The sequence below is a fragment of the Flavobacterium nitrogenifigens genome, from assembly GCF_003254565.1.
GTDB classification, from domain to species: domain Bacteria; phylum Bacteroidota; class Bacteroidia; order Flavobacteriales; family Flavobacteriaceae; genus Flavobacterium; species Flavobacterium nitrogenifigens.
The window spans coordinates 1-57,671 of sequence record NZ_QJRI01000180.1; the positions used below are offsets into that span (position 1 = coordinate 1).

At 34.1% G+C, this 57,671-nt stretch carries 37 protein-coding genes, 1 other RNA gene and 1 riboswitch (1 of these 39 running past the window's edge); of the genes, 25 read left to right on the forward strand and 13 right to left on the reverse strand.

The window, feature by feature from the left end:
• Positions 1-172: 172 nt before the first annotated feature.
• The 7 genes from DM397_RS18645 to DM397_RS18675 all read right to left on the reverse strand — a co-directional run bounded on the left by DM397_RS18645 (position 173) and on the right by DM397_RS18675 (position 14,093).
• Entirely contained in the window at positions 173-1,444 is a 1,272-nt protein-coding gene (locus DM397_RS18645; protein WP_111378974.1) for an acyltransferase family protein, read from the reverse strand.
• An 83-nt stretch (positions 1,445-1,527) separates the two neighbouring features.
• Complete coding sequence (locus DM397_RS18650; RefSeq protein WP_111378975.1) at positions 1,528-4,524, reverse strand: glycoside hydrolase family 3 N-terminal domain-containing protein; 2,997 nt, start codon at positions 4,522-4,524, stop codon at positions 1,528-1,530.
• 74 nt (positions 4,525-4,598) lie between these two features.
• The gene (locus DM397_RS18655; protein WP_111378976.1) at positions 4,599-6,107 is read right to left on the reverse strand and encodes a sodium:solute symporter; all 1,509 of its coding nucleotides are present in this window, start codon (positions 6,105-6,107) and stop codon (positions 4,599-4,601) included.
• A gap of 352 nt (positions 6,108-6,459) precedes the next feature.
• On the reverse strand, positions 6,460-7,287 hold the full coding sequence (gene murQ / locus DM397_RS18660) for an N-acetylmuramic acid 6-phosphate etherase (RefSeq protein WP_111378977.1): 828 nt from the start codon (positions 7,285-7,287) through the stop codon (positions 6,460-6,462).
• Between the two features lie 296 nt (positions 7,288-7,583).
• Entirely contained in the window at positions 7,584-8,786 is a 1,203-nt protein-coding gene (locus DM397_RS18665) for an exo-beta-N-acetylmuramidase NamZ family protein (RefSeq protein ID WP_111378978.1), read from the reverse strand.
• Between the two features lie 255 nt (positions 8,787-9,041).
• Positions 9,042-10,775 (reverse strand): RagB/SusD family nutrient uptake outer membrane protein, encoded by a 1,734-nt coding sequence (locus tag DM397_RS18670; RefSeq protein WP_111378979.1) that lies wholly within the window; start codon positions 10,773-10,775, stop codon positions 9,042-9,044.
• 33 nt (positions 10,776-10,808) lie between these two features.
• The gene (locus tag DM397_RS18675) at positions 10,809-14,093 is read right to left on the reverse strand and encodes a SusC/RagA family TonB-linked outer membrane protein (protein ID WP_111378980.1); all 3,285 of its coding nucleotides are present in this window, start codon (positions 14,091-14,093) and stop codon (positions 10,809-10,811) included.
• 251 nt (positions 14,094-14,344) lie between these two features.
• Here DM397_RS18675 and DM397_RS18680 point away from each other — a divergent pair, with 251 nt between their 5' ends.
• The 21 genes from DM397_RS18680 to DM397_RS18780 all read left to right on the forward strand — a co-directional run bounded on the left by DM397_RS18680 (position 14,345) and on the right by DM397_RS18780 (position 46,565).
• Positions 14,345-15,094: a DeoR/GlpR family DNA-binding transcription regulator gene (locus DM397_RS18680; protein ID WP_111378981.1), complete on the forward strand. Its 750-nt coding sequence runs from the start codon at positions 14,345-14,347 to the stop codon at positions 15,092-15,094.
• 330 nt (positions 15,095-15,424) lie between these two features.
• A complete protein-coding gene (locus DM397_RS18685; RefSeq protein WP_111378982.1) occupies positions 15,425-18,340 on the forward strand; it encodes an FAD-binding and (Fe-S)-binding domain-containing protein in 2,916 nt (971 codons plus the stop codon).
• Between the two features lie 37 nt (positions 18,341-18,377).
• The gene (locus DM397_RS18690) at positions 18,378-19,205 is read left to right on the forward strand and encodes an alpha/beta hydrolase (RefSeq protein ID WP_111378983.1); all 828 of its coding nucleotides are present in this window, start codon (positions 18,378-18,380) and stop codon (positions 19,203-19,205) included.
• Positions 19,206-19,634: 429 nt separating this feature from the next.
• Complete coding sequence (locus DM397_RS18695) at positions 19,635-21,470, forward strand: outer membrane protein assembly factor BamB family protein (protein ID WP_111378984.1); 1,836 nt, start codon at positions 19,635-19,637, stop codon at positions 21,468-21,470.
• Between the two features lie 248 nt (positions 21,471-21,718).
• On the forward strand, positions 21,719-23,200 hold the full coding sequence (locus tag DM397_RS18700) for a glycoside hydrolase family 10 protein (RefSeq protein ID WP_111378985.1): 1,482 nt from the start codon (positions 21,719-21,721) through the stop codon (positions 23,198-23,200).
• Between the two features lie 13 nt (positions 23,201-23,213).
• Positions 23,214-25,715 carry a beta-N-acetylhexosaminidase gene (locus tag DM397_RS18705; RefSeq protein WP_111378986.1) on the forward strand — a complete coding sequence of 834 codons (2,502 nt, stop codon included), beginning with the start codon at positions 23,214-23,216 and terminating at the stop codon, positions 25,713-25,715.
• A gap of 4 nt (positions 25,716-25,719) precedes the next feature.
• The gene (locus tag DM397_RS18710; protein WP_111378987.1) at positions 25,720-27,024 is read left to right on the forward strand and encodes a serine hydrolase domain-containing protein; all 1,305 of its coding nucleotides are present in this window, start codon (positions 25,720-25,722) and stop codon (positions 27,022-27,024) included.
• A gap of 468 nt (positions 27,025-27,492) precedes the next feature.
• Positions 27,493-29,355 carry a TonB-dependent receptor plug domain-containing protein gene (locus DM397_RS18715; protein ID WP_111378988.1) on the forward strand — a complete coding sequence of 621 codons (1,863 nt, stop codon included), beginning with the start codon at positions 27,493-27,495 and terminating at the stop codon, positions 29,353-29,355.
• A 252-nt stretch (positions 29,356-29,607) separates the two neighbouring features.
• Entirely contained in the window at positions 29,608-29,874 is a 267-nt protein-coding gene (locus DM397_RS18720; RefSeq protein ID WP_111378989.1) for a hypothetical protein, read from the forward strand.
• A gap of 271 nt (positions 29,875-30,145) precedes the next feature.
• Entirely contained in the window at positions 30,146-32,821 is a 2,676-nt protein-coding gene (locus tag DM397_RS18725; protein ID WP_239457880.1) for a PAS domain-containing sensor histidine kinase, read from the forward strand.
• Between the two features lie 2 nt (positions 32,822-32,823).
• Entirely contained in the window at positions 32,824-33,273 is a 450-nt protein-coding gene (locus DM397_RS18730; RefSeq protein WP_111378991.1) for a response regulator, read from the forward strand.
• 221 nt (positions 33,274-33,494) lie between these two features.
• Positions 33,495-33,595: riboswitch (SAM riboswitch) on the forward strand.
• A gap of 241 nt (positions 33,596-33,836) precedes the next feature.
• Positions 33,837-34,826, forward strand: a complete 990-nt coding sequence (locus DM397_RS18735) for a TlpA disulfide reductase family protein (RefSeq protein WP_111378992.1) — start codon at positions 33,837-33,839, stop codon at positions 34,824-34,826.
• Positions 34,827-35,014: 188 nt separating this feature from the next.
• The gene (locus DM397_RS18740; RefSeq protein WP_111378993.1) at positions 35,015-36,487 is read left to right on the forward strand and encodes an aminotransferase class V-fold PLP-dependent enzyme; all 1,473 of its coding nucleotides are present in this window, start codon (positions 35,015-35,017) and stop codon (positions 36,485-36,487) included.
• Between the two features lie 483 nt (positions 36,488-36,970).
• Positions 36,971-37,447 (forward strand): cupin domain-containing protein, encoded by a 477-nt coding sequence (locus tag DM397_RS18745; protein ID WP_111378994.1) that lies wholly within the window; start codon positions 36,971-36,973, stop codon positions 37,445-37,447.
• A 364-nt stretch (positions 37,448-37,811) separates the two neighbouring features.
• Positions 37,812-39,116 (forward strand): TolC family protein, encoded by a 1,305-nt coding sequence (locus DM397_RS18750; protein ID WP_162615501.1) that lies wholly within the window; start codon positions 37,812-37,814, stop codon positions 39,114-39,116.
• An 11-nt stretch (positions 39,117-39,127) separates the two neighbouring features.
• Positions 39,128-40,192: an HlyD family secretion protein gene (locus tag DM397_RS18755; protein WP_111378996.1), complete on the forward strand. Its 1,065-nt coding sequence runs from the start codon at positions 39,128-39,130 to the stop codon at positions 40,190-40,192.
• 3 nt (positions 40,193-40,195) lie between these two features.
• Positions 40,196-41,764, forward strand: coding sequence for an efflux MFS transporter permease (locus DM397_RS18760; protein ID WP_111378997.1), 1,569 nt, complete (start codon positions 40,196-40,198; stop codon positions 41,762-41,764).
• Between the two features lie 201 nt (positions 41,765-41,965).
• The gene (locus DM397_RS18765) at positions 41,966-42,661 is read left to right on the forward strand and encodes an ion channel (protein ID WP_142479094.1); all 696 of its coding nucleotides are present in this window, start codon (positions 41,966-41,968) and stop codon (positions 42,659-42,661) included.
• 210 nt (positions 42,662-42,871) lie between these two features.
• Positions 42,872-43,963: an AI-2E family transporter gene (locus DM397_RS18770; protein WP_111378999.1), complete on the forward strand. Its 1,092-nt coding sequence runs from the start codon at positions 42,872-42,874 to the stop codon at positions 43,961-43,963.
• 156 nt (positions 43,964-44,119) lie between these two features.
• Entirely contained in the window at positions 44,120-45,340 is a 1,221-nt protein-coding gene (locus DM397_RS18775; RefSeq protein ID WP_111379000.1) for a DUF763 domain-containing protein, read from the forward strand.
• Between the two features lie 46 nt (positions 45,341-45,386).
• Positions 45,387-46,565, forward strand: a complete 1,179-nt coding sequence (locus tag DM397_RS18780; protein WP_111379001.1) for an MFS transporter — start codon at positions 45,387-45,389, stop codon at positions 46,563-46,565.
• Between the two features lie 12 nt (positions 46,566-46,577).
• Here the strand turns inward: DM397_RS18780 and DM397_RS18785 are convergent, their stop codons facing one another.
• Both DM397_RS18785 and DM397_RS18790 read right to left on the reverse strand, forming a co-directional pair.
• Positions 46,578-47,042 carry a hypothetical protein gene (locus DM397_RS18785; RefSeq protein WP_111379002.1) on the reverse strand — a complete coding sequence of 155 codons (465 nt, stop codon included), beginning with the start codon at positions 47,040-47,042 and terminating at the stop codon, positions 46,578-46,580.
• A gap of 11 nt (positions 47,043-47,053) precedes the next feature.
• Complete coding sequence (locus tag DM397_RS18790) at positions 47,054-47,341, reverse strand: hypothetical protein (RefSeq protein ID WP_142479095.1); 288 nt, start codon at positions 47,339-47,341, stop codon at positions 47,054-47,056.
• Positions 47,342-48,162: 821 nt separating this feature from the next.
• Here DM397_RS18790 and DM397_RS18795 point away from each other — a divergent pair.
• Genes DM397_RS18795 through DM397_RS23830 form a run of 3 tightly spaced genes read left to right on the forward strand, consistent with a single transcriptional unit; the run spans position 48,163 to position 50,435 of the window.
• On the forward strand, positions 48,163-49,734 hold the full coding sequence (locus DM397_RS18795; RefSeq protein ID WP_111379004.1) for an AAA family ATPase: 1,572 nt from the start codon (positions 48,163-48,165) through the stop codon (positions 49,732-49,734).
• Positions 49,735-49,738: 4 nt separating this feature from the next.
• Positions 49,739-50,248, forward strand: a complete 510-nt coding sequence (locus tag DM397_RS18800; protein ID WP_111379005.1) for a hypothetical protein — start codon at positions 49,739-49,741, stop codon at positions 50,246-50,248.
• A gap of 13 nt (positions 50,249-50,261) precedes the next feature.
• A complete protein-coding gene (locus DM397_RS23830; protein WP_162615502.1) occupies positions 50,262-50,435 on the forward strand; it encodes a hypothetical protein in 174 nt (57 codons plus the stop codon).
• A gap of 231 nt (positions 50,436-50,666) precedes the next feature.
• Here DM397_RS23830 and ssrA read toward each other — a convergent pair.
• Both ssrA and DM397_RS18810 read right to left on the reverse strand, forming a co-directional pair.
• Positions 50,667-51,064: a transfer-messenger RNA gene (gene ssrA, locus DM397_RS18805) on the reverse strand.
• A 278-nt stretch (positions 51,065-51,342) separates the two neighbouring features.
• The gene (locus DM397_RS18810; protein WP_111379006.1) at positions 51,343-52,545 is read right to left on the reverse strand and encodes a serine hydrolase domain-containing protein; all 1,203 of its coding nucleotides are present in this window, start codon (positions 52,543-52,545) and stop codon (positions 51,343-51,345) included.
• Positions 52,546-52,786: 241 nt separating this feature from the next.
• Between DM397_RS18810 and DM397_RS18815 the strand changes: the two genes are divergently transcribed.
• Entirely contained in the window at positions 52,787-53,995 is a 1,209-nt protein-coding gene (locus DM397_RS18815; protein ID WP_111379007.1) for an NAD(P)-dependent oxidoreductase, read from the forward strand.
• A gap of 183 nt (positions 53,996-54,178) precedes the next feature.
• On the opposite strand, the gene fumC is transcribed toward DM397_RS18815, so the two are convergent.
• Both fumC and DM397_RS18830 read right to left on the reverse strand, forming a co-directional pair.
• Entirely contained in the window at positions 54,179-55,564 is a 1,386-nt protein-coding gene (gene fumC, locus DM397_RS18820; RefSeq protein WP_111379008.1) for a class II fumarate hydratase, read from the reverse strand.
• A 732-nt stretch (positions 55,565-56,296) separates the two neighbouring features.
• Positions 56,297-57,671, reverse strand: partial view of an outer membrane beta-barrel family protein gene (locus tag DM397_RS18830; protein WP_111379009.1) — the 3' portion only. Its footprint extends 1,076 nt past the window's final position; only the last 1,375 of its 2,451 coding nucleotides appear in the window; the start codon falls outside the window, past its right edge; its stop codon occupies positions 56,297-56,299.

The window sequence follows — 57,671 nt, forward strand, 5'->3', positions numbered from 1 at the left end:
AATTGCGGTTATACGTTCCGTAGGAACGTTTGATTTATAAAAGAGAATCCTGTTTATAAAACCAGGTGTTCCTCTGGAACACAATGCAAAATGACATATTCTTTTTCTACCAACCAGATATTCCTACGGAATATTAAATTATAACTCGTTGCGGTAATTATTATAATCTTAATTACACTTTAAAAATCAGTTTCTTTTTGTAAAAAATCCATAAGATAAACGACCAGAAAACAGCATAAGATAAAGCATAAACGAGTGATGCATTTAATGGGTTTTCAAAACAAGGAACAATTCCATGATTATAAATATACGCTTGAAGGCCAATTTCTTCGCCAGCTTTTTCAGGATCGGCTACTTTTATACCGCTTAAAACCCTCGGAATTATTCCAGAAAAGAAAAACACAATCATTGGATTTACACCCCAGATCAGGAATAATTTAGTCCATTTTTTATGTCCTTTAATGTCAATTATATAATACAAAAGCGTTAAGCAAATTGTAGCAATTCCAGCTGTGTATAAAACATAAGAACTTGTCCAAAGTGATTTGTTAATAGGGAAGAAGATGTTCCAAAACAAACCTCCAATTACTAAAGCAGTTCCTGCAATGGCGGTCTTTTTTACGATTTCCATTTTATCAACAGATAAGTTTAACAGCTGACCAATGTACATTCCTAAAATTCCAGTTCCAATGGCCGGTAAAGTGCTCAAGATTCCTTCTGGATCCCAAGTTTTAGACGATGCCCATAAATGACCGTTTAAAAGTGTATCGTCTATCCAAGCGGCAAGATTGGTTCCTTTGTCAAAATTAGCAGGACCAAATCCAGGAACGGGAACAAAAGCCATTACAAGCCAATATCCAATTAAAAGTGTAGCTAAAACTAAAAGCTGTGTTTTCAAATTAGTTTTTAAATACAAAATAGAAGTAAAGAAATAGACAATCGCAATTCGCTGTAAAACGCCGGGGATTCTCGTGTCTTCAAAATGTTCAAGTCCGCTAAATGAGAGTGAAATCAAAATCAGAAATACTCCAACGGCAAGAATGGTTTTGACTTTCATTGAAAAGTTTCCTAAAAGGGCATAAGCAACCGCAAAGGCAATTACTAATCGCAATCCTAATAACGGGATTCCTTCTAAGCCAAATAAATGGATTCTGCTGAAAACGCTTAAAAATAATCCTAAACAGAATATTCTAAGCGAGCGAACTAAAATTTTATTGAAAACACTTCCGTCAAAATGTTTTACAGGCATTGCAAACGGAATTGCAGTTCCCATTATAAAAACAAAAAACGGGAAAACTAGATCAGTAGGCGTACAACCATGCCATTCGGCGTGTTCTAGGGGCGGATAAATAGATGACCAGCTTCCCGGATTATTGACAATCGTCATTAAGAGAATCGTAAATCCTCTAAAGACATCGAGTGAAGTTAAACGTTCTTTTGTCATTGGGTTTGATAGTTTATAGTTTATTGTTTATGGTTGATGGTTTGGAGTTTATAGTTTGGAATTTGGAATTTAAAATTTGGAATTTATCTTATAATTGCATCCTGAATAATTTGTTGAATTTCTTCTCTGATTTTTCCTTTGGCTAATTTGTTTTCGTCATTTACTACTTCTGGATACGTTCTATTGGATAGGAACACATACACAATTTCGGTTTCTGGATCTGTCCACGCCATGTTGCCTGTAAAACCTGTGTGTCCAAAACTTGCTTCAGAAACACAGTCGCAAGTTGGTCCGCCTTTGTGTACTCTTTTGTCAAATCCTAAACCTCTTAGAACACCTTGATTTTTGTAATAACACGTATTAAAAGCATCAAAAGTCTGTGGAGAAAAATATTGAATGCCGCCGTAATTTCCTTTTTGTAAAAACAACTGCATCATTTTGGCAACATCCATCGCATTAGAAAAAATTCCTGCGTGACCTGCAACTCCGCCTTCCATTGCGGCCGCCATGTCGTGTACATAACCTTGAATAACTTGATGTCTGAAATAGTTGTCAATTTCGGTTGGGGCAATATTGCTTTTGTCGAATTTATCTAAAGGATTGTAAAGCGTATTATTCATTCCTAATGAACTGAAGAAGTTTTCTTTACTTAGGTCTTCTAGTTTTTTATGTGTTTTTCTTTCTAAATATTCTTTTAAAATGATGAAAGTAAAATCACTGTATTTATATTCTTTTTTTAGAGCTACAGGACTTTCAGCAATGATTTTCATAATCGTGTCATGATAATCATTTCGAATATAAAGACTGTCGGCTACTTTTGTTGTAAAACCATTTTCGGCTATTTTTCGATAGTATTTTTGTGAAGGTTTATTATTACTGTCTAATGTTGCTTTGTAAAACGGAATCCATGCCTGAAGTCCTGCGTAATGATTTAATAGATCTTTGAAAGTGATGTTTTCTTTGTTTGTTTTGGCAAAAAAAGGCAACATATCTTTCAGTTTGGTATCTAGCTCTACTTTGTTTTTATCGTACAATTGCATCACATTTGGCAATGTCGAAATCATTTTTGAAATTGAAGCCACATCGTATAAATCGGTATCTGTGACTTTTTTTCCGTTATCGTAAGTTTGCGCTCCGTACGATTTTTGGAAAATAACGTTTCCTTTTCGAGCAACTAAAACCTGCATTCCTGGTGCCATTTTACCATCGATAGCTTTTTGTGCTACAACATCAATTTTGGATAGAATTGCCGGATTCATATTTACATTTTCTGGAGCTGTAAATGCCAGACGATTTAGTTTTTCGGTAGTTAAACCATCATTTACATGGAAAGCATCATTAATTGAAACAGGTAGTTTTCCTTTGGCTTCAATAGCACCAAAAAGCAATCCTGCCGAAACAACCTGACTGATATCTGAGTTCTGATAAGAAACTACCAATCCTTCAATATCATCAAAATTATTAATAGACAATAACGAATATGGTTTTGCAAAAATGTCTAGAATTACATTGTTGTGTTTTGCAATTTCTTTTAACCAAAGCATTTCTTGTAATGTAAATTCTTGTTTTTCCCAAGCCTTATTTACTTTATGATAGCTGATAATTACCTTGTCAAATTTTTTCAGTTCTTTGTTTAGACTGTCCAGATTGGTGTCTTTCACTTCGGTGATTTCAGTATATTTTTTTAATGTTGAAACAAAAGCGCTGTTGGTATCTTCGCCCAATTTTATGTAAGCAATTTTTTCGCTTAAATCTTTTATCGGAAGAATTTCTTTTTCATTTTTTAAAACCGTAATGGCATTTTCATACAGTTTATAATGTAAAGCATCATTTTGCGACGGATTCAAATCATTATACAAATTATTTAAATCAATCGGTTTGTATTTGTTCAGTCCTGCTTTGTATTTAAAATGAAGAATTTTTTTAACCGAATGTGCTAATCGTTCTTCGGTAATTACTTGCGTATTGTAAGCCTCTTCTAATTTCTGGAAAGCAACTGGTACATTTTCTGGACAAAGCAAAATATCGTTTCCGGCTAAAATAACAGCGATTTCTAAATCTCCAGGGCCTTTAAAATTGGCAGCACCTTTCATCGCCAGACCGTCTGTAAAAATTAAGCCATTAAAACCTAATTCTTTTTGAAGCAGATTGGTTACCACATTATAAGAAGCCGAAGATGGACAATTTGGTTGCGATTCTAAACTCGGAATATTAAGATGCGCGACCATCACAGAAGCTAAACCTTCATCGAATAACTTTTTGTACGGATATAGTTCGACTAATTCCATTCGTTCTTTAGAAAAATTAACGGTAGGCAAAGCATGATGTGAATCTGTTGAAGTATCGCCATGTCCAGGAAAGTGTTTTCCAGTACAGAAAACGCCATTTCCTTGTATTCCTTTCATTAAAGCAAGGGCTTTTTCGGTTACATTGACTTTATCTTCGCCAAAAGAACGGTTTCCAATAATTGGGTTTTTCGGATTGGTGTTAATATCTAAAACTGGTGCAAAATTGAAATGAACGCCTATTCGTTTGTTTTCGGCTGCCATATTTCTTCCCACATTTTCAATTAAACTTAAATCCTGAATTGCGCCCAAAGTCATATTCCAAGGATAGCGGTATGTAGAGTCCAATCGCATGGCTAATCCCCATTCGGCATCGATTCCGATCATCAAAGGAACTTTTGCTTTTGACTGATATAAGTTGGTTAATTTCGCCTGACGAACTGGTCCGCCTTGGAAGAAAATAACGTTTCCTATTTTATAATCTTCAATCAATTTACTAATCTGATTAACGTGTACAGAATCTTTGTTGGAATAGGCAGAAACCATAAACAATTGCCCGATTTTTTCCTGTACCGTCATTTTACTGTAAATGCTGTCAACCCAAGCCGTTTCTTTATCAGAATCTTTAAAGAAGGTTTTTTTCTCTGAAGTGTTTTTTTGTACGTAAACAACAGTATCTTTTAAAGGAATATCCTTTTTATCCTCTGTTGCTCCATTATTTTTTTTGGATGCGCAATTGGTAATTAAAAATATAAAAGCGGCGTATAAACTGATTTTTATAAATGGATTTTTCATATCATTTTTTTAAGAATCAGTTTGAGTTTAATGCATTTAAATTCAAATTGATTCATCAATAGTATTAAGCTGAATTAGAAACTTATTTCTTTCTCACTGCGTGAACTGGTTATAAATAATCCTAAATAAGTAATTAATCCGTTTAGTATAATTAACTCATTATCAAAAACATATCCTGCGAATAAAACTTTAGAATATTCATTGATGAAATAGGTAAATAATGGAGAAAGCAAACAGATAAAAGGAACTAATTTGTCGTTTACATGTCTCGATTTTTGGAATAAACCAAAAGCATATAATCCTAATAATGGACCGTAGGTATACGAAGCAACTTTAAAGATCATTCCTACGACTGAACTATCATTGATTGAGTTAAAAATCAGGATGATAAAAAAGATTAAAATAGAAAAACTGATATGTACTAAATGTCTAATTCTTACCGTGTTTTTCTTATGGCTGTTTTCTGCTTTGTCCATACCTAAAAAGTCAACACAAAAAGAAGTCGTTAAGGCTGTTAAGGCAGAATCGGTAGTTGCAAAAGTGGCAGCAATAATTCCCAGTAAAAATACAATTGCAGGAACAAGCGCTAAATGATTTAATGCAATTTCAGGGAAAAGCAAATCGGTTCTTGGTTTTCCGGTAACTAAATCGGTTGGAACAGCGATTCCGTTTTTGTTTGCATAGATATATAGCAACGCTCCAACGCTCAAAAAGAAAATATTAATGATAACAAATATTCCTGTAAAAGTGAACATGTTTTTCTGTGCTTCGCCAATGTTTTTACAGCTCAAGTTTTTTTGCATTAAATCTTGATCTAGACCAGTCATAGCAATGGTTACGAACATTCCGCCCAGAATTTGTTTTATGAAATGGAATTTACTTCCCATAAAATCATCAAAGAAAAAAATCTTAGAATAATTACTGTTTTTTACTTCTTCAAATGCGCTGATGGCACTTAAATCCATTCTATCACAAATGAAATAAATAGTAAGAAAAACAGAAGTAACCAAAAAGAATGTCTGTAACGTATCTGTAATAATAATCGTTTTTAATCCGCCTCTGTAAGTATAAGAGAAGATTAAAAGCAGCGAAATTAAAACGGTAAATGCAAAAGGAATATGATAAAAATCGAAGACAAAACGCTGTAAAACGATTACCACTAAATACAATCTAAAAGCAGAACTAATAGTTCGGCTGATTAAGAAAATTGAAGCCGCTGTTTTATAACTGAAAAAGCCCATTCTTTGCTCGATATATCCATAAATCGAAGTCAGATTCATTCGATAATATAAAGGCAGTAAAAGCTTTGTAATGACGATAAATCCAAGCGCATTTCCTAAAACAAACTGAAAATATTTAAATTGTTCACCACTTGGTGCGCCAACTTCTCCAGGAACAGAAATAAAGGTTACTCCAGAAAGAGCAGTTCCAATCATTCCGAAAGCCACTAAATACCATTTTGAATTTTTATTGGCAGTAAAAAAAGCTTCATTTCCGCTGTCTTTCTTGCTGACTCTGTGTGATATATAGAATAATGTTCCGAAATAAATGATAATAAGGAGAAGGATGGTACTTGGTGTCATTTTATAGTTTTGGTAATTTTTGGTTTTTATGAATTATTTAAAGCTATTGGCTGCAGTTATTTTAACACATAGGAACATAGTTTTTTTTCAAAATTTTAAAAAAGGCGTTTCACTAATTTAAATAAACATAGGCTATACTATGTGTGGAAACTAGTTTCTTTTATTTTCTTTTTTTGACGCAATCCTGAAGCCTCGGAACTATGTTTCTATGTGTTAAATATAAACTAGAAGCTGTTTTTTAATTGACCTGACGGATTTTAGTCTGTCAGGTCGGTGTTAAAAACTCCAAAAAATGATTTTATTCAGCTTTTGAATTTGTATAAATCTATAAAAAGATTTTGATAGTATGTTTTTAGTTTTCCTGGTTTTTGTTGTGAGCTAGAAGTACACCTCTTACGCTTTTATGTTTATGCAGCAATTCTTCGGCAACTTCATATTCAATGGCAAGTTCTTCCATAATCATCTTGATACCACGTTTAACCAATTTTTCGTTAGATAACTGCATATCAACCATTTTATTGCCTTTTACTTTTCCTAGTTTGATCATTACCGAAGTAGAAATCATATTCAGGGTTAATTTTTGAGCTGTTCCTGCTTTCATTCTCGTACTTCCTGTTAAGAACTCAGGACCTACGATCAATTCAATCGGGTAATCAGCTTCTTGAGCGATTAGTCCGTTACTGATGCACGAAATACTTCCTGTTTTAATATTGTGTTCTTTAGCTTTTTTAAGGGCTCCTAAAACGTATGGCGTATTGCCAGAAGCAGCGATTCCGATAATCATATCTAAGCTTGAAATTTCGAATTTTGCCAAATCTTTCCATGCTTGTTCTGTATCATCTTCTGCATTTTCTACTGCTTTTCTGATCGCAGTGTCTCCGCCGGCAATAATTCCGATAATCATATCATGCGAAACACCAAAAGTTGGGGGACATTCAGATGCATCTAAAATTCCGATTCTTCCAGAAGTTCCGGCTCCGATATAAAATAATCTTCCGCCCAGCTGCATTTTTTTGACAATGGCCTTAACCAATTTTTCTATTTTAGGAATCTGTTCTTCAATAATATGCGGAACCTTTTTGTCTTCTGTATTAATGTTTGTAAGAAGTTCTTTCACGCTCATTTGATCCAAGTCTTTGTACAAAGATTCTTGTTCAGTTTCAGGATTTTTATTTTTCATTTTTCTTTTTTTTGATTTTTGAAACTAAAATTTTTCAATTTCAGAATCTCATTTTACATTAATAGTTTGCTGTTTTTGTTTAGAATGGAATTTAATTTTAAAACATAGAAACACAGGTTTTGATTTTTGTTTAAAAAGGTAACCAATCTTTAAAAAAACAAACCAAAGAGAACTACATTTCTGCTAGCAATATATATGTGTGTGTTTATGCTAATGGAACGCTTTTTTGTAGGTCTATCAAAGTCTATGTTTCTAGTGTTTAAAAAATTAAGTCTAAGAGAACTGAATTAGAAATATTATTTATAAATCAGATATTTTGTTCGTATTTTTTTGAAAGCTTCTAGGTCTTTCTGCCAAGTTTTTCTTATTTGCGCTTCAGAAACGCCGCTTTCAATTTGCTGCTGTAATTTTTTTGTTCCAGCCAGTTTGGTAAAAAAGGCATTGAAGAATTTTGTTTTATCGCTCGTATTCTGATACGCTTTAATAAGCCATTTCAGCTCTAATTGTTTCAATTTTGGGTAAGCAGTCAAATCTTCACCAAAACATTCTTTTCCGTTGTATAAAGGATCTTTTGCACCAAAATTTGGTTTCGGAGTAAAACTGAAATTGGTTTTGGTTAAATATGGAGAACCGTAGATTTGAAATTGTTTTTCAGTTCCGCGTCCCATACTCACATTTGTTCCTTCAAAAAGACATAAACTTGCGTATAAATTTATAGACTGGTCATTTGGCAAATTTGGAGACGGTTTTACCAATAAACTGTATGGCATTGTTCTGCTGTAATCTACGCAAGGAATAACGGTTAGTTTACATTGAGCGCCATCTTTCAGCCATTTTTCTCCATTTACCATTTGAGCATATTCGCCTATTGTCATTCCGTGCAGGAGTGGAATAGGGTGCATACCAACAAAACTGGTAAATTCTTTTTCTAAAAGTGGGCCGTCAACAATAGAGCCGTTTGGGTTTGGACGATCAAAAACAATAAGCGGAACGTTATTTTCTGCACAAGCCTCCATTACATAATGTAAAGAAGAAATGTAGGTATAGAATCGTGCTCCTACATCTTGCAGGTCAAAAATCATGACATCAATTCCAGATAACTGCGCTGGTTTTGGCTTTTTGTTGTCGCCATAAAGCGAAATAATTGGCAAGCCTGTTTTCGGATCTTTTCCATCAACAACATGTTCGCCGGCGTCGGCTGTTCCTCTAAATCCATGTTCAGGAGCAAAAATTGTCTGAACAGCAATTTTTTTCTCCAATAGAAAATCAACCACATGGGTTTTGTTGGATAAAATTCCAGTCTGGTTGGTTACAATTCCGACTTTTTTATCTTTTAATAGCGGAAGATATTTTTCGTAATTGTCAGCTCCCGTTTTTATAACAGCGTTATTGATTTCTGCCGAAATAATGGTTTTATTTGGCTGAATGTTTGCCGAATATGACGTAGCATGAAACAGAAATGCTGTAACAAAAGCACTTTTTGCTATAAATTTTATCATTTTAAATACAGTTATTAGTTAAAGACGAATTGGACTAATAAAATTACTATTTTATCGGAGTATATGAATGTTTTTGGCAGATTTGGGGAATCTAAAAACTAACAAGATATAACCTGCATGAATCAGGATTAATTTTTCTATTTGGTCTTTTTATTGGTCACAATGCGTCTAAAAAGAGTATTTTAAAATACTGCCTCCGAAAAGTCTCACGTCGGAGGCAGTTGTATTAGATGTGGTATTTTAGTTTTTACTGAATTACCAGCCTGGATTTTGTTTTAATTCTACACCTTCGGCAGCGTATAAATTAATGTCATTTGTTGGAATTGCACTTAAATAATTTTTTGGCGATACAAATAATCTTGACACACCAGCTGCATAAGGAATTACATATCCTTGCGCATTTACTTTTGTTTTAGAGTTGGTTCCTATTAAAGAAATTATTCTAGCTCCTAAGACAATATCTGGATTAGAATTGGTATCCAAATAATCTCCTTTTTTCCAACGCATAAGATCTTCTTTTCTCATTGTAGTCCAAGCCATAAACTCGATTCTGCGCTCACGGCGAATCTCCCATAAAATTGGATTAACAATTCCTGAAATTTGTTCTAATGCAGTTGTTCTTTGCGGATCATCTATCTGTACGCCATTAGCAGATGCATTTGCTCCATCTGTAGTCAAAGTTGCAATTCCAGCACGTGTACGAACTTTGTTAAGTGATAAATTTAAATCAGCCGTAGTGATTGTACCTAATTCTGCACATGCTTCAGCATAGTTCAAATAAACTTCGCTTAGTGTGAAAACTGGAGCATCAATTTGATTTTGTCCAATTGTGGTAACCTCTGTGCCTGTTGTAGCAGGATTATTATACAATTGGAATACATAACCTGTTATAGATGTTAAACCATTATAAGGTTTATCGGAGTAAGCGTAATCTGCTGTGCTGAAAGCTTTGGCAAATCTTGGATCTCTGTTAGCAAAAGTATTCTCGATAGTGTTATCTCCCAAATATTCTGCATTACCAGTTTGTTTAATAGGCAATCCGTTAGTAGTTACATAGCTTTCTGCAGCAAATTTTGTTAATCCGTTTTGAACTGTAGATGTATTAGTGTAGGCTTGGATTCCATTTCCTAAAACACCTTTGATGTATCTTTTTGTTAAGATTACTTCAGAATTTCCTAATAATTCAACAGAGTTATAAAGTGATTTCCAATCTGTGTTTAATTTGTAAGAGCTGTTATTCATTACGGCTAAAGAGGCGTCTTTAGCTTTCTGAAGGTACGCATTTCCATTTTGAGCCAAATTGTATTTTCTGTAAGTACCTTCACCCAAACATACTCGGCTTAATAATGCATAAGCAGTATATTTATTTACAGTTACATTGTTATCATCAACATTTAGTAACAACGGAATTGCTTCTTCTAAGTCTTTAATTACATTGTCTATTACTTCTGCTCTAGATAAAGCAGGTTTGTAGACATTTGGATCGTTTTGAGCCAAATATTGGTCTGTATATGGCACATTTCCAAACTGTTGTGCCAAACGGAAATAAGTGTGAGCTCTAAAAAACTTAGCAACACCTATGTAGTGATTTTTCTTTGTCTGATCCATAGGAACATTTGGAACTCTTGCTAACATAAGATTGCAACGACGAATCAAAGTGTAATATTCATTCCAGTTTGAGTTAGTTGCATTTGGAGCTGTTGGGAAGTTTGTAAAAACGTTATTAGCTAGGTTGTCATCTATTAACCCAGTTCCTGCATGAAAGTAGAAGTCAGCTGTAGTACCTGCATTATTTCCATACCCGTTAAAGGTATTGTAGTTCAACCAAGAGAATGTTTTTACGTTATTTTCTGAAGTCCAAAAATTGTCATCTGTAAAAACATCTTCAGGTGGTGTGTCCAAAAAATCTGAACAGCTAACTGTAACACTTGCAATAGCAAACAAGGCAACTGTTAGTTTTATCCTAGAGTTTGTTATATATTTTCTCATTTTGATTAATTTTTTAAATTTTAAATATCTTTTTTAGAAAGCAAGCTGAATACCAAATGATATCGTTTTAGAATAAGGGAAAGTTCTTCCCCATGCCGCTTCAGTTTCATTAATCTCAGGATCTACTGGCAATTTACTGCTTTTCCAAGTTGCTAAGTTTAAGCCAGAAACGTACGGTCTAATTTTATCGATTCCGATTTTTTCGGTAATGCTTTTAGGAAAAGTATATCCAATCGTTACTGATTTTAAACGTAAATAAGACATATCTAATAAATAACGTGACTGTGCCACAAAGTTGTTAGATCCAGGAGCATAAGTTCCAAAAGCATTAGCAGAATGTCCAGGGTACGGATTAGGGAAATACGCATCTGTGTTTTCTGGTGTCCAGTAATCATTCTGGTTTACATACATCGCATCTGTTCTATTGTAGAATGGCAATACTAAATCAGAAGTTGCCCAGTATTCACGTTTACCAACTCCTTGAAAGAAGGCATCAATGTCAAATCCGTATAAAGCACTTCCTAAACGAATACCATATTGGTAACGAGGAGTTGTATTACCAATAACTTTTAAATCTCCCGGTTTAAGAGCTGTTCCATCTCCTCTTGAGATTACACCATCTCCATCTAAATCTTTATACATTACATCTCCAGCGCCAAATTTAAAAGCACCTGTTCTAATGTTTTTATAATCAACACCATTTACGATTAATCCAGTTGCATCAATTTGATCTGTAGTTTGAATCAAACGATCTGTTTCTAATCCCCAGATTTCACCCAATTTTTGACCTGCATAAAAAGATGAAGTAGAGATCAGTTTAGCAGAGTTGTTCCATTCTGTTACTTCAGTAGTATTGTCTGAAAGGGTAAGATCTGCATAAACGCTAATGTTTTGGTTTATTTGTTTGTTAAAGTTAAGAGCAAGCTCCCAACCTTTTGTTCTTAAATTTCCTGAGTTTGTATTGGCAGCAGCCTGACCAAATGAGCCTGGAAGTGTTTTACCTGGAGCCAACATTCCTTTGGTGTCTCTCTGATAATAGTCAAAAGTTAATCCAAGCATATTGAAGATACGAATATCGATACCAATATCCTGAGTAGTTACTTTTTCCCAAGTTAAATTTGGATCAACATTTGATGGCTGATTCACAGTAGGAGGAATGGTTGAACCACTTCCTATCCAATAAGGGTTAGGGTTAGTAGTAACATTAGTCATAACAGGTAAAAAGGCATTGTTCGCAATATTCTGATTTCCAATTGAACCAACAGATCCTCTAATTTTCAAATCATTTAACCAGCTTTTTGTACCTTCCATGAAAGCTTCTTCCGAAATTCTGTATCCAACAGAAGCAGAAGGGAAGAATCCCCATTGCTCATTTGTAGGGAATTTTGACGAACCGTCATAACGTCCGTTTACTTCCAAAAGATATTTTCCTTTGTAGTCATAATTCACACGTGCAAAGAATCCAGCAATAGCGTATCTTGATAAACCAGGATTTAAGATGTCATTAGCCACAAGAGGAGCAGTAAATTGATCACCAATAGCTAGATTAAACTCTGGTTTGGTTTTGTCTAAAAGTGTATTTCTACGAGCATAGGTTCTTTCTTGATCGTACCACTCAGTGTTTAAACCTCCTAATACTTTAAAGTTATGGTTTTCACCTAATGTTTTGGTATAATTTGCATAAATATTGGCTACATTTCTAGTGTAAGATGTTTTGGCTTGCGCAACAAAATCGTTTCCAGTTTCCATAGATGTCGGTTTGCCCGCAACTAAGTCTGCAGCACTTGTCCACCAGTCCCAAAGTGGCACTTGACCACCATTCATTTTAAGGCTTGAAAAATTTGAATTGATACTGTATTCTCCAATAAGATTAAAGTCTTTTGTAATTTGAGCAGTAAGTTTTCCGCTTATCCTCATATCATTTGACTTATTTTCATTTTGAGATGCGTTTGCCATATAACCTGGCGCATGTCTGAAATAGGTACCATTGTAAGTACCATAAGGGAAGTAAGAACCCCAACGCATGTAGTATCCAAAATATCCATTTCCAGCCGTATCAACACCATTGTTATAGTAGTTAAAAGGAGAATTATATTCTTGGAAAGTTCCCAATACTTTAAAATCTCCAGTAAGCCAATTTGTTAATTGAGTAGTCATACCCATATTAAGACTGAATCTTTGATTGGTTTCGGTATTAATTTTCATTACACCATCTTGATTAGCAAGACCTAACGAAACAATAAACGAACTTTTTTCTCCCAAAGAACCTTGAGCTGATAAATTATGAAGCGTTTGTATAGAATTCTTTTTTAGCATTTCATCATGCGGATTCCAGATTCTATAAAAATATTCTCTACCTCCAATCACGTCAAAATCCTCTCCTAAAATCATGTTTTTATTATTAGGATCTCTTGTTGCAGCATATTTTTCCTTCCAGTTAATAATACCTGGCAATAACGTTTTGTAGTTCATACCAAAAGACTCTGGATTGGCATTGCCCGCTCTAGCTTGTGCCTCGATCATTGCAGGAAGCTCTAGTGTAGGATCATTAAATTGAATCAAAGAAATTGGGTTGCTAATACCAGTATTTACGCTATAAGCAAATCGTACTTTGCCTTTTGCATTTTTACCGCTTTTAGTGGTAACTAATATAACTCCAAATGCTGCACGTGCACCATAAATAGAAGCAGAGGCTGCATCTTTAAGGACAGACATCGATTCTACATCTTCTGCATTTAATAAAGAAAGGTCACCTGGAACACCATCAACTAAAATAAGTGGCGATCCTGAAACTTCTCCGTTTACAATAGTTCCTGCTCCACGAATATTAATTTTTGATTGTTTACCGATACTACCAGAATTATAAGTAATATTAAGTCCTGGAGTAGTTCCCTGTAAACCTTTTGTAATATCTGTAACAGGAATGCTTCCTAAAGCTTTTTTAACATCAACTTTAGCAACTGCACCAGTAAGATTTGCTTTCTTTTGTGAAGAGAATCCCACTACAACTACTTCATCTAACTTTGCAGCACTTTCTGACATATCAATGTTGATTTTCTGCTGTCCTTCAACTTTTACTACTGCAGTTTCAAAACCCATGTAGCTAAAGCTAAGGCTTCGTCCAGGAGCAACACTAATGCTGTAGTTTCCATCAAAATCTGTAGTTGTGCCATTTGATGTTCCTTGAATAAGGACACTAACTCCAGGAAGAGGAAAGCCATCCTTCTTGTTTTTTACAGTTCCAGTAACCGTTTTTGCTTGTCCAAATGCTGCTTGAATGCACAAAAACAACACTGAAATAAAGAGTAATTTTTTCATGATTAATCTGGTTTTTTATGGTTGTTGTTGAGCAAATATATCTATTTATTGCGTATAAATGCATTATTTACTGTTTTTTTTCGAAAAAAATTTTGAAAAACGCAAAAAAACGCAAGTTTTAAGGAAAAAATATTTATTGAATTTATTTTAAGAACCTTGTAGATGCATGATTTTGCAGTTTTTAGACTCTTTTCTGATATGGAATGAAATATTTGATATATTTGCGATGAACTTTAACTTTTAAAAAAAATATGCTGAAGGCCGAAAGACATAAATACATAATGACTAAACTTATTGAAGACCAAAAAGTTGTTACCACAGATTTAGCTTTGGCTCTCGATTTGTCTGAAGATACCATAAGAAGAGATTTGAATGAATTGGATAGTAAAAAGCTGTTAGAGAAAGTATATGGCGGCGCGGTTCAGGTTAAAGAAAAATCCGCAAATGTCTTTGATATTGCAATAACGGCAGAAGAACAGAAGAAACAAATCGTAACAAAAGCATTGTCTCTTCTTCATGACGATCAGGTTATTATAATGAGTGGAGGAAGCACCAATCTGGTTTTTGCAAAGTTAATTCCAGCCGATTTGAAAGCTACAATATATACGTATAGTTTACCGATAGCCATGCAGTTGTCTCAGCACCCCAATATCGATTTGATTTTTATTGGTGGAAAAATGCAGAAAAACGCAATGGTAACTATTGGTATGGATGTGATTCAGGTGGTGTCAAAAATTAAAGCCGATATTTGTTTCATTGGTGCCAGCAGCATTAATATCAAGCAAGGCCTTACAGAAGTAGGTTACGAAATCTCAATTGTCAAAAAAGCAATGATAGAAGCTTCTGATAGAGTGGTTTCAATGTTTGCCTCAAATAAATTAAATACCAAAATGCCTCATGGTGTATGTGATCTTACGCAATTGGATACGATTGTAACAGAATTAGATCCAGAAGATGAAAAACTAGATGAATATAGAAAATCTGGAGTCTTTATCTTATAACGTTAAACTTAGTTAGTATATTTTTTGCGTTTTGTTGCGTTATTTTAATTTTATTATGTTAAAAAACGCAAAATAATGTATTTGTATGCTTTTTGTATCTATATTTGTTAAAACTAATTTTATTAGTCAGATATATTTATGAAAATCATTCCTTCGTCTATTTGCCCCTTTTTAGGTGCATTTGAAGAAGTTCAGAGCTTCCAAGAGGAACTTTAATAAATATTGAATTCTAATAAAATTTAGAATGTATTGTTTTTTGCCGAATAGCTTTTAAGCGAAGTGCAGAAATAAAATATGTATTAAAGAACCAAAAGCAACAGAACCAATTAAATGTCCGATTCTCTCCAATTACAAGAATTAGAAACCTCCTTAGAAGGAAACCTTTTTTATGATGACCTTCATAAAAAAATATACGCCACAGATGCCTCTGCTTATAGAATTATGCCGCTTGCTGTGGCTATTCCAAAATCAGAGAATGATATTATAAATATTATCCGGTTTGCTTCAAAAAATAAAATTTCTATAACGCCAAGAACAGCTGGAACTTCACTTGCAGGTCAAACTGTTGGAAGCGGAATTATTGTAGATGTCTCTAAGCATTTTAATAAAATTGTTTCTTTTGATCCTAAACAGAAAACCATAACCGTTCAGCCTGGAGTAATTCGCGATGAATTGAATTTATATTTAAAACCACACGGGCTGTTTTTTGCTCCAACTACATCAACAACCAATAGATGTATGATTGGCGGAATGGTCGGAAATAATTCCTCAGGAACAACTTCGATTCGCTACGGTGTTACCCGAGACAAAATTGTAGAAATAAAAGCCGTTTTAAGTGACGGAACTACAGCAGTATTTAAAGATTTAACTTCTGATGAATTTATCGAGAAAACAAAAGGCGATTCTTTAGAAAATAAAATCTACAAAACGATTTACGAAGAACTTTCAAATAAAGAAAATCAGGAAGAAATCTTAAGAGAATTTCCAAAACCAGAAATTCACAGACGAAATACAGGTTATGCGATTGATGTTCTACTAAAATCGAAACTTTTTTCGGGAACAGAAGATACCATCAATTTAGGAAAACTCCTTTGCGGAAGTGAAGGAACTTTGGCATTTACTACAGAAATCACTCTAAAAGTAGATGATTTGCCGCCAGTAAACAATATTATGGTGGTAGCGCATTTTCATACCATTCAGGAAAGTTTGGAAGCCGTTGTCACTGCAATGAAACATCATTTGTACACCTGCGAAATGATGGATGATACGATATTGGATTGTACTAAAACTAATAGGGAGCAGGCTAAAAACCGATTTTTTATTGTGGGCGAACCAAAAGCAGTTATTATGCTTGAAGTTGGATCGCATATTAGTATGGAAGATGCCGAACTGCAAGCCGATGCATTAATTAAGGATCTTGAAAATAATGGTTTTGGATATGCGTTGCCAAAGATTTACGGAGCCGATATTGACAAAGTAAATGAGGTAAGAAAAGCAGGTCTTGGACTTTTAGGAAGCATTGTGGGCGACGATAAAGCAGCTGATTCTATTGAAGATACAGCGGTTGAATTGAGCGATCTTCCAAATTATATTGCCGATTTTGCAGCGATGATGGAAAGGCACGGACAAAGTGCGATTTATTATGCTCATGCTGGAGCGGGAGAGCTGCATTTGCGTCCGAAGATAAATTTGAAGACAAAAGAAGGTTTGCATCAATTCAGAAATTTATCTACTGAAGTAGCGCATTTGGTGAAAAAATATAGAGGTTCGTTGAGCGGTGAACATGGCGATGGAATTCTGCGTGGAGAGTTTTTGCCGTTTATGATTGGCGATAAAAATTACGAACTGCTGAAACGAGTAAAAAAAGCATTTGATCCAAATACCATTTTGAATGTTGGAAAAATCGTAAACGCTTCGAAAATGGATGAAAATCTTCGTTTTGAAGCGGGAAGAATTGAACCTGAAATAAAAACAATTCAGGATTTCTCGGATAGTTTGGGGGTTTTGCGTGCCGCAGAAAAATGCAACGGTTCGGGCGATTGCCGTAAAATGCCTTCGGCAGGCGGAACTCTTTGTCCAAGTTATCGTGCGACAAGAAATGAAAAAGATACAACACGTGCACGTGCGAATGCTTTACGAGAATATCTGACGAATTCTGAAAAAGAAAATAAATTCGATCACGAAGAATTATATGAGGTTTTTGAATTATGCGTAAGCTGTAAAGCTTGCGCGAGCGAATGTCCAAGTAATGTTGATGTAGCGACTTTAAAAACGGAATTTTTATACCAATACCAAAAAGCAAACGGGTTTTCTTTCCGAAATAAAATTTTTGCTTTCAATTCAAAATTAAATGAATTGGGAAGCATTGCGCCATCAATTACCAATTGGGCATCCAATCTTTCATTCGTTAAAAAGCGTATGGGAATTGCGCCAGAAAGACAAGTGCCTTTATTGGCTCCAAAGACATTTAGAAAATGGTACGAAAAGAATAAAAAACGTAACATAAACAGCTCTTTTGAGAATGGCAGTGTTTATCTCTTCTGCGATGAATTTACCAATTATTATGATGTTTCAGTCGGAATCGACGCGTACGAACTCTTAACAGAATTAGGTTACAGAGTAATTGTAATCGATCATGAAGAAAGCGGAAGAGCTTTTATCTCAAAAGGCTTTTTGGAAGAAGCGCAGGAAATCGCGAACAAAAATGTCAATACTTTTAAAAATATAATTTCTGAAAACACGCCTTTAATCGGAATCGAACCTTCAGCCATATTGACTTTTAGAGATGAATATATCCGATTGGCTGCAGATAAGGAAAGTGCTGAAAAATTAGCCAAAAATACTTTTACAGTCGAAGAGTTTTTCAAAAGAGAAATTGCAAACGGAAAAATTCACGCAGATCAATTTTCTGAAAAAGAGAAAAATATCAAAATTCATGGGCATTGCCATCAAAAATCATTGAGCTCAGTTGAAGCTTCGTTTGCGATGCTGAATGTTCCAAAAAACAATACAGTTACAATTTATAATTCTGGCTGTTGCGGAATGGCGGGTTCATTTGGCTATGAAAAAGAACATTACGAAATCAGTATGAAAATGGGAGAAGATACTTTGTTTCCGAAAATCAGGGCAACAGAATCATCAACCGAAATCGCAGCTGCAGGAACAAGTTGCCGCCACCAGATTTTTGACGGAACCAGCAGAAAGGCTTTACATCCCGTGACTATTTTAAAAGATTGTCTGAAATAATTTTGAGTTTTACTCATGCTCTTCAAAAACATCAATTATGAAAAAAATAATTTATTCGATCTTATTACTGCTTTTCATTTTTACAGCCAAAGCGGCTAAGGTTGATACTTTGCAAGTTTTTAGTTCTTCGATGCAGAAGAATATTAAAACTTGCGTGGTAGTTCCTGACCATTATAAAAAAAGCAAGAAAGCATTTCCAGTTGTTTATCTGCTTCATGGCTACAGCGGAAATTATAGATCTTGGGCAAAAGATTTTAAAGAATTAGGAAAACAAGTGGATCAATACGGTTTTATTGTGGTTGGTGTAGATGGGAATTACTCAAGCTGGTATTTTGATAGTCCTATAGATCCGAGTTTTAAATATGAAACTTATGTGGTAAAAGAATTGGTTCCGTTTATCGATAAACAATACAAAACAATTGCAGACCGTAAAGCAAGAGCCATTTCAGGTTTGAGCATGGGCGGACATGGGGCTTTGTATCTCTCATTCAAACATCAAGACGTATTTGGTGCGGCAGGAAGCATGAGCGGAGGCGTAGATTTTCGTCCGTTTCCTGAAAATTGGGATATCAAAAAAAGATTGGGACCAATTACAGAATTTCCTGAAAATTGGAACAAGAACACCGTTACCAATATGTTAGACTTGGTAAAAGACAATAAATTAAAACTGATTATTGACTGTGGGGTTGATGATTTCTTTATGAAGGTAAACAGAGAACTGCACGCAAAAATGTTAGACCTAAAGATAAATCACGATTATATAGAACGCCCAGGTGAACATAATTTAAAATACTGGGAGAATTCCTTAAAATATCAGCTGCTGTTTTTTTACAATTATTTTAATGATGTCGAAAAAACACAGTAAACGTTAAGTGTGTTGTCATTTTGTTGATTTATGGCAAGACATAAATTTTGGTTGGTTATCCTAACAGGTTTTCAAAACCTGTTAGGTATTTTTTTTAAGGATTAAAAAGATTTTTTACCACAAATTACACAAATTCACACAAATAAATCTGCTAAATCTGCGAGAGTAAAAATAACCACTCCCGATAGCTATCGGGATAAAAGGATTTAAATTTTTTTGTAAATGAAATTGCTCGCAAAGTCATAGAGGCACAAAGAAAAAAATATTTAAAAAAGAAAGACTTTGCGTCTTCGCGCCTTTGCGAGATTAAAAAACAAAACTTTGCGGACATTGCGTAAATCCTTGCGCTCTTTGCGGTTAAGTAATAAAGCAAATTCCATAATAGGAACTGTTTAAAATAAATTATTGTTTAATAAAGAAAAAAGAACCATGAAACAACTATTTTTCAGAATACTATTGCTTTTTGTAATAACGTCTGGATTTTCGCAGAATGCAGAAGAAAAGGGAATTATAAAATTTGTACAACTTACTGACTTGCATGTTTCAGTAGGAAACGACAATGATTTTTTGTTGCAGAATATCGTAAAAGAAATCAACAATTCAGATTTTGAGTTTGCAATTGTAACTGGAGATTTAACCAATCGCGGTGCCGATGATGAGTTAAAACAAGTACATTCGATACTTTCTCAATTGAAGATTCCATATTATGTAATTTCTGGAAATCATGAAACGAACTGGAGTGAAAGCGCTGGTTTGACGTACAAAAAAATATTTGGTGAGGATAGATTCGTTTTTTCAAAAGGGGACTATGTTTTTATTGGCTTTCCATGCGGACCTTATATGAAAATGGGAGATGGCTTTGTGAAACACGAAGATGTACTTTGGCTGGATAAAACCTTAAAAGAAAACCTTAAAAATAATAATAAAAAAGTACTGAATTTTGCTCATTATCCGCTAGATAATAGCGTGAGCAATTATAAAGAATTGCTTTCCGTTTTAGAAAAATATTCAACTGTTGCTACTTTTTGCGGTCACGGACACACTTTAAGAAAATATAATTTCTCTGGTTTGAGTGGTATAATGGGAACTTCGATAACTTCGCTTGACGGAAAAACAAAAAGCTATAATCAGGTAATTATCAGCAAAGACAGTATCAGTATTTATCAAAAAGAAATTGATAAACCGGGAGTTTTTAAATTTTCGGTGCCATCAAAACCTTCCAAAATTGAAATTCCGAAAGATACTGTTGCATTCCAATCTCCTTTCTTAAAAGATATTGCATCTATTTACAGCCTTCCTGCATTCGACAAAAAGAACCTTTATTTTACCAATTCAATTGGCGAAATAAAATCGGTTAATCTGAAAAATAAAAATGTAAATTGGAAAACGAAAACAGGAAATTCGATTTATTTTTCTCCAATAATTGTAAAAAATAATCTGGTTATAGGTACAATAGAAGGAAATCTATTAGGATTTGACACTCAATCAGGAAAACAAAAATGGACAATTCCTGTTGGTGGGGTTTTAGTAGGTTCGCCAATTGTAGAAAATAATAGAGTTTATACAGCGAGTTCTACAGCATTTATTTGTGCAGATGCTGTGACAGGTAAAGTCATTTGGCAGAGTAATTTACCAGCTTCTTATTCGCAGGGAACTCCGTTAATACAAGGCGATAAAATAATTTTTGGAGTTTGGGATTCGTATGTGTATTGTTTGGATAAAAATACAGGAAAACTGATCTGGAAATGGAATAATGGCAACGATAAACAAATTTTATATTCTGCAGGAAATGTCAATATGGTGGCATCAAAAAACAGACTTTATTTTGTTACGCCTCAACGTTTCTTAACCATTTTAGATATTGAAACAGGCAAAACGCTTTTAAGAACTCAAAAATGGAAAATTAGAGAATCAATGGGTAAAAGCCAAGACGGAAAATGGTTTTATGGCAAAACAATGGAGGGAGAACTGGTAAGAGTGCCACTTAATGATGACATTGAATTGACTGAAGAAAATGTTGTAAGCCAAAGCAAAGTACTGGATTTAAAATGGGGCTATGAACATAATCCGGCAGCCATATTAGAAAAAAACAATAAAATATATTTAGGAAGCCGAAAAGGTGAAGTTGTAATTGTTGATGCCACAAAATTTGAAATCATCAAACAAATTAACTTAGGAAGCTCAAGCATAAATGGCTTTACACTTGATGACAAAGGACAAGTTTGGGCATCACTTATTGAAGGAGGGATATTTTTGCTGGAATAATTTTATAATTAAGGTTCAAAGATTCAAAGGCTCAAAGGAACTGAGTTTTTTGTAAAGGCGAACAAAAGCGCTTTTACGATAATTTTAAAATGAAAAAAAACTTTGCGACTCTGCGACTTTGCGAGATTAAAAAAGGACACAACTTAAAACAAAACTTTGCGAACCTTGCGTAAATCTTAGCTCCCGATAGCTATCGGGATTGCGGTTAAAATATTCAACAACAATTAGCTAACCAAAAATACAACCTTATGAAAAGTCTAAAATTACTAATCCTAATACTGCTGATTCAGACCAAAATTTTCAGTCAGCAATCTCCAAAAAGAGAAATGCGCGCTGCTTGGATTTCTACAGTAGAAAATATCGACTGGCCGTCAAAACCGGGATTATCAGATAAAGAAATGAAGAACGAAATGATTGCCATTTTGGATAATCTACGTTCTTACAATATGAATACTGTAATTTTTCAGATTCGTCCGACAGCCGATGCCTATTACAAATCGACAAAAGAACCAGCATCGCATTGGATAACAGGAACTCAGGGCGTTGCACCGGGTTTTGATCCGTTGCAGATGATGATTGATGAAGCAGGAAAGCGCGGAATGAACGTTCATGTGTGGCTTAATCCGTATCGTGTTCAGAAAGACACGGTTAGAGATGTGCTTTCAAAAAATCATTTATATTTTAAAAGACCAGACCTTTTCCTGACGTACGGAAAAACGAGATATTTTAATCCAGGTTTGCAAGAAACTAGAGATTTTGTAGCTTCTGTAGTGGGTGAAATTGTTCGTAAATATGATATTCAGGCTGTTCATATGGATGATTATTTTTATCCGTATAAAATTGAAGGGCAGGAGTTTCCTGATGATAAAGCTTTCGCTAAAGAACCGCGTCAGTTTAAAGACAAAGACGATTGGAGAAGAGATAATGTCGATTTGATTATCAAACAAATTAGAGATACGATTATTGCCAATAAACCAGAAGTCGAATTCGGAATTTCACCTTTTGGAGTATGGAGAAATATTGCCAAAGATTCGCAAGGTTCTAATACCAGAGCAGGAGCAACCAATTATGATGATTTGTATGCTGATATTTTAAAATGGCAGAAAGAAAACTGGATCGATTATGTAACGCCTCAAATATATTGGCACATTGGTTTTGATCGCGCCAATTTTGAAGTTCTGGCAAAATGGTGGGCAGAACATAAATATGGAGCAAATGTTTATGTGGGTCATGGCGATTATAAAATTTCAACTACCGCCAAAGAACCAGAATGGAGAAGTCCAGACCAGATTGTAAAACAAATCGAAATGATTCGTAAAATGCCCCAAATTGATGGTTCAATGCATTTTACCGCTTCGAATTTTCTAAAAAAAGGTGATACGCTGAGAAAACCTCTTATTGAAAAAGAATATAAATATATTGCTCTAACTCCCGAAGCCAACAGAATTACAAGATTAAAACCAGAACCGCCAACAAATGCAGTAATTGCTAAAAAAGGCAATAATGCAGTTTTAACTTGGAAAGCAGCATTAAATGATAAGAAATATGTGATCTATAGATTTCCAAAAGGAAAAATTACCGATTTCTCAAATCCTCAAAATATTTATTATGTGACAACAGCCTTAAAACTGGAAGTTCCGAATGTCGATTTGGAGAAGTACGTTTATGCGCTCACAGCTTTGAGTCAGACTCAGACGGAAAGCAGTCCAATTGAATTTTCAGCAAAATAAAATATAAAAAGAAATGAGAAAAAGTATTCTTCTATTAGCCCTATTTCTAAGTTCACTTAGTATTGTACAAGCCCAAAAATTAGACCTAATTCCGAAACCTGTATCAGTTCAACAAAGTGTAGGGCAATTTGTTTTGCCTTCGCCATTAAAAATTGTTGTCGATAAAAAACTGAAAAACAGCGCTGATTACATCACAGCTGGTTTTTCAAAAAATACTGGAATCAATCCAATTGTTTCGATTGGAAAAAAACACGGAAAAAATAATATTTCATTTTTAGTAGATAAGAAATTGGATCTTCCAAAAGAAGGTTATCAATTGGAAATAAGCGAAAAAGGAATTTTCGTAAAAGGAAAAACAGAAAAAGGTGTTTTAAACGGATTCCAGACTTTACTTCAAATTTGTTCTGCAAAAGATGTTAAAAAAGGAACCGTTCCTTTTGTAAAAATAGAAGATTATCCTCGTTTTGACTGGCGCGGAATGATGCTCGATTGTTCAAGACAATTCTTCGATAAACAAACCGTAAAAAATTATATCGATTGGTTGGCAGCTCATAAAATGAATGTTTTTCATTGGCATTTAACTGACGATAACGGCTGGAGAATCGAAATCAAATCGTTGCCAGATTTGACTTTAAAAGGTGCTTGGCGAGGTCCAGGAGAAGTTTTGCTTCCATCTTATGGTTCTGGAGACAAACGTTACGGAGGTTTTTATACGCAAGAAGATATTAAAAAAGTAGTGGCTTATGCTGCCGATCGCGGTATTTCTGTAATGCCAGAAATTGAAATTCCGGGGCATTCTCGTGCCGTAACAGCTTCTTATCCAGAAGTGGGTTGCGCAATAACGCAGGAACTTAAAAGTGTTCAAGGCGAAGTGAAAAATGTTTGGTGTGTAGGACGCGAAGAAAATTATGATCTTCTGGATTCAATCATTAGAGAAGTTTCGGGATTATTTCCTTTCGAATATATTCATGTGGCGGGAGATGAAGTCAATCGCGCCAATTGGGAACATTGTCCAAAATGCCAAGCTTTAATGGTAAAGGAAGGATTTACAGACAGTTTCCAGCTTCAAAATTATTTCTTTAAAAGAGTACAGAAAATTGTAGACAAATACCATAAAAAAACAGATGGATGGAATGAAATTCTGAAAGGTGGAGAAATCGATCCAAATACTTTGATTTCTGCTTGGCAGGGAATTAGTTACGGAATTGAATCGGCAAAAAAAGGATATAAAACCATCATGATGCCAGGACAGTTTACGTATTACGATATGGCGCAATCTGAAACAGAACGCGGTCATCGTTGGGCAGCAATTACGGATACAAAAAGAGCGTATTCGTTTGAACCAATTCCTGATGCTGATTTAACTCCCGAAGAACAGAAAAATATAATTGGAGTTCAAGGTGCTTTGTGGAGCGAATATTTAGATCGTCCTGCAAGAATTATGGAATACCAAAGTTATCCGAGAATCAGTGCGCTGTCTGAAATTGGATGGTCTAAAAAAGAAGATAAAAACTGGGATGATTTTTATGGAAGATTAACCAACAGCCATTTGAAAAGATTGGCTGATATGGGAATTGCTTTCAGAGATTTTCCTCCAACAGCGATTTATAAAAACGGAACTATTACTGTAACTCCGCCTTATGAAGGTGCCGTTGTACGATTTGATAAAGATGGAAATGAGCCAACAAGACAATCACCTTTGTATACTGGGCCAATTCAGACGAAAGATTATGAAAAATATATGTTTAGAGTATTTTTTAATGAGTATGTAGCAAGTCCTGCGGTGAAAGCTGAAAAATTGCCTGTAGCCAATTGGAATTCTTCAAAAGCAGAAGTTTTGACTATTTCTGAAAATATCTCAGATCATGTAGATAAAAAAGGCATTTGGTATCTAAGTTTTACTCCGACAGATGATGGAACAAATGGAACAATCAAAAATGTTTCACTTTTTGAAAATGATAAATTAGTGCAGACTTATGCAGACGAAAAAGCATTAAAATCAAAACCTCGCTTGAGATTTTTGATTGATAATTACAACGAAAAATATACGTATAGATTAGATTTTACAGTCGAAAATAAAGAAGAGAAAAAATCTGCAGCAAATGTAAAATTCAACTGTTCTCCTTATCAGGAACCAGAAGTAAAAGTGACTTCATCGATGGCAGAAAATCCGAAGTTTCCAATTTCGAATCTGCAAGATTATAATGAAGAATCATATTTGCGTACCGATGTCGCTTGCAAAGATGGCGATTGGATTTTATATACTTTTACTAATCCTGTAACTTCTTCTAAAATTGATGTTTTAACTGGAATTCCGCATCACCCGAGATTTATCATTAACAATGGTTTTGTGGAGTATTCGTATAACGGAACCGATTTCATAAAAGGCGATGATTTCGACTACGGAAATGCATCCATTTATCCGAAACAGCCTGTAAAAGCAGTTAGAATACAAATTACAGGAACCAATAATGAGCCTTTGATGGCAGGACAGGACTTAAAAATTAATCCATAATACTATGAAAAATATTGGCATCAAAATTTTAATGGTTTCCTTGATTTTTTTAGGAATAAATGGTTATGCTCAGGAAAACTCAAAACAACCAGATGGTTTAGAACGCAATGAAGCTTACATCGATTCGATGATGACAAATGCGCTTGAAAAAGGCTTTTTCCCAGGAGCGCAAATCATTGTTGGTACAATGGATTTTAATTTGATTTATAAAAACTACGGCTATCATGATTACACCAAAAAGCAATTAGTAAAATCAGATGACGTTTTTGATTTGGCTTCAATGTCTAAAGTTCTTGGCGCAACACTTGTAACAATGCGTTTGGTCGGCGATGGAAAAATTAAATTGACAGATCAAGTTGGGGAAATTGTTCCAATGTACAAAAACACAGCGATTTCCGATTTAACGCTTTTTGAGCTCTTAACGCATACTTCCGGATTAACGCCAAGTATCACTTTTTATCAAGCATTGCTTTCTACGCCAGACAATTCGCCTTTTTTGAGTAATCAAAAATCGGAACAATATGTTGAGCCTTTTGATAATATGTATGTAAATAAAAACATTGTTTACGATTCTAAATATTTGGTTTTTGAGCCAAAAGAAAATTGGGTTCAGATTTATAAAAACATGTGGCTCAATCCAGAATTTTATCCGTCGGTTTATGAAAGGATTGCGAAAGCGAATACAAATCCGAGAGGGAAATATTTGTACAGCGATTTAAATCTTCTTTTGGTAAAACAAATGATTGAAACCAAAACAGGAAAAAAACTCGATCAGTTTACCAATGAAATTTATAAAGAATTAGGCATTTCAAAAATTGGATATAATCCGCTAAAATGGACTTCGATCGAAAATGTAATGCCAACTGAAGTAGATCATTTTTTCAGAAAAGATACCGTAAAAGGTTATGTACACGATGAGGCGGCGGCCATTTTTGGTGGCGTTTCAGGAAATGCAGGTTTGTTTGCCAATGCAGAATCGATTGCCGTTATCTGCAAAATGCTAATGAACAACGGAAATTATAAAGGAAAACAAATTCTAAAAGCCAAAGTCGTAAAAGAGTTTACAGATTCTCCGCTTGCAAAAGAAGGAATTTATCGCGGTTTAGGTTTTGATAAAAGAAAACCAGACGAGTTTTTTACAAAAGATGATTTTGGACATACGGGTTTTACAGGAACTTTTTTCTTTATGAATAGAAATACAAACCGATTTTTAATTATTCTGACGAATAGAGTTAATCCAACAAGAACAAACCGGTTAATGTACAAAGACGATTTTAGTGCTAAAATCTGGAAGCAAATTAATAAATAAAAGTTTGCCACGAATTACACGAATTTCCACGAATTAATTTTCTCAATCTGTAAGGAAAGTTTAGCCACTCCTGATAGCTATCGGGATAAATAGATTAAGTGATTTTATTTTACGTAAAGTATATGAAAAAAAATTAGTGAAAATTTGTGTAATTCGTGGCAAAATAAAAAAGAAATCTGTGGGAATCCTTTTAATCTGTGGCAAAAAATAAGCGTGATAAAAAAAACTAATCATAATCAGATTGAGGCTGGAATTTCAGAAGAAGAAATCAGAAACAGTTAGAAAGAAAGTTTCGTTGCATTAAAAAAATGCGTGCTAAATATTTGATTTATAAGTAATATCTCTCACTTTTGCTTAATTTTTGGCAAAATAGATCATTAATTCATCCGGACTAGTTATAATTACAAAACTGGTATGCTTTATTGGTACGGTAAGCAATTACTTTTGCCAAAAAAAATAAAAACCAAAATGAAAAAGATCTATTTTGCTGCCTTTGCAGTAATTTGTACCAATTTTTACGCACAGACAAAAAAAGATTCCATCAACCAAATGGATGAAGTCATTATTAATGAAGGCCGTTTTAATACACCAATTTCTAAACAAAACAGAAATGTATATGTTATTTCGAGCGAAACCATTAAAAAACTGCCAGGAAGAACATTGCAAGAAGTATTGCAATATGCCAACGGAGTAGATATCAGACAAAGAGGACCATTCGGAACTCAAGCCGACATCAGTGTTGACGGTGGAAGTTTTGAGCAGACTGTTGTTTTATTAAACGGAGCAAAAGTAATCGATTCGCAAACGGCTCATAATATGTTGAACCTACCTCTTCCGGTTGAAGCAATTGAAAGAATCGAAGTGGTTCGCGGACCAGCAGCAAGAATTTACGGAATTAACAGTTTAACAGGAGCCATTAATATTATTACCAAAAAACCAACCGATTCTGGATTTATGGTAAGCACTTATGCAGGATCAAATTTCGAAAAAGATACTCAAGATACCGGTGATACTTTTTACGGAGCAGGAGTTCAGGCTGGAGCTGTTTTAGGAAAAGAAAAACAGCAGCATATTCTTTTTGCTTCGCATGATAAAAGCAACGGATACCGTTATAACACAGCATTCGAAAACAACAAAATTTTCTACCAAGGAAATGTTCAGATCAATGATAAAAATGAAATTTTAGGTTCTGCAGGTTATATCAAAAACGGATTTGGAGCAAACGGATTTTACGCTGCACCTGGAGATAAAAACTCAACAGAAATTGTTCAGACTACATTTGGTAATCTTCAGTCAAATCATCAAATTACAGATAGTTGGAAAATTATGCCGAGAATAACCTATCGCTACAATTATGATGATTACCGTTATTTAGGAAATTCAAATCTGGCAGTTGGAAGAAGTCAGCATTATACCAATTCTATTGCGGGAGAATTAAACTCTACAGTTAAATTATCTAAAGGAGAAATTGGTTTTGGAGCTGAATTTAGAAACGAAAACATCCACTCTTCAAACATTGGAGATCACGATCGCGAAAATGTGGGACTTTATGCAGAATACAGAAGAAGTTTTACTGAAAAATTGGATGTAAATATCGGAACATATTTAAACTACAATTCAGATTACAAATGGCAGATTTATCCAGGAATCGATGCTAGTTATGCTATTACAGATGCATTTAAAATTATTGGTAATGTAGGAACAAGCCAAAGAATTCCATCTTTTACAGATTTATATTTGAAACAAACAGGAAATGTTGGAAACCCTGATTTAGATTCAGAAAATGCTTTTCAAAGTGAAGTTGGTTTCAAATACAACAAAAGAGCTTTGAGTTTGAATGCGAATTATTTCTACAGAAAAATCGACAATTACATCGACTGGATGCGTAATGCTACAAATGTGCCTTGGCAAAGTCAGAACAAAGGAGATTTAAACACAAACGGAATCAATTTACGCGGAAATTACAGATTTGATTTCTCTAAAGATTCTAAATTAAGTATTCTATTGGCTTACACATATTTAGATTCAGAATTCAATAGCACGCGTACAGAAACGTATTCAAAATATGCAATTTCGTCATTAAAACACCAAATTACCAATACAATAGATTATCAGTTTAAAAACTTATCTGTAATGTTTGCCACTCGTTTTAACGAAAGAATTACAGGTCCTTCTTATTGGGTAAATGATTTTAGAGTAAGTCAGGCAATTAATAAATTCACTATTTTCTTAGATGGGCAGAATATTTTTAATGCAACTTATTATGAGGTAGGAGCAGTTCCATTGCCATCACGCTGGTTTACTTTGGGGGTAAAACTGGTTACTTTTTAAAGAGAATTTTTTTCAGAACTTTAGATTGTTAGAAACAGCCTGTAAGCTTTATGTTTGCAGGCTGTTTTGTTTTTGCATTAATTAAATAAAGACTCTTTTCTAAAATGTTAATTTTTGTTTAAATTAAGAAATCATATAAACTTTTTTAAAAATGATATAATAATTTTATGGTTTAATTTGTTGAATTTTACTGAATTACGAATGAAATGATAATCAGCTTTTAATTTTAAGAAAGTGTAAACCAGAAAAAAAATGGACAGAAGAAATAATCAAAACGATTTATCCCAAGAAAGTGTAGATCGTACTCAGGAGGCAAATTGGGATCCAATTTTAGGATATCATATGTATTTTCCGCATGAAGAAAGTATAGATGAAGATTTAAAAGAAAGAAACGACGCTGTTCAAAAACCTAACACTGGTGATTGGGGAGATGATAGTGATTACGAAGAGCTAAGGCATAAAAAGAGTTCTGGTATGAATATTAGTACTTTTGGAAATGAAGATACAAAAACAGATTGATAGTAAAAGAGCGGAAATTTTCCGCTCTTTTGCATATTATGAAGCTACAGTGCGAATCTTTAATTCTAATAAAAACTGAATTTTAAATGATTCTGATTTTTTGAAATCAAAGAATTTGTAGGAGGATTTATATTGATATTTAATTTTTATGAAATCACATTGAATAATGTTTATAGTAAATGCCTTTTTATTTATATTTGAGAAGGAATTTAACAAATTTGAGTGTATTTTATAAAATTAAACAGCATTAAAAATTATTTTCACTCAGTAGATGATGGAGTTAATAAATAATTTAGATCTTCTAAAAACCGCTTTTAATGCTGCGCCAAATGGTATTGCAGTTTTAAAATCTTTGTATACTACTAAAAATAAGATTGAAGATTTTTCGGTGTTGCTGTTTAATGATTATTTTATAAACTGGATCAATAACGAAGACTACAAAGAAAAAAGATTCAGTAAAGTTTTTTCTAAAATAGGAGGAAACACAATTCTCGAAAAATGTATTGAAACCGCAGAAACAGGAATTACATCTCATTTTGAGCAATGCTATGACGATGAAAGAGGAAACCATTGGTTAAAATTTACAGCGGTTATGCAAGACGAACTAGTGGTGGTGACAATGGAAGACATTACCGAAAAGAAGCATGCTGAAAATGAACTCAATAATGCATTAATTGAAGCTGAAAAACAAAAAAGACTTTACAATTCTATAATAAACGGAACTCCCGATTTGGTTTATGTATTTGATCTGGATTATAAGTTTACTTATGCCAATAAAGCTCTATTGACAATGTGGGGTAAATCGGCTGAGGAGGCTATAGGACGCGGATTAATAGAAAACGGATATGAAGATTGGCATGCCGAAATGCACGAAAAGGAAATAGATACCGTAGTGGCTGAAAAAAAAGCTATTAGAGGAACTGTTTCTTTTCCGCATGCAGAACTCGGAAGAAGAATTTACGATTATATTTTTGTTCCAGTTTTTAATGAAAAAGGAGAAGTCGAACTTGTGGTTGGAACTACAAGGGATATTACTGAAAGTAAACAGGCAGAAGAAAAACTGCAGCAAAGTGAAAGCCGTTTTCGCAAAATGATTCATCAGACGCCGGCTCCAACTTTGGTGTTAAAAGGTGACGATTTAATTATTGAGCAGATAAATAAACAGATGCTGCAAATGATTGGCCGTGGTGAGGAAATTATTGGCATGCGATTGATTGATGTGCTGCCTGAGCTTGAAGGCCAATATGTATGGGAGCAGGTTTTAAAGGTTTATAACGAAGGAATCCCTTTTGATCAAAGTGAAGTTCTTGTGCCGCACAATCGAACGGGAGAATTAAAAAACTATTATTATAATTTAACGTATCGACCTTTAATTGAAGAAGGACAGATAACAGGAATGATACAAGTGGCGGTTGAGGTTACTGAACAAGTTGAAGCCCGTCAGAAAATGGAAAAAAGCGAAAACCGTTTTCGAGCTTTAGTCAATGCATCGTCTGATTTGGTTTATCGTATGGATGCCGATTGGATGGTGATGCAAAGTCTTGAAGGAGGAGGAAGGCTTTCTGGCACTGGTGGCCATAGCGTCAATTGGCTAGATAAATTTGTTCATCCTAGCGATTTGGAACAAGCAGTTCATCTGATTTCTAAATCTATCGTAGAGAAAAGCATTTTTGAAATGGAACACAGAATTATTAAAGAAGATGATTCTGTACGATGGGTTTTCTCCAGAGTGGTTCCAATATTAGATGAAAAAGAAAAAATTGTAGAATGGTTTGGCGCTGCTAGTGATATTACTTCACAAAAAGAACTTCAAAATGTTATTGCAGAAAGCGAAGAGAAATTTAGACAGCTTGCAGATTTGGTGCCGCAAATTATCTGGACCGCACAACCCGATGGATTTGTAGATTATTTCAACAGCAGATGGTATGAGTACACTGATCTTAACGAGCATGAATTTGGCGATTCAAGTTGGGTTCCAGCGCTCCATCCTGACGATGTTTACGATGTTTTAAGAACTTGGTACCAAAGCGTTAATGCGGGTTCTTCTTATCAAATGGAATTTCGTTTAAAAAATGGAATTTCGAAAGAATACCATTGGTTTTTGAGTAAAGCACTTCCTATTAGAGATAAAGAAGGAATCATTACCAATTGGTTTGGTACCTGCACCGATATTCATGAACAAAAATCGATTACCGAAAAGCTGGAAATCTTGGTGGCGGACCGCACCAAAGAACTCCAACGTTCAAATGATGATTTACAGCAATTTGCCCATGTTGCGTCCCACGATTTAAAAGAACCCGTTAGAAAAATAAAAACATTTGTAAGCCGTTTAGAAAACCATCTTGAAAATCAGCTGGATGAATCGACAACGAGATATGTTGAAAGAATTCATGTAGCGGCCGACCGAATGTTTACTATGATTGATGGTGTGCTTGCCTATTCTAAAATCAATGCCGACTCGCAAAAAGCAACAATCGTTGATCTTAATGAAGTCATAAAAAGCATAGAAACCGATCTGGAAATTTCACTTCAAAAAACAGGCGGAAATATTTATTATCAAGAACTTCCTGTTATTGAAGGAGCTTCCGTGCTGCTCTATCAGCTATTTTATAATCTGATAAACAATTCTATTAAATTTGCTAAAGAAAATGTTCCGCCACTGATTACCATTAATGCAAAAGAACAAATTGAAGGCGGTAGAAGGACAGCTGTAATTACGGTAGAAGACAACGGAATTGGGTTTGATCTTGATCAGACTGGACGCATTTTTGAAACTTTTACCCGTCTAAACTCTAAAGACCGTTATGAAGGAACGGGCTTAGGATTATCTCTTTGTAAAAAAATAGCAGAACGTCATGGAGGAAACATTACCGCAACCGGAATTGCTGATAAAGGAGCTGTTTTTAGTATTACACTGCCATTTGAACAAAGAGAAAAAGATATTTAATCATGAGTAAGAAAATAATATTATTAGCCGATGATGATCAAGATGACGCAGAAATGTTTTGCGAAGCCTTGGCTGATATAGATGAAAATATTGTTTGTCATTGTGCAGAAAATGGTGATAAAGCATTGAAAATGCTGAAAAACCAAGATAAAATTCCAAGTGTCGTTTTTTTAGATTTAAATATGCCTATTATGAATGGATGGGAATGTTTGAAACAATTAAAATCGGAAGAGAATTTTAAAGATATTCCGGTAATTATGATTTCTACTTCTTCGCACAAAAATGATATGGAAGCAGCCGGGAACCTTGGAGCATTCTGTTATTTTGTGAAGCCAAATAATTTTAACGATCTAAAACAAGTCCTCGGATTAATTACTTCAAATCTCGAAAACGGATTCAAAGAGCCTCTTTTAAATCTGGAAAAGAATAAATATCTGCATCTTTTTCTTTAGAATTTATAAATGAATTTCGATTCAAAATCTAAAAAACGTATGAATTTCTTTTATAAATAAGAATTTCAAAACAAACTTGTTTTTGTTTTAATGTTTTGATTATAAGTGTTTTATTTGGTTGTTAAAAAGCACTTTTTTAATTAATTTGAAAAAAACAAAATTTAAACTTGATTAATTCGGTAGAATTACTATATATTTGTATCAGAAAAATTTTAAAATGATACTTATCCAGAAAGACTGAGGGAATAGGCCCATTGAAGTCTTAGCAACCTGTTGCCGAATAAGGTGCTAAATCCTTCCGCAGAATGCGGGCAGATAAGAAAGATTTCATCCGTAAATCTGTTTAAGATCATCCAATTAAATATTATTAAAATGAAGACAGAATCAATTTTATATGCCGGTTATGAGCTTTTGAATATAATTTTCGAAGAAAATAGTCTGGCCGTTTTTCGAATGTAAAAAACACCAATTCTCTCTTAGATTTTCTTTTTAAAATACAGTCTGCTGATGGTTTTTTCATTGGCCAGAACCCCTTTTGTCTAATCTTAAAAATTAAAAATAAAATGAAAAAAATACTATTAGTTTTTGCTTTGTTTCTTGGAGTTGTTCAAACTCAGGCACAGGAAAGTAATTTACAATTAAAAGGAACTGTTGCAGATACTGTGGCGCAATACGTTTACTTGCAGAAGTTTCACAATAAAATGTTTACTACGATTGATTCGGCAAAAGTAAAAGACGGAAACTTTAGTTTTAAAACAAAAGTAAAAACACCAGATTTATACGGATTAAGCGTCAATACAGAAAGTTCGCCATTGTATGTTTTTCTTGAAAAAGACCCGATTACGGTAAAACTAAGTCCGAAGAAATATTATACTGCCTCTGTGGTTGAAGGTTCAGCTTCACAGGATTTGTTTGAAGCCTATAAAAAGAGTAAAGATGTTGAAATCAGCAAATTCATAACAGAAAACCCAAAATCTATTGTTTCGGCTTATGTATTGTACAGAAACTGGTCATATAGATTAACGCCAGAGCAGATTACACAAAATATTGCTTTATTGGATAAAAGTCTTCAAAACACCACTTACGTGAAAGAATTAAAAGAACTGGCTGTTGTTTTAGACGGATTAGCAGTAGGTAAAAAAGCCCCAGATTTTACAGCCAATGATCCTGATGGAAAGCCAGTTCGCCTTTATGATAATTTGAAAGGCTACACTTTAGTAGATTTTTGGGCTTCATGGTGTGGTCCTTGTCGAAAAGAGAATCCGAATATCGTAGCGGCGTACAAAGAGTTTCATGAGAAAGGATTTAACATCGTTGGGATTTCTTTAGATAAAAAGAAAGAAAACTGGATTAAAGGAATCAAGGATGATAATTTAACCTGGACACACGTTTCAGACTTACTTTTCTGGAACAGTGCCGTTGCCAAATTATATGGTGTAAGAGCTATTCCAGGGAATTATTTGGTGGATTCTAAAGGAATAATCGTCGCGAAAAACCTGCATGGAGAAGAGTTGCAATCTACATTAAAAAGACTTTTAGGGCAGGCAAATTAATTTATTTAAACACATAGTAACATAGTTTTTCTTTATCTAAAAAGGCATTTCATTTGTTTTAACAAACATAGCTATGTGTGAAAATCTAGATTTTTTCAAATACCTATTATTTAGAATATAATCTATGTTTCTATGTGTTTAAAAAGATTCAATCAATAATAAATTTAATTAATTAAAATGACAAGGATATGAATGCTATTGAGCCAACAACAAAACCAACAGAACCTGAATGTTACTTTTCTAAATTTAGAGAAAATACAATAGGAATTGACCATACTTTTGAATCGGTTTACGGAGAACAAAATCTAGTTTACGCAGACTGGGTTGCCAGCGGAAGATTATACGCGCCGATTGAAGATATAATGCTCAATAAAATTGGTCCCATGATTGCCAATACGCATTCGCTTTCAAGTCAGACAGGAAAAACCTCGACTTATGCCTATCAGCATGCGAGAGATATTATTAAAAAATCGGTTAATGCCAACGAATCGGATGTTTTGGTAACCACAGGAAGCGGTATGACAGCAGCTTTATCAAAACTCCAGCGTATTATGGCGCTTCGAACCAAATCGGAAGAAGATAGACCTGTGGTTTTTATTACTCACATGGAACACCATTCCAATCAGGTTTCGTGGTATGAAACAAATGCCGAAGTGGTTATTCTGCCACCTGATGAAAATAATTTAGTCGACCCAAAAACTCTTTCATCGGCAATCAAAAAATATGCAGACAGAAGCTTAAAAATCGGTTCGTTTACAGCTTGTTCTAATGTTACTGGAATTATTACGCCTTATCACGAATTAGCCAAAATCATGCATCAAAACGGCGGACTTTGTTTTGTAGATTTTGCAGCCTCAGCGCCGTATGTCAAAATAGACATGCATCCAAAAGATCCAGAAGAGCAATTGGATGCGATTTTCTTTTCGCCACATAAATTTTTAGGCGGACCCGGAACTTGCGGTATTCTAGTTTTTAATGAAAAATTATATCAATCTGATTTTCCAGATAATCCAGGCGGAGGAAATGTAAGATGGACTAATCCGTTAGGGAAATATTGTTACAGTGATGTAATAGAGGTTAGGGAAGATGGCGGAACTCCGGGGTTTTTGCAAGTTATTAGAACGGCATTGGCTTTAGAATTGAAAGAGCAGATGAACGTGGAGAAAATCAGAGAAAGAGAAAAAGAGTTGCTTGATCTTTGTTTTTCGAGACTTCAAAAAATACAAGGCTTATCTATTTTAGGAGATTTAACCACAGAACGCATTGGCTGTGTCTCGTTTGTAATTGAGGATATTCATTATAATTTGATCGTAAGACTTTTAAATGACCGTTTCGGGATTCAGGTTCGCGGGGGCTGGTCGTGTGCAAGTACTTATGCTCATTATCTGTTTAATATCAACGAAAAGAAATCGGCAGAAATTACAAATGAATTATTGCAGCGAAATCAGACCAATAAACCAGGTTGGGTGCGCTTGTCACTGCATCCAATTACAACCAATGAAGAGCTTTTTTATATCTGTGATGCGATTGAAAAAGTAGCTTCGAATTATAAAAAATGGAAAAAAGATTACGAATATAATTCGGTTTCAAATGAATTTGAGAATCCCGAGATTAAAGATACCATTGCAAGAGAAGTAAATGAATGGTTTAAGTTAGATTAAGTATAGTTAGTTAAGTTCTAAACCTGACAGGTTTTAAAAACCTGTCAGGTTTCCAAAAGAGTAATATTCCGTAGGAATATCTCATCGGTAGAAAAAAAAATGATATCGTTTTGCGTTGTGTCCTGTAGGGACACCTGTTGCGAGATACGATTTACCTCGTTTATCAAACTAAAGATACCATCGCAAGAGAAGTAAATGAATGGTTTAAGTTAGATTAAGTATAGTTAGTTAAGTTCTAAACCTGACAGGTTTTAAAAACCTGTCAGGTTTCCAATAGGGGAATATTCCGTAGGAATATCTGATCGGTAGAAAAAAAATGGTATTGTTTTGCGTTGTGTCCTGTAGGGACACCTGTTGCGAGATACGATTTGCCTCGTTTATCAAACGTTCCTAAGGAACGTATAAACGTGTGTTGAAATTTGATTCTACCAAGCAAACATTCCTAGCGGAATGAATTGTTTTTTACCAAAATAAATATAAAGAATGAGAACAATACCAAGAAGAATCGTAACAGGCTTACGAGACGGAAAATCAATTATAGAGCAAGATGAAATCGTTTCGAATGTATCGGAACATTTTCCTGGACTCATTATTTCAGATATCTGGTCGACAGATTCAACACCCGCAAAATTTGAGGAAAAAGTTATTGAGAATACTGCTTTTCCGAATACACCAAAAAACGGAAGTTATTTTCGTTATGTTCAGATTCCGCCCGATAAAGATTTGGGTGTGATAGTCACAGAAGGAGAACCGCATCCTTTAATGCATCAGACCGACACTCTAGATTATATCATTATCATTTCTGGTGAAATTTACCTGATTGTAGACGAAGAAGAAACTTTGTTGAAAGCTGGAGATATTGTAATTCAACGTGGTACCAATCATGCGTGGAGTAATAGATCAGACTCGCCATGCATTCAATTGGCTGTTTTACTGGATGCTGAGAAAACTGAAAAATAAAATTATAAGCCGATAACTACATTTTGATTTATTTCTAAAAATGCAATAATCCAGCTGATTGTTGCATTTTTTTTTGTTTAAAATTGGTCTTGAGGCACTTAAAAATTGTTTCAATTTATAAATTGGAACAATTTTAAGTGTTTGTACTATAAAGTGTTGAATAATAATTGTTTAAATTTATTGTCAGAATAATTATTGCAAAAAATAATTTCAGAGTTTACGCCGTGGCTTTTTTTTAAAGAAAGATTTCAAGTTTTACCGAAAGGTTGTTGAAGAATATTGATTACAGATTCCTAAAAATGAAAAATTAAATCAATATAATCGGATGTATTATTGGCAATTTAGAGTTTTAAATTTAAAATATTTGACTTTTGTCTTATTGTACTGCTGTAATTTAAGTTTTGCGCAGCAAGATACCAGTAGTCTGGCATCTGCAAAAAAGATAAGACTTGATGAGGCAATTTTATTAGGCATTAAAAATAACCGGCAATTGAAACTGGCAAATGCCGATTTGGCTATTGCCAACGAAAATGTCAGTCAGGCTAAAATTGCAAAAGCGCCAAGAATAAGTTTAAACGGCGGTTACAATTATATCGGAGATCCTAAACTTTACGAAGGATTTTATGCTAGAAATGTTACCGTAGATTATTACGATCATCAGGCCTTTGCCAATATTATTTCTTCACTCCCAATTTACGCCGGAAATGCCATTAATACCAGAATCAATCAGCAGGAATTAATTAGTGAGATGCAGGAATCGGCTGTAAAAATGACCGAAGCCGACGTCAAAAATGCCATTACAGAACAATATTTTACACTTGAGAAATTATACCGTCAGATTGAGGTTACGAAACAGAATATTATCAATACCGATATCCGAATAAATCAGTTAAAATCACGTGTGAAAAATGGTCAGAATCTTACGAGTGATCTTTTGAGAACCGAGTTGCAGCAGTCTAATTTTAAGGTTTCGGTTTTTAGAAGCACCAATACGATTCAGCTCATCAGTAATTATCTGGATATATTAATCGGATTTCCGACTAATACAATTCTGAAACCCGAAGTGGCAGAAAGTATGATTCCGACAGAAAATATGAATCTGCAGGAAAGTTTAGAAGAAGCATTTCTGAATAGGGAAGAGATGAAACGGGCAGATATAAGAATCAAGTTATCAGAATCTTCATTAAGTCTCACCAAAAGCGGATTTAAACCGAGCTTAAATGCAAACTTAATTTTGAATACCGAATATCCGGCGCAGTGGCCCAATTATGTTAATATCCTCAATTATTGGGCGGCAGGACTTTCTTTGAATTGGGATCTTTCGAGTTTTTATAACCTGAAACACCGCATAGGTAGCGATAAATTAGAAATCGATAAAAGCAATATAGCTCTAGAAGTGACCAAAGATCAGATTACTACCGAAGTTAAAAATGCGTACGTGAGATATGTAGAAAGCAAAGAAAATATTAAAACCTATAAAAAAGATGTAGAGCTGTCAATGAGCAATTATAAAATTGTAAAAAGCCGATATGATAACGATTTTGCTTTAATCAGCGAGATTGTAGATGCTGAGTTGCAATTAAACAATTCTAGAATTTCACTTGTAAACGCCAATTTAGATTTAATCATTCAATATTACTCACTTCAATATGCAATGGGCAAACTTTAAAACTTCTTGTTATGAGCGAAGCAGATACACAAAATGGAGCAGTTCAGAAAAATGAAAAAAAGAGAAACACAATTCTCACGGTACTGTCTTTTGTTTTTTTAATTGCAGGAGGATTGTGGATTTTAAGTTTGTTCTTTGATTTCAGTTCCTATGAAACCACCAATAATGCGCAAGTTGAAGCTTACATAAATAATATTGCGGCGCGTGCGACTGGCCATATTAAAGAAATAAAATTTGAATCCAACCAGCAGGTGAAAAAGGGAGATACATTGGTTGTTTTAGATGACGAAGAATACATTATTAAAGTCAAACAGGCCGAAGCAGATTTGGCTATAGCCGAAGGAAATCTGCATTCGCTACAGCAAAATATAACGACTTCAGTTTCTAATCAGGCTTCGGGGAAAGAAAAGCTGGCTGGAGATTTGGCGAGTTTAGAAAAAGCACAAAAAGATTATCAGCGTTTCAAAAACATGTATGCCGATTCGGCTGTGACGCGAAATCAGTATGATCAGGTTATTTCTAAATTAAAATCGGAAGAAGCTTATGTTAAAGCAGGCAGAAAAGGTTTGGATGCAAGCAGTTCGATTACCAAACAGAGTTCGATTAATTTGGAAGCTGCCACAGCAACCGTCGACAGAAAAAAAGCAGATCTTGACGCGGCAAAATTACAGTTGTCTTACACGGCTATAATGGCGCCAGCAGATGGTTTTGTTGGCGAAAGAAATTTGTCTATTGGAGAATTAGTCAATGCCAACCAAACCATTGCTACTATGGTTCTGACAGAAAAATTATGGATTTCGGCCAATTTCAAAGAAACTCAAATCGAGAAAATAAAACAAGGACAAGAAGTGACCATTACGATTGATGCTTTGGATGGAAAAGAATTTAAAGGAAAAGTTGCTGGTTTTTCTCCTGCGACTGGAGCCAAATTCTCGATGGTTGAGCCTGATAATTCGACTGGAAATTTTGTTAAAATCACCCAGCGAATTCCAGTTAAAATTGAATTTGAAACTCCGACTAAAGAGCTTCAAGAAGTAAGACCAGGAATGAATGTAACTGTTGAAGTAAAAAAATAAGAGATGTTTGCAGGAAAAAAAAGGAGCCTTTTTACACTGACAGGATTGTATATCCTGACGATTCCTTTTTTTAATGGATTGAATGTTACGACTTACGATAATTCGCAAATATTAGGACATTTTGGACCTTCTACAACTGCTTTTAGTTACGCGGTTTACATTCCCATTTTTGCAATGCTTGCTTTTTTGCCTCTAGGACTAAAACTGGGAAAACAGATTAAGGTTCGTACTATGATCTTATCCGTTTCATTTTTGTCTCTGCTTTTCAACACGGCTTCATTATTTGCGCCAACGATCGCTTGGTTTGTTTTATGCCGTTCTCTTTTGGCAATAGTTTCTATTATCGGAATATTTGCTTCGATGGTGCCTATTTTATTAAAGTACAATCCTGCTCTTAATATGGCTTTGATGTACGGAATTTTTCAGTTTATACAAAAAGGGAGTCAGCATTTGTATCAATATTTAGGAGCACATTTTGTGAGTTTTCATAACTGGACGTTTGGAATTTATTTCCTGAATGTCAATTTTTTAATTTGTATTGTTCTGGCTTGGTATTTTTATAAAGCTGATGTGGCGCCTCTAAAAACTAAATTTCAATTTGATTGGAGAGGTTGGATTATCCTGATTTTGTTTTTTACCATTATTCTCTTTTTATGTGCCGAAGGACAAACTAGAAATTGGTTCAGTGATCCTAAAATAACGCTGGCTTCTGCAGTTTTATTTATAGTGGCAGGAATCTATTTGCTTCATGTTCGCTTTACCGCAGAACCTTTAATTAATCCAGATGTTTACAAATTTAAGAATGTCATTCCGGGGGCATTTTTGATGTTTTATATCGGATTAATAAATGGAACAGGAAGTGTCGTAACAGGATATATGACCAATATTTTAGGTTTTGATCCTGTTTTGGGAGCAGTAACACATCTTTCGCTTTTAATTGGATTATGCATCTCGATTCCGCTTTCGACTTATCTTTTATTCAAACGAATTTATCTGGCTACGATTTGGGTAATTGGTTTCGCTTGCTACGGAATGTATCATATTATACTTTTTTTCAGATTCTATCCAGGAATCGATGCATCTGATTTTTATTTGCCTTTAATTTTTAAAGGTTTAGGAATGGGGTTTCTGTTTCCAGTTTCGCTCTTATATATATCAGAAGGAATTCCTCCAAATTTGAGTACATCACGCATGATGACTGGAATTATCGCTCAGGCTGTTTTTGCTTCTTTACTCGGAGGCGCTGTTTTAGGAACTTTTATTTCGAATATGAATGTACAGCATAAAACAGGTTTAAGTCAGCAGTTGAGTCCAATAAATAAACAAGCCGAACAGCAGCTGGAAAACTCAAAAAGGCAATTTTTATATATGGGATTATCAGATGCCGAAGCGCAGAAAAAAGCTGAAAAGAGCCTTTCTAATCAGACCTCTCAGACTTCTATGTTATTGGCCTATAAAGATATTTATCTCGTAATGTCGGCAGTTTGTTTTCTGCCCATTTTCATTATTCTGCTTTTCAAACTTTGGCGCAGACCAATAGGAAGAGTAGAAGTAGAGCCGATACCGATTTGAGGGTGGAGATTAAAGAAGCAAGAAGCAAGAGTAAAGAATATAGAATATAGAACTTTTCCTGAGGTTTCGGGATTGGAATTTGGGATTTAGTTTTTGGAATTTGTTTTTAGGCTTCAAGATTGGAATTTGGGATTTAGTTTTTGGAATTTGTTTTTAGGCTTTAGGATTGGGATTTGGAATTTAATATTTGGAATTTATATTATGATAGCACAAAAAGACCGTTTTTTATATCGTATTTGGACTCAAGAGAAAGGACTCAGTGGTATGCTGATACTCTTGTTTATCATGCATTTTATTGTCATTCCGTTTTTTGGCAGTTATACGAGTTTTATGACAGCAGTTAATATATTTTGGATACTATTTCTTTTCGCTGGAATTATAGCTTTATCAAAACATAAAAAGCAAGCTTTTCTCATTTCTATAATTCCTTTTTTATTTATTATTACACAATGGATTAATTATTTTGAACATAATATTTTTATCCTCTTTGCCGATCTAATTCTCTCGGTTGCCATTATGCTGCTTTTGATCACTTTGGTCCTAATAAAAGTTTTAGAGCCTGGTCCTGTAACTACTTATCGCATTGTGGGCTCAATTGTCGTGTATATGCTTTTGGTTCATTTTTGGTCTACGCTTTATTTATTTCTTTTTCAGCATATTGATGGTTCTTTTCAAATAACAGAATCAAAGTTTACAAGCAATAGCGATCTGGCTAGTTTTATGTATTTCAGTTATATCTGTATCACATCAACAGGTTTTGGCGAAATAGCGCCTCTTCACCCTTTGGCTCGCTCTCTGGTTCAGATTGAGGTGCTTACAGGAGTTTTATATCCTATAATCTTGATTGGAAGGCTGGTTTCAGATGCCAATTTTTCTATTAATAAGACTGGGAAGTAAAGAAGAATCAAGAGGCAAGAACCAAGATTAGAGTATAAAGAAGCAAGATTAGAGAAGCAAGAGTAAGGATTTAAAGAAATCATTCACAATTCACAATTCACAATTCACAATTTACCATTAACAATTTACCATTAACAATTTACCATTAACAATTTACCATTAACAATTTACCATTTACCATTAACAACTCACCATTAAAAAACAATAACCATGAAAACAATCAATTCGAATAAAAAGAAAGAACTTTTCGATACTATTTTGCAATTATTTTTCATTTTCCTGCTTGTGGGATTTTGCCTTAAATTACTGTTGCCTTTTTTTATGCCTATTCTTTGGGCGGTAATACTTTCTGTCGTTTTTTATCCGATATTTAATTCATTACAGAAAATATTAAAAGGAAGAAAAGCATTAGCATCGGTTGTTATTACTATATTGATTATTGCCATTATGGTGCTGCCTTTAATTTATTTTTTGAAAGCGGCAACGGGAAATTTTTTAGAACTGAAAAATAGTTTTGAAGCAGGAACACTTAAAATTAGTCCGCCAGGTGCTTCTATAAAAGAATGGCCCATAATAGGTAAACCGCTCTATGAGTTTTTACTTTCAATGTCAACAGATTTAGAACAAGGCGTTGTTAAATATCAAGATCAGATAAAAGAATTGTCTTCTAAAATTATGGCAAGTATTTTGAGTTCTGGTGCAGCATTTTTGCAATTTATACTTTCGGTTATTATTGCAGGAGTTTTATTGGTATCACCAGGAGGGAAAACTTTCTTTATGAAATTCCTGAAAAAAATTGCAGGAAATGAAGCTGAAGAAATTATGACGATTTCGGTTTCAACTATTTACCAAGTGGTTAAAGGAATTTTGGGAGTTGCTGTTATTCAGACCATTATTCAAGCTATCGGCTTATTTTGGGCTGATATTCCGTACGCAGGAATATTGACTTTGATTTGTTTGATATTTTCTATTTTACAGATTGGACCAATTATAATTAATATCGGAGTGATCATTTATCTTTTCTCAACTGGAGATTCTGGTCACGCCGTTTTTTGGACGATATTTTTTATCATCAGCGGATTGTCTGACAATGTATTAAAACCTTTATTATTAGGAAAAGGAGCTCTTGTACCTATGCTTGTGATTTTTTTAGGTGTGATTGGCGGTTTCATCATGTCAGGTTTCATCGGGTTATTTGTTGGGCCTATTGTATTTTCAATAGGATATAAATTGTTTGTAGCATGGTTGGATGATAATGCGGAACCTGTTGCAGAACCAGAAGAAGATATTGAGAGGGTTTAAATTGTAAATTATAAATTGTTAATTGTGTTATGCAAGTGGTTTTTTGCTTTTCACATCTTACATTTCACACCCTAAATTTTTACACTTGAATTAACAATTCACAATTTATAATTCACAATTAAAAGAAGTATTTTTGCAGGATTCTAATTCCAGCAAATGAAACGTTCCGGTACAGCAGATCTTCCTTTACATTATGGGCATGTTCCATTATGGCTTGCTGAGCGAATGTCTAAACTTGGTCTTGCCATTGTAGAAACGATTGCAATGGAATTTTCGACTGCTGAGGTTATAAGTAAATTGAGCAATCCGTTTTGGTTTCAGAGTTTTGGTGCTGTTATGGGAATGGATTGGCACTCGTCTGGAATTACAACTTCGGTGCTTGGAGCATTAAAAAAATCGGTTAATCCGCATTCGAAAGAACTTGGAATTTATATCTGCGGAGGCAAAGGAAAACATTCTATGGCAACGCCGCAGGAACTTTTATTTGTCGGAGAAAAAACAGGTCTTGATGGAATTAATCTAGCCAGCTGCAGCCGACTTACTGCCAAAGTGGACAATACCGCCATTCAAGACGGATTTCAATTGTATCAGCATAATTTTATTGTCGATAATAAAGGGCAGTGGGCGGTTATCCAGCAGGGAATGAACCCGAATTCTAGAACTGCCAGAAGATATCATTGGCATTCGCAAGATTTAAAGTCTTTTATTAATGAACCTCACACTTTTATTTATGGCGAAAATCAAGGCGCAATTTTAAATCTTACGGCAAATGCTGCCACAAAATCTCGAGAAGGCATTTTAGAATTGGTAAAAGAATCTCCAGTTAAAATTATAAAAGAAATGCAGCATCTTTCTATGCCCGCGCATCACGATGTGAGAATGGAAGATGTGAACATGAAAAGACTGGGCGCCATGCTTTGGGCTACTCACGAAAACAAGCCCGAAGATTTTGAAGAATTATTGCTTTTAAAAGGAATGGGGCCAAGAGCTTTGCAGTCTTTGGCTTTGGTAAGCGAAATCATTTATGGAACACCAACACGTTTTGAAGATCCAGCCCGCTTTTCATTTGCTCATGGAGGAAAAGACGGACATCCGTTTCCTGTTCCCGTTAAAATCTACGATGAAACTATCAATACGCTGCAAAGAGCTATTAATCGTGCTAAAATTGGAAATAGCGATAAACTAAGTGCCATTCAGAAACTATCTGAGATTTCAAGGAAAGCAGAAGAAAGTTTTACGCCAAATTCTAATTTTGATGCGCTTGTTCAAAGAGAAAGAGAGGAATCTTATAAATATGGAGGAAGAACTGTTTTTGGCGATGCAAAACCTCCTAAAAAGAAACCTGTAAACCCAAACAATCAGCTGGAATTATTTTAAAGAATCATAATTTTCTATCAGCCTTTAGTTATATAAAAATCCAATAATGTCACAAAACGAAAAATCAATTTATACCTTACAATTCATTTTACTTTGTTTGAGTTCCTTATTATTTTCATCAAGTTTTAACATGATGATACCTGAACTTCCAAATTACTTAAGCAGTCTAGGAGGAGCAGAATACAAAGGACTTATCATTTCATTATTTACATTGACGGCTGCAATTTCGCGCCCGTTTAGCGGTAAGCTTACCGATAAATGGGGACGCGTCCCTGTTATGGCAATAGGTTCTTCGGTTTGTGTGGTATGCGGATTTTTGTATCCTATTTTGAGTTCTGTTTCAGGATTTCTGCTGTTGCGATTGGTTCACGGTTTTTCAACAGGATTTAAACCTACATCAACATCGGCTTATGTGGCAGATATTATTCCGCAGCACAGATGGGGAGAAGCGCTCGGAATGCACGGATTATGTTTTAGTATCGGAGGAGCATTGGGGCCAGCATTGGGCAGTATGATTGTGAATTCGTACGGAATCAATGTGATGTTTTACACTTCTTCTTTTTTAGCCTTCTTTTCAATTATTATTGTAATGAATATGAAGGAAACTCTTGCGACAAAAGAAAAATTGAACTGGTCAATGTTCATTATAGGAAAAAATGATATTGTAGATAGAAATGTGTTTCCAGCAGGAATTATCACTTTTCTTTCCTACACCGCATTCGGACTTATTTTAACTTTAATTCCAGATTGGAGCGAACATTTGGGCGCAACAAATAAAGGATTATTTTTTACGGCTTTCACGGTTGCTTCGGTTATGGTTCGTTTTGGTGCAGGAAAAGTTTCCGATAGACATGGAAGACCAAAAGTTATCATGGCGGGATTAATCATAACTTCAATCGCTCTTTTTGTAATAAGTGCAGGAAGAGACATTCAGATGTTATTAATTGGAGCTGGAATTTACGGAATCGGTACCGGTATTTTGTCGCCAGCAATTAGCGCATGGACTATTGACATGAGTAATCCTGAACATAGAGGAAAAGCGGTGGCAACGATGTATATTTCGATGGAACTCGGAATCGGTTTAGGCGCTCTTTTAGGAGGAACTTATTATAACGATCAAATTGACCGTATACCACAAATCATTAGGTTTGATATACTGGTGTTAATTCTTGGAATTGTGTATCTTACGTATTGGGCAAGAAATAAAAGGAGAATTAAAGCGTAATTTTCTTGCGCTTTATTCTTTCTGAATATTTAATTGCACTTTAAAATTGCCATAATAAGGATTATCGGCCATTAAAGAATGTCCGATTATTAAAACGTGAGTTCCTTTTTGTTGAAGCGGAATTTTCATGTCCATCCCAAAAGGACCGTCTGCAGTTTTATCTGGAAAAATAATTTGATTAAAACGGATGTTTCCTTTTCCTGCATCTAGAATTATTTGAGCATTTAATTTACCCAAATCCTCATTTTTGAATTGGACATAAACTTTTGAATTTAGAGAATCTAAATGGCCTTCAGCGAGAAACACATTTTTTTCATTCTTAAAATTCATAGCAATAGTGTCGCCTATTTGTGTATTTTCCTGCTTTTTTTCTTTTTGAACAACAGGCGCCGGCGAGTTAGGAGCAGTTTTATTGTTTTCCTTTTGCTGGCATGAAAAAAAGAAAATTGAAATTAGAAGTACAGACAAATTTTTCATAGCAATTTTTTTTAGCTTAACATTTCAAAACTTCCCGGTCTTTCTTCATTCTTATCATATTCTCCAGCAAGATTTTCATTTGAATCTTCTTCCTCCCAGTCATTTTCATCATACTCTGAATGAAAATCATATTCAAGATTATCTTCCAATTCTCCAAGTTCTAGATTATAGTGATTAGAAGCTTTTAGCCTATTGTTATAATCGCCATCCTGATAATCATCATAATTTAAAAGTTGTTTTTCTTCGTGAAAATTCATTTCAGAAGTAAATCCGTTAAGTGTGTAATTTTTAGATCTCATATTAATCAGTTTTAAAAAATGAATAATCATATCTAATTCTTCAATTAGATTATTCTAAAATTACAGCCTTGGGGCACTTGCTGTTTTATATAATTTTTTTAGAGTGTTGTCAAATTTTCATCTAACACGATATTAAGTTATAAAAAAAGGCGGAAAAAACAATATGTTTTTCCGCCTTTTTGTGGACTTGACGGGATTACAATCGAACACCTAATTCCTATATTAATGTTTATTGATAAAATTGAGAAAAAGCTCTGATGTCTTATTCTAAAAGATATTGTGTTAGAATTTATACTCATTTTATATTTTGAATATTTTTTTGAGAAAACTACTTTTTTATTAAGAGATGCTCCATAAGAATAGGGTAAGGTGTTCGACAATTGAATACCTTAAAGTTCAATGAAATTAAGCTTTTGTATTTTGCATTACTTCTTTTCTTCAATCGGGTTTTTACTAAATGTAATTGAAGATTGGAGATAAAAAGATGGATGAATTTTACTTCTTTGATTAATTTTCACAAAGTTTCTTTTGTAGAGACATGAATGATCTTTAAAATTCTCCTTAACTTTTTGTGGCAAGAAAGATATCAAGTCCATATTTTGACATGACACCAGCATAATATTTTTTGAATTATAAGTTGCAAAAAAAATAACAATCGAATAAAGAAAATAAAAAACAGGTATTTTTACTTGCTTTTTCTCAAATCCAAATAGTTTATTTTACGGAAACAAATATTATAATATTTCCTTTAACAGTTCTTATATAAAAGGAAATAATAGGCCATATTTTTTTTTACTAAATTATTTAAAAGATAAAAAGTAATGTTACGAAAGCTGAGTGTTGAGAATTATAAAGCTTTTGAAAAAGCTGAAATTAATTTAAGTCCCATAACAATTTTGTTAGGAGCGAACAGTGTGGGTAAGAGCTCAATAATACAGTTATTACTGTTGCTTCAACAGACTGCAAAAGAAGATCTTAAAAGTTACAGATCCGCCTTAAAATTGTATGGTGGCTACGTAAATTTAGGAGATTCGAAAAATTTGTTTAGAAAGCAAAAAACGACTAGTCCTTTGAAATTTGGTTTTGATATCAAAAGTAAAGAATTACATGATTTGCTAAAAAATGATTTACTATTCGATTATTTAAATAGTATTTCAAGCATCGCAAGATATGTCCCGATAAAAGCGTTTATGGACTTACGTAATAAACAGATTAGAACTCGCAAAGATTATGAGTCTTTTATTGATGCATTTATTAAAGTTTTGGATAAAGACACAAAAGCAATTGAATATGTTAAGGAAGTGAAATGGCTGTTTAGCAACAAAACTACTTTAAATGTTAACGAGGTAAACATAAAGAATAAACCTAGTTTAATGGCAATATATGATTGCCTAGAAAAGCTTTCTTCGGCAATTAAAGATGATATCTTTTCTTATGAATTTACGATAAAACTTGAAAAGAATAAATTACTGCTTAAAGAATTACAAGTAAGACACGGTTTACATTTAATCATTTCTTTTAATCTTAGATCAGAGGAAATTTTTAAATCAGATTTTTTTAATTTTTCAAATAAAGAAAATAATGAAGTATTAAGTTTTTTTGATATAAATAATACCATTTTTAATTCATTTATTATACAAAAATCTAAAATTGAAATATCCACCGTCTCTTCTATGGTTTTAACTATAATAACTTCTAGTTTAAATCGATTAAAAGATGAGTTTTCTGAACAAAAGATAAATTATGTTAGTCCATTACGAGCACATCCGAAAAGGTACTATATGCTTGATAAGGCAAAAGTGAATTTGACATTGGACACTTTAGATGGTGATGCGATAGCAGACGTTTTAAAAGACAATTCAATTTTAAAACGTCGCGTAAACAATTGGCTTGAAAATTTTAATCTATCAGTAAATGTTGAAGAATTTAAAGAAGTAGTTCATCATCTTAAAGTTAAACAAAATGAGCTAAGTTTGGATATTACGGATGTGGGATTCGGAATTTCTCAAGTTCTTCCTGTAATTATTCAGGGTTTTTTATCAGACAATGGCTCAACTACGATTATAGAACAACCCGAAATTCATTTACATCCCAAAATGCAAGCCGAGATGGCAGATTTGTTTATTGACATGATAAAGAACTCGAAAGATAAAAAACTAATTATTGAAACCCATAGTGAATATTTATTAAAAAGATTAAGACGGCGAATAGCTGAAGGCATGATAGATGCAAATGATGTCTCAATTTGTCTTTTCACTCCTCAAACTCCAGAAGAAGGAGCGGAAATTACAAACCTTAAGATCGAAAAGAAAGGTTTTTTTGAGTGGCCAGTTGATTTCTATGGAGGAGAGTTATATGATGACACTGTAGTTTTTTTGCAAAATCAAAATTAGTAACATGGCAATATTTACAATTTCTGAAGATTTTTTATCAAATACACACGAAGATTTATCTTATCTATCGGATATATTATTTGTTTTCTCTAATAAGAAAAATTCATTTAAAGTGTCAAAAGATATTAATGGAGAGATATTACAGATATATAAATCTATTCCGAAAAACGGTGAAATAATTAAAACGTGGCTTGACTTAATGTCATATACCCCATCTTCTTTCGAGAAGGTTGATATAGATTTAAGTTCAATAAATTGCCTTGAAACAAAATTTATAAAATTATGTAAAGAGACAAAGGGTTTTAATAATCTAATCGTTTATTCCGTACAAAATATTAAGAAACATCAATTAACTGGTAAAGCTATAGTTTTTGAAGAAGTCGATATAAATGTTTTTGATCGCGATGAAGCATCAATACAATTAAATATTAAGTGTGATAATATTTTAAATATCGTCAAATCTCAGGTTGCTATGGGAAACTCCAATATCACTGATTCACAAAATTCGAAGTAAAAAAAGATAAATAATGGAAAAAAAAATATTGAATTCACAAGTAGCAGATAATAATAGTTCAATTAATAATTCTACAAATAAAGTTTCTAAAAATCCGTACAGAAAAGAAAGCGCAATTATAAGTTTTATTGTCGCAACTTTATCTGCAATCGTGGCATCGTATGTTTATGATCATTTTCTTAAATGATATAAAAAAATAGTGATCCTGATTTGAAAAAAAACTACATCCTTAAGCGGACTTCAAATCATTATTCAGTCCCGATTATATCTCTAATAAAACTGCTTTTAGACTGTTTGTTTTAAACAGACTAAGGATTCCTCATGAAAAAATCGAACTTAAAACATCAGGCTGTAAAGCCAGATAAATGTGGACTTATAGGCATAAAAAAAGAGACAACTATTAACTAGTTGTCTCTTTAAGTGGAGTCGCCGGGAATCGAACCCGGGTCCAAACAAGCAACTAAAGAGCTTTCTACACGCTTATTTCCTGATTGAATTTTCGATGTTGAGCTAGGCCAGAAACAACCACCCAACACTTATCTTCTTAATTTTCGAAATCCACCCGAAGCTCATGGAAATCTAGGTTTATTTTTACGGTTCCCCTGAACGGAACGCCACAAACCAAGGCTTTCCAGGAGAATCCAGCTTCTCTACCTTGTAGAGACGTGGCGCAATCGTACTATGATTCGGATTATGCAGCTAAAGCGTAATTATTTTCGCCGTGTAAAAGTTCGAGATCTTATATTTACGAGCAAGGTCTCAATGCTCGACGTGCTTACTGTTCAATTCGACTTGCTGTCAAAACCAGTCGACCCCAAAAAATAAGTCTGCAAATTTAGAGTATTTGAAATTACTTTCTACTAAAATTCTCAAAAAAAATTAGTTGAAAGTTATAAAGTCAAAAGTCGAAAGTCTAAGAGTGAATGTAAAAAGGTGTAAAGTTTTTAAAGTCAAAAGATTGCTTTCTGTTTCGTTTTTTTGTTTTTCCGTAATAGGTGTGTTTAAAAAAGGACAAAATCAGTATTTTCAATTGTTTTAAGACTTTACAACTTTTGACTTTACGACTTTCGACTTTTGACTTTACGACTATAATTTTACTCTTCGTCTTTAAAATTAAAAGGGTAATCTCCAAAAATAGGAGCTAGTTTGCGAACGGCATAAGTGTTTCTTGTCATTTTATTAGATAACGCGATTATCGTAACACCTTCTTTCATCAAAGTAATGTAAGATGAGGTATTTCCGTGCCACCAGCCGTTATGGAAATAGAAATTCTGTCCTGTCTCCCAATTAATCATTCTAATGCCAAGACCATAATTCTTAGTTCCCTTGCGTTCGTTGCTGTAGCCTGTATAAACTTGTTTTAACAATTCAGGTTTTAAGAAATCAGGAGATTGTCTGGCGCGATCAAATTTTAAAAGATCTCTCGCTGTCGAAAAAATATTTTTGTCACCATAGACATTGTCCAAATAATCAAAACCGATTTCTACACCATTGCCTTTATAAGAAGGAACGATTTTCTTTCTGTCTTTATCGTCATCAAAAACATAAGTATGAGTCATTCCAAGAGGTTTAAAAATCATTTGAGACATTGCCTCTTTATAAGTCAAACCTGTAATTTTTTCAATAATAAGCGCCAGCATTGCATAATTGGTATTGCAATAGCTAAAACGAGTTCCAGTTCTAGATTCTAAACCAATATCTTTTGTAGCCAGAATATCTAATATGTCTTTATTTGTCAATTGATTATGTCTGTCCCAGATCGATTTATCGCGATCTGTAAAATAGGCGTAATTACGCATTCCTGTACGGTGATCCAATAACATTCTGATAGTACATTCTTCGTAAGGGAAAGTCTTCAAAATGGTATTAACTTTTTGGTCTAAGTCAATTTTGCCTGCGTTTACCAATTTTAAAACCGCTGTTGCAGTTAGCACCTTACTCACAGAAGCAATTTGCACAGGAGTGTCAGGAGTTATTTCGGTTCCTTCATTTTTGTTTGCAAAACCATTGTATTTTTCAAATAAAATCTGTCCATTTTTGGCTACTAAAAAGCTTCCATTCATGGTATTATTTGGCCAATTTTTATTGTAAAAGTGATTTATTCTGCCAACAACCGAGTTTTTATAAGCCTGCGAAACTTTCGGTTCAGCACCTAACGGCTTCATTTTAGGTAAGGTATCTTCGACTGTCTGAGTTGTATCTGTTGCTGTTGTTTTGTTTTGACCGCATGAGCTTAAAACAAGTATTGAAAAAAGGAATTGTGGTATCTTTGTCTTTTTAAGGAAAATCATTTGCATCGTTCTTTAAAAACAAATATATCGAATTCAATTTTGTTGTATTCTTGGTTCTGGGGCTTTAATTTGTGTTTTTTAACTTTTTTTTAAGAAATATAAATTTTAGTCAGTTGTTTTTCAGCTTATAACGGTTTTAAAACATTCTAAATAGAATTTTTGAAACAAAATTTTAACTAAATTTGTTATATTTGAAACAAATATGTTTAAAAAAGTTATATTATTAAAAACTAAAAAACCACATTAAATGAAATTTGGAATTATAAAAGAGAGAAAAAACCCACCAGATAGAAGAGTTGTTTTTTCTCCAAATGAATTGACAAGGTTAAAACAGCTTTATCATGATGCCTCTGTAAAGGTTGAAAGTTCTGATATCAGAATATTTTCTGATGATGATTATAAAAATATGGGAATTACGGTCACTGATGATGTATCTGACTGCGATGTTTTATTTGGCGTAAAAGAAGTTCCTGTAGACGATTTGATTCCAAATAAAGCTTATTTCTTTTTTTCTCATACCATTAAAAAACAGCCTCACAACAGAAAATTGCTTCAGGCGATTTTAGAAAAAAATATCGATTTGTACGATCATGAAACAATTGTAAACGAACATGATCACCGTTTGATTGGTTTCGGAAAATACGCTGGAATGGTTGGCGTTTATAACGGAATTCGTGCATTCGGAATTAAATTCGAATTGTTTAAACTTCCAAAAGCAGAATCACTTTCAGGAAAAGAAGATTTGATAAAGCATTTGAAACGCATCACGATGCCGGCTCTAAAGTTTGTTGTTACTGGAACAGGAAAGGTTGGGAGTGGAGCAAAAGAAATTTTGGACGCTATTAAAGTGAAAGAAATTACGATTGATAATTATTTGACTAAAAAATATGCTCAGGCCGTTTATGTACAATTGGACGTTTTAGAATATAACAAGAGAAAAGACGGTCAGGTTTTAGATTTTGTAGATTTTGTAAAGCATCCGGAAGAATATGAATCTGATTTTGAAAGATTCACGAAGGTTTCGGATATTTATTTTGCTGGACATTTTCATGCCAATAATGCTCCAATGATTTTGACAAAAGAAATGCTCAACGCAAGCGATTGCAAATTGAAAGTGGTAGCCGATATTTCTTGTGATGTTAATGGACCGATTGCTTGTACAATACGCTCGTCAACCATTGAAGAGCCTTTATATGGATATTTTCCTTTAGAAGATCGTGAAGTCGATTTCTTTCACCCCGCAGCGGTTGCAGTAATGGCAGTAGATAATTTGCCTTGCGAAATTCCAAAAGATGCCAGCGAAGGTTTCGGAGAGCAATTTATGGAACACGTAATTCCAGCTTTCTTCAACGGTGATAAAGACGGAATCTTAAAACGTGCTAAAATTACTGAGAATGGAAAATTGACGGAAAGATTTAGCTATTTACAAGACTATGTCAATAATGGTGAATTGTAAATTGTGAATTATAAATTAAAAAGCCTGAAAGTGATATTTCAGGCTTTTGTTTTATTTGTCACCCTGAGCGAAGTCGAAGGGCTTCAGACATAATAAGACTTCGACTCCGCTCAGTTTGACAATGAATCATTTTTTTCTTAATGATGATAATTAACAATTCACCATTAACAATTCACCATTAAATTACACCATCTCCTCAGGTTTCACCCAAGCATCAAAATCTTCTGGAATTACGTATCCAAGGCGAACGGCTTCTTCTTTTAAAGTTGTTCCGTTTTTGTGAGCGGTTTGAGCAATTTCTGCTGCTTTGTAATAACCAATTTTAGTGTTTAAAGCGGTAACCAACATAAGCGAATTGTCTACTAATTCTTTAATGCGTTTATGATTTGGCTCAATTCCTTGCGCGCAATGTTCGTCAAAAGAAACACAGGCATCACCCAGCAATTGTGCCGATTGCAAAAAGTTGGCTGCCATTACAGGTTTGAAAACGTTTAGTTCATAATGTCCCTGCATACCTCCAACGGCAATTGCCATATCGTTTCCTATAACTTGTGCACAAACCATGGTTAAAGCTTCACATTGTGTCGGGTTTACTTTTCCAGGCATAATAGAAGAACCTGGCTCGTTTTCAGGAATATGAATTTCGCCAATTCCAGAACGTGGTCCAGAAGCTAACATTCTAACATCATTAGCGATTTTATTTAAAGAAACTGCTAATTGTTTTAAAGCGCCATGTGTTTCTACAATGGCATCGTGTGCTGCGAGTGCTTCAAACTTGTTTTCTGCTGTTACAAAAGGATGGTTGGTAAATTTGGCAATATATTCGGCAACTTTTACATCGTAACCTTTTGGCGTGTTTAGCCCTGTTCCGACAGCTGTTCCTCCAAGAGCGATTTCAGATAAATGGGCTAAAGTGTTTTTTAATGCTTTTAGTCCGAAAGCTAATTGAGCGGCATAACCTGAAATTTCCTGTCCAAGAGTTAGTGGCGTTGCATCCATTAAGTGAGTACGTCCTATTTTAACCACGTCTTTATATTCGGCTGCTTTTTTGGCTAAAGTAGCATGAAGTTTTTCTACTCCAGGAATAGTAGTTTCTACCACCATTTTATAAGCCGCAATGTGCATTCCCGTTGGAAAAGTGTCGTTTGATGATTGTGATTTGTTTACATCGTCATTGGCTTTTATGAATTGTTCGCCTTCGCCAATTTCAAAACCTTTAAGAACTTGAGCGCGGTTAGCAATAACTTCGTTTACATTCATGTTACTTTGCGTTCCAGAACCCGTCTGCCAGATTACAAGCGGAAATTGATCGTCAAGTTTTCCTTCGAGAATTTCGTCACAGACAGCAGCAATGGCATCTCTTTTTTCTATTGGTAGAACGCCTAAATCGTAATTGGCATAAGCAGCTGCTTTTTTAAGATAAGCAAAACCTTCAATGATTTCTTTTGGCATAGATGCCGCTGGTCCGATTTTGAAATTATTTCTGGAACGTTCTGTTTGTGCACCCCAATATTTATCGGCTGGGACTTGAACTTCGCCCATGGTGTCTTTTTCTATTCTGTATTTCATTATGTTGTAGGTAAAAATGTTATTCGTAAAATGTGAAATGTTTTGATGAAATTCATCTGAGCTCTTTTAAAGAAAGGGATTGTATGTCCTAAAAAAGCTTATTTAAAATGAGTATAAATATACGGATAAATGTTATTTAACGAAAATTGATTTAGATTTTATTGCTGAGAAAAAATATATACCCTACATTTGTCGTAACATTCAAAAATTCCGGAAAACATGTTTGAATTTTCACAGTACTTAGGCTTTTTACTTTTCTTAACCATACTTACTATAGGGTTTTGGTTAATGTTTTTCTTAGTTGGTTTCGTATCTTACTGGGTTACGGGTGCTAGCTGGGAAATGATCAAAGAAAAAAGAGCCAGAAAAAGACAAGAAGAACAATCTATTTAATTTTAGATTGATGTCATAAGAAAAGAACCCATTAGGGTTCTTTTTTTTTGTGCCAAAAAAAAAAGAGAAATTCCAATACTTGAAATTCCAAATTCCAAATTCTAATTTGATGAGCTTATTTAAACCCGACAGGTTTTTAAAACCTGTCGGGTTTCGTTAGAACTAGAAAAATCCAAATTTCAAATTTCCAAACTTTGACTAAGTTGGATGATTAAATAAATTGGCTAAAAAGAAAAATTCCAAATCCCAATCGTAAAAGTTGGAATTTGGAATTTTTTTTATTGTTATTTTTTATCCAGTTTGGAATTTGGAATTTTCAAAATTGAGATTTAAAAAATGTTATCCCGGAAAATCTCCGCCACCTTCGCCACCGCCATCGTTTCTTGGCTGTGCATTTTTATCTCTTTCGCTCTTTGGTTTGTTGAAACGGTAAGTGAATGATAAATTGAATTGACGCTTACGGAACTGGAATTCGCTATATGAATTTACATCGTCTAGATACGTGTAAGATCTCATTTTTCTCGAATTGAATACATCGCTAATGTTGAAAGCAATGGTTCCTTTGTCTTTCATTACATCTTTGCTGAAAGCAGTATTCATTCCGAATTGACCTAAGTTTTTACCTTGAGCCGTTTTTTGTTCTCCGTTGTACATTGCTGTCAATTGCCAGTCAATTTTGTACGGAAGGGTAACTTTAGAGTTTACTCTTGCAAACCAAGAAGTAGCTTGATTGTCTAAATCTTGAACAATCTCTTTTCCTTGTGTATCTGTGTAACTGTGTTCTCCTGTTGTTTTTACGTTAAAAAAGTTGAAGTTGCTGTTTAATTTCCACCATTTGTATGGAGTATAATTAAATGTGAATTCGAAACCAAATTTTTGCTCTTTTCCTAAGTTGATAGGCTGGCTTTTGATTACAGGAACTCCATTAACTTCGTCACCTGTAGGAGATCGTACAAAGCTGAAAACATCTTTTGTGTCTTCAAAATATGCCGATGTATTGAATGTTACTTTATCCCATTTTTTGATGTAGCCAATATCGTATTTATCTGTTAAAGAAGGGTCTAAATCTGGATTTCCTTGAAAGATGTTAACGTTACTAGCGTAGTTAACTGCTGGGTTCATGAAACGTCCTCTTGGTCGAGATAAACGTTTACTGTAGCTTGCAAAGAAGTTGCTTTGATCTGAGATTTCATAACTAATAAAAGCACTTGGAAACAAGTTGTTGTATTTTTTAGTGTTGAAATCGCTGTTGTCTAATAAGTTAACGTGAATATCTGTGTCTTCCCATCTTAAGCCAAATAAATAAGAGAATTTATTTACTTTGAAACCATACTGTGTGTAAAGCGCATTGATATTTTCTTTGTATTCTAAAGTATTTGATAGGTTAGGATCTTTTGCTCCTCCATTTTCAGTTACATAGTATTCATTGTTTAGATCACCAAAACTTCCTTTGTAACCTGCTTCAAACTGACCGCCTTTTCCTAATGGAAGAACGTAATCTGCCTGAAATAATACTTGCTTTTGTATTTGATCGTTTAGTGTATTGTTAAAATTTGGTGAGGCTGTAATGGTGCTATAGCTGTCATCTGTATTTCTTGAAATAGAAAGATCTGCAGTAAGTTTATGTCCTTTATCGTTGAAATTTTTAATTAAGTTTGAAGTGTACTCAAAATTCTCACTTCCTGTATCAGCATCGTTTAAACGATACGTTGTT

Excerpts from the sequence above, each read along its gene's own strand:
- fumC (WP_111379008.1), bottom strand. The coding sequence starts at position 55,564 with ATGAAATACAGAATAGAAAAAGACACCATGGGCGAAGTTCAAGTCCCA.
- DM397_RS18790 (WP_142479095.1), bottom strand. The coding sequence starts at position 47,341 with ATGAGATCTAAAAATTACACACTTAACGGATTTACTTCTGAAATGAAT.
- DM397_RS18685 (WP_111378982.1), top strand. The coding sequence starts at position 15,425 with ATGTCCGATTCTCTCCAATTACAAGAATTAGAAACCTCCTTAGAAGGA.
- DM397_RS18780 (WP_111379001.1), top strand. The coding sequence starts at position 45,387 with ATGTCACAAAACGAAAAATCAATTTATACCTTACAATTCATTTTACTT.
- DM397_RS18725 (WP_239457880.1), top strand. The coding sequence starts at position 30,146 with ATGATGGAGTTAATAAATAATTTAGATCTTCTAAAAACCGCTTTTAAT.
- DM397_RS18690 (WP_111378983.1), top strand. The coding sequence starts at position 18,378 with ATGAAAAAAATAATTTATTCGATCTTATTACTGCTTTTCATTTTTACA.
- DM397_RS18650 (WP_111378975.1), bottom strand. The coding sequence starts at position 4,524 with ATGAAAAATCCATTTATAAAAATCAGTTTATACGCCGCTTTTATATTT.
- DM397_RS18710 (WP_111378987.1), top strand. The coding sequence starts at position 25,720 with ATGAAAAATATTGGCATCAAAATTTTAATGGTTTCCTTGATTTTTTTA.
- DM397_RS18745 (WP_111378994.1), top strand. The coding sequence starts at position 36,971 with ATGAGAACAATACCAAGAAGAATCGTAACAGGCTTACGAGACGGAAAA.
- DM397_RS18755 (WP_111378996.1), top strand. The coding sequence starts at position 39,128 with ATGAGCGAAGCAGATACACAAAATGGAGCAGTTCAGAAAAATGAAAAA.
- DM397_RS18760 (WP_111378997.1), top strand. The coding sequence starts at position 40,196 with ATGTTTGCAGGAAAAAAAAGGAGCCTTTTTACACTGACAGGATTGTAT.
- DM397_RS18770 (WP_111378999.1), top strand. The coding sequence starts at position 42,872 with ATGAAAACAATCAATTCGAATAAAAAGAAAGAACTTTTCGATACTATT.
- DM397_RS18680 (WP_111378981.1), top strand. The coding sequence starts at position 14,345 with ATGCTGAAGGCCGAAAGACATAAATACATAATGACTAAACTTATTGAA.
- DM397_RS18670 (WP_111378979.1), bottom strand. The coding sequence starts at position 10,775 with ATGAGAAAATATATAACAAACTCTAGGATAAAACTAACAGTTGCCTTG.
- DM397_RS18730 (WP_111378991.1), top strand. The coding sequence starts at position 32,824 with ATGAGTAAGAAAATAATATTATTAGCCGATGATGATCAAGATGACGCA.
- DM397_RS18810 (WP_111379006.1), bottom strand. The coding sequence starts at position 52,545 with ATGCAAATGATTTTCCTTAAAAAGACAAAGATACCACAATTCCTTTTT.
- DM397_RS18800 (WP_111379005.1), top strand. The coding sequence starts at position 49,739 with ATGGCAATATTTACAATTTCTGAAGATTTTTTATCAAATACACACGAA.
- DM397_RS18705 (WP_111378986.1), top strand. The coding sequence starts at position 23,214 with ATGAGAAAAAGTATTCTTCTATTAGCCCTATTTCTAAGTTCACTTAGT.
- DM397_RS18815 (WP_111379007.1), top strand. The coding sequence starts at position 52,787 with ATGAAATTTGGAATTATAAAAGAGAGAAAAAACCCACCAGATAGAAGA.
- DM397_RS18675 (WP_111378980.1), bottom strand. The coding sequence starts at position 14,093 with ATGAAAAAATTACTCTTTATTTCAGTGTTGTTTTTGTGCATTCAAGCA.
- DM397_RS18720 (WP_111378989.1), top strand. The coding sequence starts at position 29,608 with ATGGACAGAAGAAATAATCAAAACGATTTATCCCAAGAAAGTGTAGAT.
- DM397_RS18695 (WP_111378984.1), top strand. The coding sequence starts at position 19,635 with ATGAAACAACTATTTTTCAGAATACTATTGCTTTTTGTAATAACGTCT.
- DM397_RS18665 (WP_111378978.1), bottom strand. The coding sequence starts at position 8,786 with ATGATAAAATTTATAGCAAAAAGTGCTTTTGTTACAGCATTTCTGTTT.
- DM397_RS18775 (WP_111379000.1), top strand. The coding sequence starts at position 44,120 with ATGAAACGTTCCGGTACAGCAGATCTTCCTTTACATTATGGGCATGTT.
- DM397_RS18700 (WP_111378985.1), top strand. The coding sequence starts at position 21,719 with ATGAAAAGTCTAAAATTACTAATCCTAATACTGCTGATTCAGACCAAA.
- DM397_RS18735 (WP_111378992.1), top strand. The coding sequence starts at position 33,837 with ATGAAAAAAATACTATTAGTTTTTGCTTTGTTTCTTGGAGTTGTTCAA.
- DM397_RS18715 (WP_111378988.1), top strand. The coding sequence starts at position 27,493 with ATGAAAAAGATCTATTTTGCTGCCTTTGCAGTAATTTGTACCAATTTT.
- DM397_RS18655 (WP_111378976.1), bottom strand. The coding sequence starts at position 6,107 with ATGACACCAAGTACCATCCTTCTCCTTATTATCATTTATTTCGGAACA.
- DM397_RS18795 (WP_111379004.1), top strand. The coding sequence starts at position 48,163 with ATGTTACGAAAGCTGAGTGTTGAGAATTATAAAGCTTTTGAAAAAGCT.
- murQ (WP_111378977.1), bottom strand. The coding sequence starts at position 7,287 with ATGAAAAATAAAAATCCTGAAACTGAACAAGAATCTTTGTACAAAGAC.
- DM397_RS18645 (WP_111378974.1), bottom strand. The coding sequence starts at position 1,444 with ATGACAAAAGAACGTTTAACTTCACTCGATGTCTTTAGAGGATTTACG.
- DM397_RS23830 (WP_162615502.1), top strand. The coding sequence starts at position 50,262 with ATGGAAAAAAAAATATTGAATTCACAAGTAGCAGATAATAATAGTTCA.
- DM397_RS18765 (WP_142479094.1), top strand. The coding sequence starts at position 41,966 with ATGATAGCACAAAAAGACCGTTTTTTATATCGTATTTGGACTCAAGAG.
- DM397_RS18785 (WP_111379002.1), bottom strand. The coding sequence starts at position 47,042 with ATGAAAAATTTGTCTGTACTTCTAATTTCAATTTTCTTTTTTTCATGC.
- DM397_RS18740 (WP_111378993.1), top strand. The coding sequence starts at position 35,015 with ATGAATGCTATTGAGCCAACAACAAAACCAACAGAACCTGAATGTTAC.